Genomic DNA, 56408 nt, shown 5'->3' on the forward strand with positions numbered 1-56408 from the left:
ATCTCCCTGTGGTTTTTTACTTTTATGTTTAAGAAGGGACGTATTTCAATGGCTTTAAGACAGAATAATATTTACTTGCTTTATTTTTATATATTTTTTGCGCAGTTATTTTTTGACCGGGCGTTGTGGGTCATCTATCTGGGCGACAAGGGGCTTACCTTCGGCGAAATCGGCATTTTGGAAGCTTTTCTTCACTTGGCGATCGTGCTTTTCGAGGTGCCGACCGGCATGGTGGCAGATTTGTATGGAAGAAAGGTCAGCCTGGTGATCGGAAATGTCTTCAGTCTCCTTTATGGGTTGTTTATGCTGATCAGCGGCACATTCTCCATGTTTACTTTGGCATTTTTATCGATGGGGCTCCTGGTCACCTTCCATTCGGGAGCCGAGCAGGCATTTGCTTATGACACGTTGAAGAATCAAAATCGTGAGAAAGATTATACGAGGGTCATCGGCAGCATGACGGCCCTCAGTTTGTTGTCGTTGAGCCTTGCCAAATTTCTTGGCGGCTTCATGGCCGATATCAGCTGGGAATGGGTATATGGTTCAACGATTATCACCCATGTCCTTGCGATCATTCCGCTCCTATTCATGAAGGAACCGGACCGGGAAAAGCCCGAAGAGGTAACGGGGCGCTGGTATCACCAATGGGTTCACCAATTCAAGCTGGGGATTGATGTCTGGAGGCGGAATTCGGTCATTCACCAGCCTGTCGTCCTGTTTATTTTAGCGAGTGCGGTCATGGTGATCATTGTGTTCTACGGGCAGGAATACTTCATTCAGCTGGGATACTCTCCTGTGGTGGTCGGAGCGGTATTTACAATCGAGGGGCTCCTGGGAGTGGCAATGGCGAAGATTGCATACAGGGTGGAAAGACGATTCAAGTTTTTCAATATCTTATACTATGGATTGGGCATGTTTCTTCTATTCTTTGTCCTTTTCATCTTTGCCAGTGACTGGGCGATTCTGTTATCGTTTCTTTTCCTGGCACAGCTGCTGAGCCTGTTTGAACCGATCTTCAGCTCGTTTGTTCAGCAATTTTTAAAAAGCACTATCAGGTCCACTTTCCTTTCGCTTATCGGGTTGTTGGAAAGCTTCGTCATCATGATCAGCTTTCCGTTATTCGGATTTGCGATAGAGCGGATCGGTTTCACCAAGGGCTTTACGGGCCTGTTGATTATTTTCTTTATTCTCGCTGCGGGGTATCTGGTGAGTCAGAGGGTGAAGCTGCACCGGAAATCATAAATGCACAAAAAAGCTGAAGTTCCCATAGGAGCTTCAGCTTTTTTGTTACTCAAGCCAGCCTGATCCGGGCGGAAATCCGATATAACTGGATGCCTCGGCCCCGATCATGGTCTTGCCTTCGTATTCATAGCGGTTAAGGTTCTTGGCGATGACGATCTCTTCGCCTCGTTCACCGTATATTTCTTTCAGTTCATCAGTTTGTATCTCCGGCCTGAATTCAACTGACAGGTTGTAAATCTGTTCCACATCCCGCTCTACCGGCAGGACGATATTTTTGGAATTGGCTTCAACGGTCCCTTCATAAACCGGGGTCTCGACAGGCTGGACACTCTCGTCAGCGATCCCTCTTAAGGATGCGTCCTTTGGATACTCCCGTAATATGATGTTCAAAATCGTTCCCTTCGGCAATGCCGTTTCCAGCTTCAGGGTGATTTGCTTCTCTTTATATACAACATCCCCATTCAGAAACACACTTACCGGTTCTTTTTTAATCTTGTCATTCGGAGTGCTGGTCTGCCCATCAGCCTGAGCCATTGGCCGCGGGGAAGATACCCCGTTTAAATCCATCTCTATACGGCATCCACTTAAAAGCAGCAAAAGAACCATCATCAGACCTGCTTTTTTCACCATGAATCGAAACCCCCTTTATGTATGATTGTGGTGAAAAAAAGTCCATGAATTTCTTGTTACTATATCTTTTCTACTATATACAGGTATATTCCTGCATCGTTTATACAATGTAAAAAATCATACCGGATTACTATTTTCCTTGAGTCCTGCAGCGGGTTTCGGAATAATGAGAATATAAGTTAGGGGTTAAGCAATTGATTTTACCGCGATTGTTCCCACAAAAAAACACAGGGGGGATCTTATTGATACGTCTGGCAAATGAAACCGACGCAGAAGCGATCCTGGAGATTAAAAAAGGAATCATTCTATCAGAAGAAACAACAAAATTCTTTATCTCTTCTCCAGACGAACTGGAGGACGACAGTGAAAATGAAAGGGAAAAGATACGGACGAGCCGCGAAAAGGGGAACCTTTATGCGGTTTATGAAGCGGACGGTGAGGTTGTCGGGTTTATGGTCTTTTTCCGCTATGATATGAGCCGCTTACATCATGCGGGGGCAATGGGCATGGGAATCAAGGAAGGGTACACCAATCAAGGGGCCGGCACCCGGCTTATTGAATATCTGCTGGACTGGGCTGAACAGCAGGATGGCCTTGAGAAGATCTGCCTGGGCGTCGTGTCTGGCAACCAGAGAGCCCTTAACCTGTACACTCGCATGGGTTTTGTGGAAGAAGGCAGGCAGAAGAACCAGGTTAAATATGAAGACGGTACATATGCGGATGACGTATTGATGGCTTATTACATATAAAAAGGAGATGAGAGCATGTTTGGTAAAAATGAAGATAAAAAGGAAAAGAGATTTGAAGAGATTCATGTCGAGGGTACGGTGTCAGGAAATAAAATCATTGTAGACACCGAGACGGGGGTCCATTATCTGTACAGCTGGAGTGGGTACTCCGGAGGGCTCACCCCGTTATTGGATAAGGATGGCAAGCCGGTGGTTAAATAAAGTAAAGGAAAACTCGCCTGTGGCAGGTTTTTTTGATGTGAAAAAATCTGGGAAATAGCATGTTATAATGGGTGGAAATAAGGAGAAAATGGTTTCAAAAGGAGAAAAGTCTACATAAACTATCAATTTTATTGGAGGAAGACAGTCTGGAATTACTGGACATGTCTCTCCGTAACTTTATAGATTGTGAGGGGGATTTAGATGAATGCGCCTGGCCAGAACAAGAATAAGACCGGCAAGCCGACGGTTGAAAGTGTTTTAAGCACACTTTCAAAAGAACAGTTGATTCAAATAATCTCAGATATAGCTGATAAAGATGAGAGGGTGGAGAACAAGCTGCTGCGGACCTATGGAGCAGCAGACAGCGGAGAGGCACTGAAATTATGCAGACAAGAGATGCGGTCCATCGTAAGAAGATACAAAGGAAGAGAAAGATTTATCCATGCCAGGGAGGCTGGGGGCTTCGCGATGGAAATGGGGGACATTTTACAAACAGCAAGAAGTACAAAGGATCCAGTGACAGGAGTCGATATTGCCCTCATGATAATGGATGAAGCCATCAACGCATTTCAATATGCTGATGATTCGAATGGAGACCTGGGCTCTCTCATTTCGCAATCACAGTTTATGCTCGAAGAAATCTGTTCCAATCTTGATAAGGCCTCGGACCATAGGAGAAAAATTTCTGCAAAGCTTCTCAAGCATACGGATAAAAAGATTTTTGAAGACTGGGAAGATTTCAGGATTGACCTGCTGAATAGTTGTTTTCTGTTTGCGGATGATGAGGATTATAGAGGTCAGTTAAGGGATAAAATTGAAACTTTCTTAAGTGAGAAGCCGAATGGTTTTTCTTCAGAATACAATAATGAAAGGCTGCTTCAATTGTTATACAGACTGCTGGATGAGTACGGGACCGCTGATGAAGGCTTGCAGTTCATCCTGAAGCACATGCACCTTCCCTCTTTTAAAGAGCAATTGCTGGAGATATATTTTCAGGAAGGAAGTTACCAGAAGGCGATTGACCTGTGCCTTGAGGGTGAAAAGAAGGATCAGCAATACCCCGGGCTGGTGTCACGATGGAAGAAGTACCGTTATCAAGCCTATAAGTCACTCTCTATGAAAGAAGAACAGAAACGACTGGGAAGAGAACTTCTGTTTAACGGAGAATTCAGCTGCTACTATGACTTGAAAGAACTGGCTGCCAAAAATTATGAGCAATTCTACTCAGAACTGAAACAAGAATTGCAGGAAGCCAGAGGAGCATACGCTGAACAGGTCTTTCTTAAACTGGTAGAAGAAGAGAATGATATGGAGGCTTTGCTGGAATTCGTCAGGAATAAACCAAGATATTATATTGAACAATATGCCGGGAAGCTGGAAAAAGAGTATAAAGAAGATGTCCTGCAGATCTATAAGCAGTATTTATTTGACCAAGCAAATGAGGCATCAAACCGCCGGGTGTATAAGGAAGTATGCCGCAAAATAAATCGCTACAAAAAGATTGCCGGCAAAGAAAAACAGATGGAGGTCATTGACGCGTTGGAGGAGTTAAATAAGAATAAGCCTGCGTTTTTGGATGAGTTGAAGAAGATTAAGTGAGTACGCGTGAAGGATCGGTGGTGATGGCCCCAGGGACAGGCAGTGATGCTGTCCCCCTGGATTCATCATTAGTTCATACAACGGATGATTGACCATGACTTCCTCAATATCGAGTATTTTGGAAAGCTGCCGATGATTGTCTATACAGAGAGGGGCTGGCTGATAGAATCCGACCAATATGCCAACGAATTGATCAATGAATGGAGGGACTGGTTATCAGAGGGAAAAGAAACTCCTGAGATGGCCTATTTAAAGGACCGAAACCGGCAGATGATTCTCTTGATGCTGGAAAAGATCAAGGAATCTGGTAACCAAGCGTTTATTCCCTATCTAAAACTATGGGAAGAGATCGAATATCAAAAAGTCAGGACCGAAATCCGGGAAACCATTGGTATACTTGAACTTCAGAATCCGGTTGACAACCAGGCAGCCCTGCAAAGACAGGATAAGATAAAAGAAGCATTAAAGGGTTCACCGGCAAGTGATTATTTAGTAAAATGCTTTGAATGCGGGAAGCGGTTCACGTTTACTGTGGAAGAACAGAAGTTTTTTAAACAAGAGGGTTTAAGCTGCCGAAAAGATGCAAGAAATGCTGGAATAAGGGTCGTTTTTGGTAAGCCCAAAAGGCAATTGAAGAGCCAATAACCTAAGAGTTTAGCAAAGGGGAAAAAGCATTTATTGATTTTTGATCATTCGTTTAAACTCTTTCAATTCGCTTTCGTGTTTGATTGAACGGGCTGACAGTGTATCGATTACGTTTTGCTGTCCCTTGATTGTTTCTCTGATTCCATCCGTCTTTTCATCGATGTGTTTCTCTATCTGCTCAAAGTAGGGTCCGAGTCCATGGATAAGGTTATCCTTCAACTGGTTTTGTCCGATTTTTAATTCTTTCACGTCTTTTTCTAATCCTTCCATTCGCTGGTCCATTCGGTCAAACCGCTGATCCATTTTTTCGAATCGCTGGTCCATTCGGTCAAGCCGCTGATCCATTTTTTCGAATCGCTGGTCCATTCGGTCAAACCGCTGATCCATTTTTTCGAATCGCTGGTCCATTCGGTCAAACCGCTGATCTATTTTTTCGAATCGCTGGTCAACTTGGTCAAAACGGTTATTCATCTGCTCCATGAATTTTTTTAATAGTTCTTCCATTATCATCATACCTCCTTTCTTTTTTAAAATTATATCATGATTGGCAGTCGTTTTGTTAGAGTAACTGACTTCCGGGATATGGAAAAATAGATGGAGGGTTTCAAGGACATCAACAAGGAAACTGGGGCCAGAAAGTGTCTTGAAAGAGGGTTTCAAGGACATGAACAGGAGAAAATGCAGGGGAAAATGTCTTGAAAGAGGATTTCAAGTACATCAACAAGAGAAACTGGGGCCGAAAGTGTCTTGAAAAAGGGTTTCAAGGACATGAACAGGAGAAAATGCAGCAGAAAGTGTCTTGAAAGAGGGTTTCAAGGACATGAACAGGAGAAAATGCAGGGGAAAATGTCTTGAAAAAGGGTTTCAAGGACATGAACAGGAGAAAATGCAGGGGAAAATGTCTTGAAAGAGGATTTCAAGTACATCAACAAGAGAAACTGGGGCCGAAAGTGTCTTGAAAAAGGGTTTCAAGGACATGAACAAGAGAAACTGAAGCAGAAAGTGTCTTGAAAAAGGATTTCAAGGACATCAACACAAGAAACTGAAGCAGAAAGTGTCTTGAAGCAGCGTTTCAAATACATCAACCTGAAAAAACAACCCCCGAAATGCCTTGAACCCCCCATCTCAACAATCACCTAAGTCCCTGGTCCACACCGCCGGGGCTTTTTCTTGTATCGAAGGCACAAATAAGGGAAATCTACCAAAAATGGGACATGGAACCTGTCCCCTCGTCCCCGTCCTTGAATTGAAGGCCAGAATGCGGGGATTCTAAGAAAAAATGGGACACGGAACCTGTCCCTCCGTCCCGCCTCCGTCCCGGCCGGGGTTTTCCTCTCTCCAAATAGTGGTAAAGGGAAGTGGATTCTGTTTCGAATGAAGGAGGAAGAAGAATGTCAGAACATAGGCAGATGCCGGAAGAGAAAGGGATTATTGAAAATGTCCGCCTTCTTAAGGAAGGGTATTTATACATCATGAACCGGAGCGAGAAGTACGATTCGCCGATATTTGAAACGAGCCTTTTGGGTGAGGATGCCATCTGTTTGACCGGGAAGGAAGCGGCTGAACTTTTTTATGATAATGACCGGTTCAAACGGGAAAATGCAGCGCCTAAGCTTGCTCAGAAAACCCTGTTCGGAGTGGGCGGTGTCCAGGGGCTTGACGGCGGGGAGCACCGGAACCGGAAAGCGATGTTCATGTCGATGATGTCGGACGAGGCACTGGGTGAAATTCAGGAAATCTTTGCCCGGAAATGGGATGAATATAGCAAACGGTGGGAGCTGGAGGATGAGATCATCTTCTATGATGAAGTGAAGAAGATGCTTGCGGAAACGGCCTTCGAATGGACGGGGGTGCCGCTGGAGAAAGACCATTTGGATGAGTGGACGGATGAGCTTAGCGATATGTTTGAGGGTGCGGCGAGTTTCAGCCTGAAGCATTGGCAATCAAGAAGGTCGAGGTCCAAAGCGGAAGAGCGGCTGGTGGATTTGGTGGAAAGGGTGCGGAACAAAGATGTTCAACTTGATGAACAGCGGGCGCTTTACCAATTTTCGTTTCACAAGGATACAGAAGGGAAGCTTCTTGAGCCCCGCATCGTTGCAGTGGAACTTCTGAATCTGCTGCGTCCGATCACAGCGATTTCCGTCTATGCGGATTTCACCGCCCTTGCCGTCCATGATTATCCGGAGGAAGCGGAAAAAGTGAGGAATGGCGGAAAGGACGAACAGCAGCGCTTCATTCAGGAAGTGCGCCGCTACTATCCGTTTTTCCCATTCACGGCAGCCCGTGTTAAACAGGATTTCGAGTGGAAAGGGTACCTGTTTAAAGAAGACACCCTGACACTTCTGGACCTGTACGGCACCAACCATCATCCGGAGCTGTGGACGCAGCCGGATACCTTTAATCCTGACCGGTTCGAATCATGGTCCGGCAGCCCGTTTGATTTTATCCCTCAAGGCGGGGGAGAGTACGATATCGGACACCGTTGTGCGGGAGAATGGATAACCCTCGATCTTCTCGGGGTGACCGTCGATTATTTGGTGAATCAATTGACCTACACGGTTCCTGAACAGGACTTGAGCTTCAGCATGAACGATATTCCCAGCCTTCCGGAGAGTAAGATGAAAATCCGTGATATAAAAAGAAAATAACCAGAAGGGGACCGCCGGAAAAGATTGGCGGTTTTTTTATGGAATCAGTGGAGAAAGGGGCCTGTCCTTCCGCCATTTCCATGTTAAAATAGGAACCTGGGATGAGGGATGTAAATGAATCAAGACAAATATAAGGTAATCACCTATACTCCGGATTATGCGGATGAGACCGTCAGAATGTGGAGGGAAAGCAAGGAAAGAGCGCTTGGCCGGAAAGAGCTGCACAGCTTTGAAAGCCATGTCTACTTTCTGAATCATATCCTGCCGGAAACACATGAGGTCGAGCTGGTCCTGGCAGGTGGAAAAGTGGCCGGGATGATGGCATTCAATGAGTCGGAAATCAGCCAGCTTTATATTCACGTGGATTATCAGGGTGCCGGGATAGGCGGCCTGCTGCTTCAAAGAGCAAAGGAAAGATCCAGCGGGAGCCTGACACTTTACACGTTTGAGATTAATGAAAACGCACAGCGGTTTTATGAAAAATTTGGATTTAAGGTGATCGGACGCGGAAATGACAATGAAGAAAACCTGCCGGACATCTTATATGAGTGGACTTCAGAAGGGTGAAATCCCGATGTGATTTTTTAAATTACATAATTTCTTAAAGGTCCGTATTTTACTGAGCTGAAAACCAGGCAGGCTGTCCAGGGCTTGCTTTTATCTGGTGAAACTTTGGGTATATGAATGGTAGAATCGGATGAATTAGAAGATATTAATAAGAATACTAAAAAGTTTTAACATAGAAAGAAGGATATTTCATGAATGCTCCAGAGAATTTGATCATCACAACGTTAAAGGGAAAAGATGTCCTTGCCAATCCTTTCTTGAATAAAGGGACGGCTTTTACAAAAGAGGAAAGGGAAGATCTTGGGCTCGACGGACTGCTGCCGCCGCAGGTCCTCACGCTTGATGAACAGGCCAAGAGGGTCTATGAGCAGTATTCGATGAGGACGACGGACCTGTTTAAAAATGGAGTGCTTTATGATTTATACAACCGGAATGTGGTTCTTTTCTACAAACTCCTGAAAGAACACTTGGCGGAAATGCTGCCGATCATCTATACACCAACGGTAGGTGAAGCGATCCAATCGTATTCACACAGCTACCGCCGACCTGGTGGTTTGTATCTTTCCATCGATGACCCGGAAGGCATTGAAAAGGCATTTCGTAATCTTGGCCACTCCAAAAATGATATCGATTTAATTGTCGTGACGGACTCCGAAAGCATCCTCGGGATTGGTGACCAGGGTGTTGGCGGAATCAATATCGCCATCGGGAAGCTTGCGGTTTATACGGCAGCAGCCGGAATTGATCCAAGCCGTGTCCTGCCGGTTGTCCTTGATACGGGGACGAACAATCAGGAGCTGGTCGCGGATCCGATCTATATCGGAAACAAGTTCGCCCGTGTCCGCGGGGACCGGTATGATGATTTCATTGATTTGTTCATTGAAACGGCGAGACGATTTTACCCTGAAGTCCTTCTTCACTGGGAGGATCTTGGCAATGTGAACGCAAGGATGATCATGGAGAAGTACGGTGACAAGATCCTTACGTTCAATGATGATATCCAGGGTACAGGTGCGGTCACCCTTGCTGCGGTCATGTCTGCGTTGAAGGTGACGGGCGAAACCATGAAGGACCAGCGCATAGTGGTCTTCGGGCCGGGAGCTGCCGGAATCGGAAATGCCGATCAGATTGCCGACGCGATGGTGCTTGAAGGAATGACAAGGGAAGAAGCGAACGACCGCTTTTGGGCGATCGACTACCGCGGCCTCCTGACAGATGAAGCGGAGGATGTACTGAAATTCCAGAAGCCGTATGTCAGGGCATCAGATGAAGTCCAAGACTGGGACCGTGATGAAGATGGAATCATCTCCTTGATGGAAGTCATCAAAAAAGTGAAGCCGACCATCCTCATCGGTACATCGGGACAGGCAGGAGCGTTCACGGAGGAAATCGTAAAAGAAATGGCGAAACACGTTGAGCGCCCGATCATCATGCCGATGTCCAATCCGACGGCCCTTGCCGAAGCAGTGCCGGCAAACCTGATCAACTGGACGGACGGAAAGGCATTGATCGCGACGGGAAGCCCGTTTGCAGACATTGAATACAATGGGATTTCCTATGAAATCGGCCAGTCCAATAATGCCTTCGTATTCCCAGGACTCGGCCTTGGAGCGATCGTTTCCAAAGCGGAAGTCATCTCAAAAGGCATGTTCGCGGCAGCAGCCAATGCGGTCGCTGACATGTGCGACAGCACGACACCGGGAGCATCCCTGCTGCCATCCATTGAAAAACTGCATCCGGTTTCCATCACGGTAGCTGTTGCAGTCGCAAAGGCGGCCATCGAAGAAGGTGTCGCCAGAGCGGACATCACCAACGTCGAAAAAGCCGTAGTCGATGCTGTTTGGCAGCCTGAGTACAAAACCATCAAGAACATCGGAAACTGGGCAAGCTTTCAGCAGGATTGATGGGTTTGGGGGGATTTGCGGACATGATCAAGCAGAATTCCGTTCGAAAGTGTCTTGAGAGCGGGTTTCAAGGTCATGTTCGAGCGGAATCCCGTCCAAAAGTGTCTTGAGAGCGGTTTTCAAGGACATGATCGAGCGGAATCCCGTCCGAAAGTGTCTTGAGAGCGAGTTTCAAGGACATGATCGAGCGGAATTTCGTCTAAAAGTGTCTTGAGAGCGGGCTTCAAGGACATGTTCGAGCAGAATTCCGTCTGAAAGTGTCTTGAGAGCGAGTTTCAAGGACATGATCGAGCGGAATTTCGTCTAAAAGTGTCTTGGGAGCGGGTTTCAAGGACATGTTCGAGCAGAATCCCGTTCGAAAGTGTCTTGAGAGCGGGTTTTCAAGGACATGATTGAGCAGAATTCCGTCTGAAAGTGTCTTGAGAGCGGGTTTCAAGGACATGATCGAGCAGAATTCCGTCTAAAAGTGTCTTGGGAGTGGGTTTCAAGGACATGATCGATCGGAATTCCGTCCAAAAGTGTCTTGAGAGCGGGTTTCAAGGACATGTCCGAGCGGAATTCCGCCCGAAAGTGTCTTGGGAGCGGTTTTCAAGGACATGATCGAGCGGAATTCCCTCCAAAAGTGTCTTGAGAGCGGTTTTCAAGGACATGATTGAGCAGAATCTGGTCCAAAAGTGTCTTGGGAGCAGGTTTCAAGGACATGATCGAGCAGAATTCCGTCCGAAAGTGTCTTGAGAGTGGATTTCAAGGACATGTTGGAGCAGAATTCCGTCTAAAAGTGTCTTGAGGGGTGTTTTCAGAGACCTTATCTAGAGTAACCGCACCCTAAAATGCCTGCAAGCTATGTTTCAAGGGAATGAATCAAAAGAAACAAACCAAAACAGGCCTGAGTAAGCTCCAACTCCTCTTTATTAAACGAAACCTAAACCAAAGTCCCTGGCTGCATGACTGCCAGGGACTTTTTTATAAAGCTGGCCGCATCTATCGCATATTCGACAGTCCTTTATTAATAAAATTATTAAGGATTTCCGCCATTTCCTTGGGGGTCTTGTTCTGGCCGTTTTCGAGCCAGTTCTTTGTCACATAGATGCTGCCGCTGACGATGAAGAGGTTGATGTATTCATAGGTTTCCTCGTCCATTTTCATATCGGTGATCCAGTCTTTGAAGATATACTGGCGGGTGATCATCATGCCCTTTTTTTGAAAGTGGATATCGGTATTTTCGCTCAGGAGGGTCTCGCAGACTTCACTGTTTTCGGCAATGAACTCAAAGAATTTTTCCGTCATCTGAAGGGAACCGTCTTCTTTGGCCATGTTGTACTGAGTGAGCGTTCCGACAAGGTCCTCGATGAATTCTTCTTCTATTGAATTGAGCAGCTCGTATTGATTCGCAAAATGAGCATAGTAGGTGGAGCGGTTGATGTCCGCTTTTTCACAGATTTCCTTGATGGTGATGCTGGAAATGGATTTTTCCTGCAGAAGTTCCATCAAGCTCTTCTTTAAAACCATCCTCGTGTATTGCTTTCTTCGATCCATTTTTGAACTCATATTTCATGATCCTTTCTTTCACAATCTATTCACAAAGTTAACCAACATATTTTTTAAAAATGTTGTGTAATGTACATAATATACGCAACTGTTTGTTGAATATCCAACACGGTGTTTAATATAATGATATAGTGTAAATCGGAAAGTGACAAGAGAGGATGAAAAATCATTAATATAGCATCGCGGATCATCAAACATAAAAAAGCTGTTCTGATTGCCTTCGTCCTTATTACGGTGCTCTCGACAGCTGCGCAGTTCTTTGTACAGGTCAATTACAACATGGTTGATTACTTACCGGAAGATGCCCAGTCGACACAGGCGATGGACATCATGGAAGAGGAGTTCACCGGTGATGTGCCGGATACCCGGGTCATGGTCACCGATGTCACCATACAGGAAGCCCTCGATTATAAAAAACAATTAGAAGACATTGACGGGGTTTCAAGTGTGATGTGGCTTGACGATATGGTCGATTTGAAGAAGCCGCTCGAAATTGCGGATGAAGAGACGGTGGAAAATTATTATAAAGAAGGCAATGCTCTTTTCTCAATCAGTGTCCGGAGCGGCGAGGAAGTAAAAGCCACCGATGCGGTTTATGAACTGATCGGAGAGGAAGGGGCAATTGCAGGAGAAGCGATCAACACAGCCAGCTCTCAGAAGATGGCTGGCTCGGAATCCATGTTCGCTGCCATGTTATTGGTGCCGATCATCATCCTGATCCTGGTTGTTTCCACGACATCATGGGTGGAGCCGCTGTTTTTCCTGACAGCGATCGGGGTGTCGGTCCTGATCAACTTGGGAACGAACATTTTTATCGGGGAAGTTTCGTTCGTCACCCAGTCTGTCGCGCCTATTTTACAGCTGGCGGTTTCGCTGGATTATGCAGTGTTCCTGCTTCATAGTTTCTCAGATTACAGGAAAACCACGAGCAGTCCGGAAGAAGCGATGGAACTGGCGATGAAGAAGTCCTTCCCGGCGATTATGGCAAGTGCCGCGACGACATTCTTCGGATTCATGGCGCTGACATTCATGAAGTTTGAAATCGGGTCGGATCTTGGCTTGAACCTTGTAAAAGGGATCATTCTGAGCTTCATCAGTGTCATGGTATTCCTGCCCGCGTTGACGCTTGTTCTTTATAAATGGATGGATAAAACCAAGCATAAGAACTTTGTGCCGAGCTTCAAGGGTATCGGAAATAAAGTGATGAAGCTGAAGTTTCCGAGCTTGATCCTTGTCATTGCGATCATTGTCCCTGCATTCCTGGCACAGACCAATACGTCGTTCATCTATGGAACAGGCACGCAGCCTGAAGATACACGTGTGGGAAGTGACGCGAAGCTCGTCAATGAAGCGTTTGGCGAAACGACTTCGATTGTGCTGCTGGTCCCTAAAGGGGATGCGGCGAAAGAGTCGGAGCTCGTCGAGGAAATCGAAGGAATGGATTATGTCACAGGCGTCATGGCTTACGCAAATCAGGTCGGTGCTGAAATCCCGCCTGAATACCTGGATGAATCGGTGACAGAGCAGTTTTACTCTGAAAACTATAGCCGGATCATCATCAATACAAACCAGGGAACTGAAGGGGATATTCCTTTCAGCATTGTTGAAAATGTAGAAGGTGCCGCACAGGATTATTATGGAGATGAGGCGCTCGCATTGGGTGAAAGTGTGACCCTCTATGATATTAAAAATACAGTCAATAAAGATAATGTTGTCGTAAATGTGTTGACGGTCGTGACGATCGCGCTTGTCCTGCTGTTCAGCTTCAAGTCGATTTCGATCCCGGTCGTGCTGCTGGTCACAATCCAGACAGCGGTCTGGATCAACTTATCGATCCCGTACTTTACGGACACATCATTAGTGTTTGTCGGATACTTGATCGTCAGCACGGTGCAGCTGGCGGCGACGGTGGATTACGCGATTCTTTTCACTGAGGAATACAATCATAACCGGAAAGAGATGCCGGCTCGGGAAGCGATTGTGAAGACCCTGGATGAAAAGACGTTCTCGATTTCGATTTCGGCCGCGATTCTATCCAGTGTCGGCTTCATCCTATGGATCACTTCCTCCAACCCGATTGTCGGATCGATCGGCCTGTTGATGGGAAGGGGCGCGCTGCTTGCCTTCATCATGGTGCTGTTCGCGCTGCCGGCCATGCTGGTCGTATTCGATAAATTGATAAAAAAGACAACCTACAAATCAAATTTTTATGAGGAGAAATGATGATGAGAAAAAAACAATTATGTTACTCTGCTCTCGCTGCGATGGTCTTCTTGCCCTCATTTCTTAGCCAGCCTGCGCATGCGGCGACGGAAGGCAATGTCGCTTCAAAAGATGAAGTGATCTATGCCACGTTGAACGCCAGCGGGAATCTGGATAATATCTATGTCGTGAATACACTTGAGGTCGACAAGGCCGGGGAAATCCTGGATTACGGAAAATACAGCAGCGTCAAGAATCTCACTGATTTAGCGGAAATCGATCAGGAGGGGCAGAAGATTGAAGTCCAAGCCCCGGAAGGAAAATTTTATTATCAGGGAAACATGGATGAAAAAACGGAACTGCCCTGGAATGTGAACGTTACGTATCTGCTTGATGGTAAAAAAGTGAAGCCGGAGGAACTGGCAGGAAAGACCGGCCACCTTGAAATCTCGGTTGAAATAGCGGAGAACGAAGAGGGAGATGGAGTCTTCTATGAAAACTATCTTCTTCAGGTGTCCCTGGCAATGCCAAACACCTACCAGGGCATTGAAGCACCTGGCGGAATGGTGGCCAATGCCGGGAAGAACAAGCAAATCACGTTTACCGTGATGCCTGGGGAAGAGAAAACACTCAAGGCAGAGGCAAATGTCAGAGACTTCGAATTCAACGGAGTCGAAATTGCCGCGGTCCCATCGACGCTCCCGATCGATCCAACTGGAACCGGAAGCATGGCAGGAGACATGTCGGAGCTGTCCAATGCCATCAAGGAATTGAATGATGGTGTAGGCGAACTGGAAACCGGCGTGTCGGAATTGAATGACGGTACAGCCGGCCTGCAGGAGGGTTCGGCACAATATAAAAATGGGATGAATGAGTTGAGCGGATCTTCCGCAGGGCTTGTGAATGGTTCGGCTTCAATCCGCGACGCGCTTGCGCAGATCAACCAATCTCTTTCAGGGAAGTCAGCGCAGGTGGACCTTTCAAGCCTGAATGAACTGCCTGCCGGGCTGAAGCAGTTAGCTGGCGGCTTGAACGAGGTTGCAAACGGGCTAACGGCTTTGCAGGAAAACTATTCGCAAGCCTATGGAGCGCTGGATGGAGCGATCAATGAAATTCCAGCGGGGCAGGTTTCTGAGGAAGAGTTTGCAAGTTTGGCTGAGAGCGGAGCGGATCCGGCAGTCGTCGATAAACTGAAAGCCTCTTATTCAGCTTCTCAAAAGGTGAAAGCGACATATGCGCAGGTACGGGAAGCTTTTGCAGCGGTTGAACCGACACTGACTGAGCTCAGCAGCTCGGTAAATACGATGAGCGGCCAGCTGACAACCACGGCTGACAGTCTATCTGCTTCTCTCGACAAAACAGATATGAGCGGCTTGGTAGAGTTGCAAAAAGGCATCGCCTCGCTGTCCGCCAAGTACGGCGAGTTCCATTCCGGCCTGGTCAGCTATACAGATGGAGTCGGAAAATTGGCGTCATCCTACAGCGAACTGCATTCTGGAATTGTGGAGCTGAATGGCGGCACGAGTGAATTAGAGAACGGGGTCGGCGAACTCCACGACGGCACCGCCCAATTATATAAAGAAACGAGCGACCTGCCGGGGCAGATGCAGGAAGAGATCGATAAGATGATTTCCGAATACGACAAATCGGACTTCGAACCGGTATCCTTTGTCTCTTCTGAAAATGAAAATGTTTCTTCTGTCCAGTTTGTCATCAAGACGGAAAGCATTGAAGTCGAAGAGCAGGTAACCAAGAAAGCCGAGCCTGAGAAAGAGAAAGGGTTCTGGGAGCTGTTCATGGATTTGTTTAAATAAGAAGATAGAAGCAGGACGAGGCGGAAGACGCCTCGTCCTGTTTTTGTTTGGTTTGGTTTGTTGGATGGTGGTTCGGTTGGGGGATGTGGCTGGATTAGGGCATCATTTGGGGGAGTGGGTGGAAATGATGCCGGAAAAGTGGTGGGATTAGGACATCATTTTGGGGAGGGGGTTCCGATGATGCCGGAAAAGCGGCTGGATAAGGGCATCATTTGGTTGAGGGAGTTCCGATGATGCCGGAAAAGTGGTGGGATTAGGGCATCATTTTGGGGAGGGAGTTCCGATGATGCCGGAAAAGTGGTGGGATTAGGGCATCATTTTGGGGAGGGAGTTCCGATGATGCCGGAAAAGTGGTGGGATTAGGACATCATTTGGCTGAGGGAGTTAAGATGATGCCGGAAAAGTGGTGGGATTAGGGCATCATTGGGTGAGGGGGTGGAGATGATGCCGGAAAAGCGGCTGGATAAGGGCATCATTTGGTGAGGGGAGTTCCGATGATGCCGGAAAGCGAACCATTAATAGAAGTTTCACGAAGGGGACTGTCCCCGGATACGTTAAAGCGTTAATGCGTCAGCGTAACAGGGGACTGTCCCCATATGTATTAACGCGTTAATACAGTAACGTGCTCATAATTGCATACATGGTTCTGTTTTCTCCTGTATAGTGAGAGTAGGACAATTAGACAAACAAGGACAAGAGCAGCAATCGTCGCTCAGTGAAATCTTGAAGGAGGAAGGGATATGAGAAGGATTATTTTATCGACCGAAAGCGGAGCGGATTTACCAGTTGATTTAGCCGAGAAGTACAACATTCAAGTGGTACCGATGCACATTATTATGGAAGGAAAAGATTATTTAGACGGTTCTTTGCCTGTCCAGGAGATCTATGACTATTACGGGCGCACGAAAAAAATACCCTCTACAACCTCGACAAACGCCCACGAATATCAAGAATTATTTTCAAACATCAAGAAAGAAAATCCGGATAGCACCATTGTTCATATTGGATATACCTCAAAAGCGTCCTCTTCTTTTCAAAACGCAGTCATTGCAGCAGAAGAATTTGAAGACATCCATCTCATCGACGCCCTCAATGTTACAGGCGGTTTAGCTGCAGTTGTTATTTATGCCGCCGAACTTCTGGAAGAAGAGCCGGATATAGAGCCGGTCCGTTTAGTGGAAAAAATCGAAGCCATCGTACCGAAATCAAGACTGGCCTTCATCCCTGGCAGCTTGGAGTTTCTAAGAGCGGGAGGCCGTGTAAGCAATATGGCGTCACTTATAGGAACATTGATGAAGATAAAACCATGCATAGAGTTAAAGGACGGAAAGCTTGTTTCGACAAAGAAATATCGGGGAAAAATGAGCGGAGCAGCTGAAAAACTCTTCAGGGATTATCTCAATGAATTCAACATTGATAGAAAGCAGTTATATTTTATCTATTCAATCGGGCTTGATGAAGGGGTCAAGCAGAAGATGGACGAGCTTGCTAAGAAGGATGGATTCAAGAATGTCCGCTGGATCCAAGCAGGCGGCATGATATCGACTCATTCCGGTGCCGGGGGCTTCGGAGTGGCTGGATTGGAAAAATAGTTTGCAAAGATTGGAGTTATATATATGAAGGATCCCATTATCATAATCGGAGCCGGCGTGAGCGGCCTTCATACGGCATCCCTTCTGATTTCAAAGGGAATCGAATGCAGGGTTCTCGAGGCGCGGGACCGTACCGGGGGAAGAGTCCTCAGCACGGAGGTCAAGGACAGGCCGGAAATTGGCCGCTTCGACTTGGGGCCGACCTGGTTTTGGCCTGAACACGAACCAGTCATCTCCACTATTGTCAGGGAGTTAGGGTTGGAAACAATCGAACAGCATACACAGGGAGCGGTTCTTCTTGAGCAGTCCAAGCAGGGGCCAGCTCAGAGGCACTTGCTGCCCGAAGGAGCTATTGTGAGATCTGTTCGACTGGCCGGTGGTATTCAGTCTCTTACTGAAGCAATATTGGCGACTCTTCCCGAGGACTTAATTCAATTGGACACGCGGGTAAAAGCCGTTTCGATGGATGATGATGGTGTGCTCACGGTCAAAGCTGAACACTCGAATGGTGAGAAGGAAATAATACGTGCGGGAGCTATCATCTTTGCGCTGCCTCCACGGATTGCTGCGGAGCAAATTGACTTCGCACCTGTACTTCCAGAGGAGCTATTGGCAAGTTTGAAAAACAAGCCGACATGGATGGCCGGTCAAGCCAAGGTTCTGGCAGTTTATGAGCGTCCTTTTTGGCGCGAAGAAGGGCTTTCCGGCCAGGTGATGAGCTGGACAGGGCCTCTGCAGGAAATTCATGATGCTTCCCCTGAAAATGGATATGGGGCGCTCTTTGGTTTCTTTGGAATGCCTGCTAAAGAACGCCAAGCCCTCGGGGAGGATAAGGTTCGCGCGTTGGCAGTTAGTCAGTTAGAGCGCCTTTTTGGTCCTTCTGCAGCAGAACCGATCTCCCTGCTATACAAGGATTGGTCAATCGATGCAGAAACAGCGGTTGAAAGTGATCTTCAGCCGCTGACCAGCTTTCCAGCCTATGACGAGCCTGTAAATACAGGTATCTGGGGCAAGAAAATCATCTTTGCAGGGACCGAAACCTCGCCTGAATTTGGCGGCCATCTGGAAGGTGCGCTTCGATCGGCGGAGCGTGCTGTAGATGAAATTTTAAGATGAAATAACGCGCTGGGGGACAGTCCCCCAGCGCGTTAATGCGTTAGCACGTTAATAGAAGTGGGGACAGTCCCCAGGTGCAATAAAGCGTTACCACGTCAGCGTAACAGGGGACAGTCCCCACATGCGTTAAAGCGTTAATGTGACGCAGAATCCTTTTTACGATATCTTTTCTCCCCTAGCAAATTCGAACAGGTTCTCATCAGAGGTAACCCCTATTTCCTTCTCCTTGACAGGCTGTTGAGGTGCATGGTTTTTTTCAAGTTCCTTCGTTAAACCCACTAACATGGACTTTCCTGCCAAAATAGTCAGTGTAAAGAAAACGACGGGAATGAAGGCGATCCAAGGATAAGTCGTCCACAGGAATTCCCACCACGAACCAAGTGAACCTGACCATTCGTGGGATAACGAAACAAAATTTGGGTTGTTGAATACATCCTGCGCTAACTTGTTGCCGCCGATGAAGATTCCGAGCACCCCCAAATGAGAGATCAGCAGCATGGAGGCGATGAACTCCCTGATTAAGACAAGGTAAATCTGCGGAACGATAAACGGGCGGATATGATTCCTGATGAAGTGAAACTTCTGGGCACCCAGCACTCTCGAACTTTGAATGAACTCTTTTTTCATGACGGTCTCTATTTCATTGGCAAACAATAGCGAAACGGATGGAATCGAGATGGCCACCAGAATCACTATGTAAATGACGACTTTGTCCTGAAAGGAATACGGAAAATTATCCGGGTTCATAAGCGGGCCATCAAACATCACCCAGTTCATCAGCAGAAACGCCAAAAGGGTCGTCGGAAAATAGTTGGAAGCATCCACGATTGAAGCCAGCACCCGCTTGATTTTATTCAAATAAAAATGGATCCCCAGGCCGATCAGCACAGATGGAATGACCCTCATGAAGGCAATGATCATGGCGGCACCGATTGTGTATTTGGCCCCAGCCAGCATCAAATAGAAGACGTTGTGCCCGAAGTTATCAGTCCCCAGCGGAGGGAATTCAATCGGCGAATAGGGAGGGCTCATATACTCCCCGCTTTCGTCTTTCAGCAGTCCGACTTCCGGTATCTGATCGCCCGTGATCCAATAATAAACAAGACTTCCGCCGAACATGCCGAACAAGAAGAGAAACCCGATCATAAAATATGGATTTTTAATTAGCCTGAAAAACAGCATCAGATCACCATCCTTTGACCGGTGGTCAGGTGGATGATGATATTACTGATCATCAGCAGGATGAAAATCGGAAGGTAAAACAGGATCAAGCTGAAGCATATGACATCGACCTGCGGAAAGGCAAAAATGAAGTGTGTGATTCCGTAAATGTTAAACAGCCGCTCAAAGACAATCAGATTGGATAGCAAGATAAGGATGAACGCTTTCATATGGTTCATCAGGCTCGGCATGATGTTCCGGATAATATGAGTTCGGAAAATATACATTTTTTTGAACCCTTTGCTGACCGCAAGATCCACATAAGGCTTCGTCAGTTCATCTTCAACCAGCAGCAGGCACATCCTGAAGATGAAAATGGACGGCAGGATGCTGAGAGCGAAAATCGGCAGGAAGTACACAGGGTCATTGCCTCCAGCCACAGGCGCCAGAAGGATGCCCGTCCTTTTGAAAAAGACAATCACGGAAAATTGAATGATGATGATGATCAATAAATCCGGCAGGGACTCCAGGAAATTGAGGATCTTAAGCATGATGCGGGAGGCTTTTTGCGGCAGCCGGATGGTAATAAAGGTTAAAACGAAAGCAATAAGGGTAGCAAGCAGGATGGAAGAGATAAAGATAATGATGGAATAAAAATAATAACTCCAGAATGTCGGAAACATAGGGTATGTATTGTTGCTTTCGTTGGTGATGGTAATGTCACCCGGTGATCCCAATGACTGGATGATCAGCCAGATATTCTGTACATATTCTGTAACACTAAGCCGGATGCCCCCGGTGAACAACCCGATAAGACTGCTGATCATCATGATTCCCGCAGAAACCAGGAGAAACTTCGCAGCCATACCGGCCAAGCTTCTATACAACAAGGCAATCACTCCTTTGCAAACTATTAAATTTTGACAATTCTAATATTTACCATAAGTATACCAGAGAAGCAGGAAGCTGCGGGGGAAAAGTCCTATTTTTTTGGAACCGGTGCTTTAGCACACTAACGCAACCGGGGACAGTCCCCCGCCGCTTTAACGCGTCAGCGTAACAGGGGACTGTCCCTCATTGCGTTAATGCGTTAATAGACTGGGGGACTGTCCCCGAATTTTGCGTAATAGGGACATATGTCCTTTCTTTTCTTTGGTGAAACATTTTTAATGAGTGAAGGAGAATATTTCAAAGGGGTGTGAAGCTTTGGAGAGAATATATGATCATCAGCGGATTCGCGAGTATCTTGAACGGCATGGCTTATCAGCTTTATTTGATGCAGAACATGTGCCTCATTTTAAATTGTATCGGATGGAAAAAGGGGAAGTCCTCTGTTCAGAAGGAGAACGGCTGGAGGAACTGAAGATTTTAGTCAAAGGCCGTGTGAAGGTCACCAAGACATTGCCAAATGGAAGTTCGCTTCTGCTCAGGTTCAATGATGCATTGTCCATAATGGGCGAGGTGGAGCTGGTCACCAAAAAGCCTGCTGCCAATACGGTTACGGCGGCAGTGGAATGTTATGTAATCGGGATCAGCTTCAGCCTGCTTTATGAGAATTACTATGATAATCCCAGGTTTCTGCAGTACATCAATCAGTACCTTGGGCATCGCTTGTACACCTCTTCAAATGCTGCCATCCTGAATGCTCTGACCAGAGTGGAGAACCGGTTTGCGAGTTATCTGCTTGCGACACATCCTGATCAAGAGGGGACCAATTCAGAGGAGTTTCGAACGGAAAACCTGGTGGAAACAGCTGCGTTATTGGGGACAAGCTACCGCCACCTCAACAGGATCATCAATGAATTCGTGAGCAAGCAGCTTGTGGAGAAAAAGAATGGCCGGATCGTCATCACGGATTTAGAAAAACTTGAAGAGCTGGCAGACGGCATCAAGTACGAATAAGAGGGGGAGCACACATGATTCAAGGCATCATCTTTTCACTGCTTGCAGGGATCTTCATCACACTGCAGGGGATTTTTAACACTAACGTAAGTTCAAAAGTCGGCCTCTGGTATACGACGGCCATTGTCCACGGCATCGGTCTCATCGGTTCAATGCTGGTCCTCCTTTTCCTCAAGGACGGGAGCCTAAAGCAGATCACCGAGGTCAATAAACTGTATTTGATCGGCGGTTTATTCGGGGTGCTCATCGTGTACAGCACCATGAAGGGGATATCCACGGTCGGTCCAGCCGTTTCCATCTCGATCGTCTTGATCTCCCAGCTGGCCATCGCTTTGGTCATAAATACATTTGGGCTGCTGGGAGTAGAGGCGGTACCTCTGAGCTTCAGTAAAATAGCGGGACTGCTCTTGATGGTCGCAGGTGTAGTGATTTTTCAAATGAAGTAATGGGTTATAGAGGACCGAGTGTTGTCGGAAAATGTCGTTTGGTCGATAAGGTGGTGATTTCCGCCGAAAGAGGTCTTGGAAAGGCCGAAAATGGTGTTGTTATCGCCGAAAGAGATCGCAAAATCGCCGATAATGCTGCCATTTTCGCCGAAAGAGAGTTGTTTATATAAACGTCGGAAATCTCGCTTGACTACTAGGAAGATAGTTATCGGCCGATCAAGAATAATAGAAAAATAATTTTTGAAAATGAAGGATTTCCTCCCTCATTGGAGAATTTCTTAAGAAATCAAATGAAGGAGTGAAGCGATGATTGTTAAACCAAGAGAGAAGCCGCTGCATTTATTGAAACTGGAAGCTCTGGACGGCCGCCTTGCAGGAGACCACCCTATGAAGGAACTGGTAAATCAGCACCTGTCCAACAGAATGGCTGGATACAAAGGGGAGCAGAGCATTGATTATTTTCTCAGTTTTCTCGGGGAGAAAGAGTATCATATTTTCCACTCACTCAGGCTCTATGACGGAACTAACTTCTTTCAAATCGATACGCTGCTGGCTTCCTACAGGCACATTTTGATTCTGGAAGTCAAGCGGATTGCTGGCATATTGCAATTCGAACCGGAATTTAACCAGTTTATAAGAATCACTGAAGACAATAAGATGGAACCTTATGCAGATCCAATTGTACAGGCAGAAAGGCAGAAATTTCAGCTGATCAAATGGCTGAGAAAAAACAATACATTCGATATTCCAGTAGAAACACTTGTCGTCAGCACCTCCCCAAAAGCCGTTTTACAATCATTGTCTCATGATAAAACGGTCCAGGAAAAAGTCATTCACAAAGAAACCCTTCCTTTCAAAATAGCAGAGCTGGGAGCCCGGCACTCTGTCAATTTACTCAACGAACCCCAACTGCTGAAACTCTCCAGAAGCCTTCTACATTCACATACTCCCTTGAACACCGATATACTCAACCTCTATAAAATTTTAAAAAATGAAATACGCACTGGCGTCAGATGCCCGGACTGCAGCCATCTCCCAATGGTCAGAGAGAGGGGGAAGTGGAGGTGCAGTGCTTGTAAAAGGACAAACAAAACAGCTCACCTACAGGCATTAAAAGATTATTCACTTCTAATCGGTCCTCAAATCACAAACAAAGAGGCACGTGAATTTCTGCATATCCCTTCCCAGCCAGCCGCCAAAAGAATATTAAAAGAAGCTTGTGCCGATTGCAAAGGAGAAAAAAGAAGGAGAGTGTATCTAATATGAAAGTATTTTTCTCGGTCCTGAATTTGGTTTGTCCATTTTTGTAGTAGTTGTAGTAGTGTTGGAAAATGGCACTTGGTCGAAAGGTATGTGCTTTTCGCCGAAAGCGGTGCAGTTTTCGCCGAAAAGCACGCTTGAATCACCGAAAATGCACCAATTTCCGCCGAAATACACCCGGAAATCGCCGAAACAGTTGCATCCGGCCGGTCCGAAACCTCCAGCCAACCGATATCCCACCTTACCAAACTAAGAAAATACGCTTATAATGGGAATATCTTCTAACGTTTTGGGGTGAAGGCATGAAGCTGACATTATTGAGCAATCTGCGGCTGGTCATGTTTCTGTTGGTCAGTTATATCTATTATTCTTCTACAGACGTACATACGGCGAACCAGTTGATCTTCGTAATAGTGGCAGCGATCGGGTTCTGCCTTAATCATTTGCTGCTGGCCACGCACAAGGGGAATCAGCACTATCCGATCCCGCTCGCACTGGATTCGCTTTTGATACTTGGGTTCGTTTATTTTTATCCGGCTTCGGCCCTTTATTTGATTCTGTTCGGCGTGAATGCGGTGACCCTCTTTTTGATTGCCGAAGACAAGCGGGTCCTCAGGGCTTTTTCGATTTCCTTTTTCGTCATGTGGGGCGGCTGCATTTATTATATTTATCATACAACCGGCATGATCAGCAGCATGGAAAACGCAGTGAATTTCACCTTCATCATGTTTGCTGCGATTGTCGGCAGGCTGATTCATAAACTGTCCAATGCCCAGTCGAAAATTGAGTCGCAATACGGTGAACTGAACGAAACGCACACCGCTTTAAAAGATGCCCATCAGCAGCTGCACCACTACGCGAAGCAGGTGGAGGAATTGACTCTCGTCCGGGAACGGAACCGCATATCAGGCGAGATCCATGACACCGTCGGCCACAAGATGACCGCGCTGCTCGTCCAGCTTCAGGTGGCCAAGGAACTGCTGGAAACCCAGCCGGACAAAAGCAGGCAGACGATGCAGCTGTGTGAAGACCTGGCGAGGAATACCCTGCAGGAAATCCGCCTGTCGGTCAGGACATTGAAGGATCAAGATGAACCGCAATCCTTCGTTCCGACTGTGAGGAAGCTGCTGGAAGACTATCAGGTCATGACAGGGCTATCCTCGAGTTTTACCGTAAAGGGAGATACCACACGGATTTCGATTTCCATTCAATTGGACATGACCCGCATCATACAGGAAGCGGTCACCAATGCGGTCCGCCATGGGCAGGCGAAGGAATGCAGCGTGAACATCGAAGTATCAGATACGCTGGCCCAGCTGATCATCCAGGACGACGGGGCCGGATCGGCGAAAGTGAGCCCCGGTTTCGGGATGAAGAATATGAGGGACAGGGTTCATGAACATGGCGGGACCATTGTGTTCGAGAGTACATCTTCAGAAGGATTCCGGGTAAAGGCGGGCTTTCCGCTGAAAGAGATGAAATGGCAATTGGGGGGAGCATAGGTGGTAAAAATTTTAATCGTTGATGATCAGGAATTGATGAGGGACGGACTTGCGACCATTTTGAATCTGCGTCCGGAAATCGAAGTGGCCGGTGTAGCGTCGAATGGGCAGGACGCCTTTGAAAAAGCAGGGCAATTGCAGCCGGATATCGTTCTGATGGATATCCGCATGCCCGTTGCCAATGGAGTCGAAGGGACCAGGCGGATCACCTCAGCCTACCCGAATATCAAGGTGCTGATGCTGACAACCTTCAATGACAGTGAATTGATTTTTGAAGCGCTTGAAGAAGGGGCGAGCGGCTACCTGCTGAAGGATATGCCGACGGATGCAATCGTGCAGGCGATCATGACCGTGCAATCCGGCGGAATGGTGCTTCCAAAAGAATTGACGGCAGATATTGTCAGGGAGATGAGACGGAACCAGCCCGCAGAAGCAATCAACGAAGTCCCGGACAGCGTACAGGAGCTGACGGAAAGGGAAAGAGAAGTCCTTGCCAAACTCGGCCTGGGACTGAACAACAAAGAAATCGCGAAGGAATTGTTCATATCCGAAGGCACGGTGAAGAACCACGTGTCCAATCTTATCAGCAAACTCGAGCTGAGGGACAGGACCCAGGCCGCCATCTTTGCGGTCCGCTATAACATCACCACATTCTAATACATGACTTTCGGCATATGCCCGCTATGTAATACAGCTAACGCAGCTGTATTTTTTTTATGGAAAGTTCTATCGCTGGAGGGATTTGGAAAATCAAAACCCCCGCTATACTGAAACTAACGAATCCATAAAGGAAGTGGAAAAATGTTAGAGGTCAAAGAGCTGAAGAAAAGCTACGGTCAAAAAGAAGTCGTAAAAAATGTTTCGTTTTCGATAAAAAAAGGTGAGTCATTCGGACTGCTCGGTCCAAACGGTGCTGGTAAATCCACGACGATTTCCATGATCTGCGGACTTGTCCCATATGACCACGGGGAAGTGCTGGTGGCAGACCACTCGGTAAAACAAACACCGCGCATCATCAAGCAGAAGATCGGGGTGGTCCCGCAGGAAATTGCTCTCTATCCAACCATGTCAGCACAGGATAACCTGTTGTTCTGGGGAAAAATGTACGGACTTTCAGGTGTGCAGGCAAAAAAACGGGCTGAAGAAGTACTCAGCATCGTTGGCTTGAAAGACAGAGGAAAAGACCGCATCGAAACCTTTTCCGGAGGGATGAAGAGGCGAATCAATATCGGGGCCGCACTCATGCACGAGCCTGAGCTGCTGATCATGGATGAACCGACCGTCGGAATTGACCCGCAGTCGAGAAACCACATCCTTGAAACTGTCAAAGCCCTGAATGAAAAAGGCATGACCATCATCTACACGAGCCATTACATGGAGGAAGTGGAGTTCCTTTGCAGCCGGGTCGGTATCATCGATCACGGCGAGGTGATTGCCATCGGAACCAAATCCGAACTATGCAGCAGGCTGGCGGGAAGCAGTTTTATCGAGATGAAAGTGGGTTCCATTTCCGAAGAGGCATTGGAAAAATTAAAGCTGGCAGTCACGGATACAAAAATCACCTATCAAGAAGAATCAGGGCTCATCGAAATCTTCGCGCAAAATCCCCAGGAAGCTTTAAGCTCGGTAATCACCGCAGCCGTTAATGCCGGAGTCAAAATCGAATCAGTTCAGTTGAAAGAATCCAATTTGGAGACGCTCTTCCTGCAATTGACAGGGCGAACGTTACGGGACTAGGAGGAAACCCAAATGAAGATGTTCACCATCGCATGGAAGGATCTGAAAATCAGGCTCAAGGACCGGAAGTCGTTCATCACCCTGCTATTCATGCCGATCATCTTGACGGCGATCCTCGGTTCGGCGTTGAGCAGCGCATTCAGTGAAAGTGGCAGCCTTCCTTCGCTGGCAGCCGGCATCGTCGTTCATTCTTCGGATGATTTGACGGATCAATTCATAGAGGAAGTGTTAAAGGGTGAAGAATTAAAGAAAAGCATCACATTGGAAAAATTCAAGTCAGAAGAGGATTTGAGAAAAGCGATAGAAAAAGAGGAGGCGGATGCCGGACTGGTCTTCCCGGCGGGCTGGGGAGACTCCCTGACAAAAGGAGAAAGCAAGCAGGTGGTGCTGATGAAAGACCCGGCCAAGGAGCTTCAGGCTTCAATCCTATCCTCCATCACCGATTCGTTCACTAGCAGGGTCACAACCGTCTCGGCGGCTTCAAGGACAGTAGCGGAGGAATTAACGGCAGCGGTTCCGGTTTCCAATCCCGTCGGCAACCCAGCTGAAATGATGGCGGACCTGACAGGGGACCTTTCGGAAATCGCCGGCTCGCAGGAGAATCACGTGGTGTCTGAACAGGATGGGAAGGAACCCATTTCAGGGATGCAATACTATGCCGCTGCGATGGGAGTGATGTTCATCCTTTTTAACATGACCATCGGGGCCAAATCGATCATCCAGGAACGGAATACCGAAACATTGGCAAGGCTGATGAGCGGTCCGGCCAGCCATTTCAGCATCATGGCTGGAAAGTTCCTGGGCACGCTTTCGTTCACCTTTTTACAATTCTTCGTATTCGTCATGGCCACGCACTATCTTTTTGGCGCGGACTGGGGCAGCAACGGAGGGCAGCTGATCGTGCTCGTCATGGCCTATTCTGTAGCAGTATCGGGATTGGCAATGGTTATCGCCGGTTTCATCACAGAAGAAAAATCAGCCGACTCGATTGGGGGCATCGGCGTACAGATTCTTGCGCTTCTCGGAGGCTCGATGATTCCGCTCGCTTCCTTCCCGGATTTTTTACAGAAAACAGCCAGCATCGCACCGAATAAATGGGCGCTCACCAGCCTGCTCGACATCATGAACGGCACTTCCTGGGATACGCTTATCCTGCCGGTTGCAGTGCTTATGCTCACCGGGATCACCGCCCTCGGAATCGGTTCGATGAAATTAAAGCATAGATAAGGAGAGAGAAAGATGAGAAGAATCGCCGCCATTGCCGCCTTTGAAATCAAGAGGGTCTTTCAAAAACGCCAGTCATTCGTGCTTCTGTTCGGAATGCCTTTACTATTCACCTTCATCTTCGGAGGGTTATTCACCGCGGACGAAGAAACCAAACCGCAAATCTCTGTGGTCGACCAGGATCGTACCAACAGTTCCGGGGCATTGTTCCAGGAGCTGAAAGCGTCCGATGCCATTGCTTTTAAAATAGAAACCGCGGAGACGGCCCTTGAAAAACTCGCAAACCAGGAAACAGCGGGCTATATCCGTCTGGAAAAAGGGTTCGAAAAAGGGATGCTGGACGAGGAAATACCGGAAGCAGTGTTCGTTTCCCCGCCTTCTTTTGAAGGAGCAGCCCTGGTCCGGCAAATCATCAATGACAGCCTGATCAACGTTCGAATTACTTCTGCTGCATCCTCCTTTTATCAGGAAGCAGCAGGGGAAGAATCGGATGCCATTCGAGAAAGTATAGTCAGTGAACTGGCATCTGTTCCTGCTGCAGTGGAAACCGTCACGGTCACAAAGGGTGCCGAGGTGCAAGGCATGAATAATATGACAGCCCGCTCGGCCGGCTTCATCATCATGTTCGTGATGATTGCGATGCTGTCATGCACAGGTATGCTCCTCGAAGCAAGGCAGACGGGTGTCTGGTACAGAATGATGGCAGTCCCGGCATCGAAGGCAGAGCTGTTGAGCGGGTACGTGCTTGCCTTCTTCCTGATAGGCTGGATCCAGTTCGGCATATTGATGACGGTCTCGGAATGGGTGTTTCATATTCAATGGGGAAACACATTCGCCAATATCATCCTGGTATCCTGCCTGCTGCTGTGTACAATCGGGCTCGGCCTATTTATCGCCGGCTTCGTCAAAACATCCGAACAGCAATCCGTTTTCGGCAACCTCATCATCATCGCATCCTGCATGCTGGCCGGCGTCTACTGGCCGATTGAAATCATGCCGGATGTCATGCAGAAGGCGGCCAGGTTTGTCCCGCAGTACTGGGGGCTCCAAGGCTTTACCGAATTGACGGCAAGGGGCGGGAGCATTGGGGATATTCTCGTGCCGGTCGGCATCCTGCTGGCATTTACCGCTGTGTTTTTGACAGTCGGGATGAAACGGGTGAGGTTCGAATAGGGTGCCAGGAACCTGGAAGGGATCTGGAAATTTCAAATAAGAAAAAAGGCCTGATGATGTATCAGCCCCGTTTCTCCCATGTTAAGCTAAATGTATAACACGTACAGGAAGTGAGAAGGGGCCATATATTTATGAAACATTTTTTTCTTTTACTTTTGGCAGCAGCCTGTTTAGCGGCTTGTTCTCCGGCAGCGGAGGAAAGGCAGGAGCCTCAGCAGAAGGAAAACAACAAGAAAGAACAGCCGCAAGATTATACGTTTGATCAATTCATGGAAGATCGATCTTTAGAGACAGACGGGGAGGATATTCCTTATAACGTGGAAGAGTTCGTCGGAGGACGGTTCGCATTGAGGGGTAAAGCTAAGCTCAGCCGGTATTATAACTATGGCTACAAAGATTTAGAGGCATCACACTTTGTCATGAAGGTGACCAACAAGGATGCCCTGCATTGGTACGTATATGTTCCCAGACAGGAGTTTCCGGAACTCTTTGAAGAATTAAAGAATGGTCCTGTCGACATTTATGCAGATGCTTCCATTCCAGAGGAATATTATGAGCTTCAGCAAGGGCATCTGGCAATGGCAGAAGAGATTGTCTTTAAAGAAAGTGAAGCCAAAGAAGTGCCGCTGGACGAAGAGATGGCAAGCTATATGAAAGATCATTCAGTTGAACTGACAGCAGAAGATGTGGTATTTGACAAGAAGGGGATGTCTGACCAGATGTTTGCCTTAAGCGGAAATGCTCAGCTGGTGACATATAGTTATATGAATCTCGCATATCGAGATTTGGAACCGACTCACTTTGTCCTGGAGATAAGAGATACAAGATTGAAAGAGGAACAGCTGTGGAGTGTCGCTTTGGACAGGGAGAAATATCATGATCTCTATGAACAAGCTTTGAAGGGAATGGTTCATGTGACCCTCACGGCAAGTATGCCCGCGGACCGTTTTGAAACATGGACAGATCTGGCGGCCATTGGCCAGGATCCCGAATTTGAAAAGGTCCCTGAAAAGTATGATCTGCCATCAGACAGGGCTCAGTCATATATGAAGCAGCGCGGGGTAACGTTAACGGGCATGGAAGTGCTCTATAATATGTCATCTCATGCCGGAGAAGCATTTCTAGTAGAAGGATCAGCCGAATTACGTGAGTCCCTTCCTATAGGATACGAGGATTTGGAGGGGCACTACTTCTGCATTCAGATCGTAGAAGATCCTTACGGGGACCAGCCTGTACTCTACCCAAGGGTTCTTGAAGGCTGGACACTTATCCTTCACCGGCAGAAGTATCCTGAACTTTATGAACAGTTAACGAACGAAGAATTCGTTGATGTCATGGGCCTTGCACGTGTGGCTGCCGACCGGTATGCGCCGGGGCAGGGCGGAAAAGCGTTTGTTGAGGATATTGTTGTAACGGAGCAGTGATCGTTAAAGTTTGTGTTTGCGGGTTAAGCTATTCTTAAGAAGGGTTTCTGGTTTCTTCAATCATACTTTCCGGATCGGTTTGTTAACGGATACAGTAACATTTATAGTGAATGTAAAGAAATCAATCCTTTAAAAATCCACTGAGAAGGGGAGGCAGCAAAAATGTCTTCGTATGTATTCATGGCTCTGTACCGGCCAAAAGAGGGGAAAGCAGAAGAGCTGAAAAGGGTCCTCGAAGATCATGTTCCGAGATTGCGTGAAGAAGGGCTGATCACTTCAAGGGATACTTTGAAACTTCAAGCGGCTGATGGGACACTCATTGAAATTGCGGAATGGAAATCCAAAGAAGCGATGGAGAAGGCGCACGTCACGCCAAGCATACAAGAGATTTGGGATAGAATCAGCGAACTTGCGGAGTTGACCAACCTTTCTTCCCTGGAAGAAGCGGATGCGATGTTCCCGAATTTCAAGCCATTCTAGTTGCCACTGAAAAAGAACAGGTGCCTTGTCCCGCTTTTACCGGCGGGGCGGCATCTGTTCTTTTTCATTCTTCCGGGGCCGCCCTGCTTTTTTCCTCCTGAATAATATCCGATATCCGGTCAGTTCCATGTGCACCAAAATGAAACAGCTTGAATTTCTCCCAGTACACCAGCCGGATGGAAGCGGCATTATCAAGCTCCATTTCAATAAAAACCCTGTCACCTTACCACCCGTTTCGAAGGGAGGAAGGATCAACGACTTCCAGCTTTAAAAGCTCATTGAGGAATGCCTTCTTGTTTTCTTTTGTAAAAGTACTGATCCAGGAATCGTTTTCTGTGCTGAGAAGATGAAGGTCCTTGACTTTACCTTTTATAGGGTAAAGGTCGGCAACCGTTTCAGCAGCTTCATTCCGCTCGGCGATATAGAGACTGCCGCCGGCTTCTACCATTAGCTCGACAGGATAGCCCTTGACTTCATAAATCGGTGTTCCTGCTTCAAGGTAAGCAGCATCACCATTCTGGGATATGTAGTCTGGAGAAGCGCAATCATCCAATTTGAAGGAAGTCACACCAATTTCTTTCCCTTTTTCATATTCGGGCTCCTCTCCGTTTCTGTGAAACCCTTCATACGTGATATCGTTAATTATTAAAAAATCCACCCAGTCGACGATCACTCCCGTGGTGTCGCATTCAGGTAGGGAAGTGCGGTTGGATTGTGCAGGTGAAGCGCCTGTTTTATGTGTGGTTTCACAGGCAGTTGATACAGACACAAAGATAATCAGGAGACATGTCAGCAAAACTCTTTTCATTTTGCACCTTCTTTTAGCAATTGGTCAGAATCACAAGCAGAGGAGTAAGGCGTAATTTTTAGTGGGATTTATCGGAGGTATGAGATTGAGGTAGATGACATGTCAATCCAGGGTGCGACCTTTCAAATATAAGTGGTTAAATTCACCGAAAGATTTATTATCCAAGATCGGATTGAAGTATGCCAAGGTTTGGCCGTTATAATTAAAATTTCTGCATATCCAATTGAAGTCTTTGTCATTATTACTAACTAACACAGCGCCATGCACCAAGGCAGAAGCAGCTACAATCGCATCAGGTGCTTTTAAACTTTTTCGCCGGGTATCATCTGCTCGTGCTTTTCTCCTTATTTTGGCTGCCAACAGCATTTCTTTCCGAGTGATATCAAAAATATGATCGGCTAATGCCAGATAGTTTTTTCGATTGCTCTTAATTCTTATTTCAATTAGAGTTGTTATTATTATAACGGCTTCATCATCAATCAATTGTCCAATGATATCCACAGCATCAGGATAGTTCATTTCGTGAGCTGCATAAATATTTGTATCAATTAATACCTTTTTCAAACGCTATTCCTCCCAGTCTTCCCGATTAGCGATACTGAGAGTTTGTTTTATTCCTTCATTACTGAAGAGTCTCGCACTGCCTGATAACTGTTTATGAAGTGAACTCTTCTCTTCTTTAGTAAGGAAATATTTCTTGGTGGCTATTATATCCTGTGAACGAGATTGTTCTGTATGCTGCTTGTAATGCATGGTATATCCCTCCATTCTTATATTATTAGACCTATTATAGCATTAAGAAGGAATGGAATGTAATAAAATCCCATATGGGTTCACCTCACAAAATGGGACACCAACCCGTCCCAACCCTACCCATTCCTTCTCTTCGTATACCGGTTCGCATAGCTCGATGCCACGAACGCATCTGGCTTGATTTTCGGCTCTACGCCCATTGCTTCCATGCGGGAGACCATCTCGGTGACAAATTTACTCGTTTTGCTCCTCTTTCCTGCTCCGATATCGATATGCCCTTCCATAGTAAAGGAAGCGCCTTTATAAATGTAAGGGAGCACAATATCGATCAACTGGTCTTTTCGTTCCTCCGTAAATAGGGAAACAATCTCCTCGGATAAAGACAATTCATAGGAAATCCGCTCATGCAGCTGCAGCATTTTCCGCGGGACAATCACTTTTCTGATGCAGGCCCAGGCCCCTTTTCCTTCATTTAAAATCACAATGCCCGTGATAAAGGTAGTGTGCTTTGCGTGGACCTGGGAATCCGTTCCGACCATGAGCCGGTAGTTCCCATTGGGCCGCAGATTCATGAACTTTATGATATGGTCAAACACCTGTTCAAACGACATGTTGCTTTTCTTCAGGTTCCGGAATGAGTAGTGATCAGCACCATCGCTTTTCATCTTTCATATCACAGCCTTTTTGCCAATTTGTGAATAAGCCTCTTATTGATATCTTATGATGAAAAATCCGATTGATGTGGGCAAATGAAGGAGGGGAATCGGTTGTGAACAAGCTGTTGCTTTTTCGAAAAAGGAGAGCTTTATTTGCAATCCCGGGCAGAGCTGCTCTTCCTATTCACAGATTGAACCGCTAGTGGAATTGCAGCAACCTTCCCGGAAACAGCTTTCGACAAATACCGGGGAGTGCCTGGCACCTTATTTTGTCTTTACAACGTAACAGTGTTATGTTACATTACTATCAAGGAGTGAAAAAAATGGATAAAGACTTGATTTCGAAGAAGGATTTGCTGGAGCAGACGGATATTACGTACGGCCAGCTTTACCGCTGGAAGAGGAAGAAGCTGATTCCGGAGGATTGGTTCATCAGAAAGTCAACGTTTACCGGGCAGGAGACGTTCTTTCCAAAAGAACAGATCCTTGAGCGGATCGGCAGGATCAAGGAGTTAAAGGACCATCATTCATTGGATGAATTGGCTGGTGCTTTGTCGCCGAAGACGAAGGATATCAAAATCACGAAGGAAGATTTTATCAAAGGTAACATTGTTTCACGAAATACGATCTCTATTTTTGAAGAGCAATTCGGCACCCTGGAGACCATCACCTTTCAAACCGCACTTTATCTGTACCTTTTAGAAAGGTCGCTTGAATCCGGTGAAGTCGGCTGGGAAGAAGGAAAGCAGCTGCTTCAGGCACTGGAGGCCCATTTTTCCAAGTTGGAGGATAAGCAGGCTTCGTTGGTGGTCTTAAGGAAGATGGGGGTTGCAACAGTGCTGCTCGTTACGAACGTCAAAGACTTTTATGTGGATGAAAAAACCAGGATTGCGGTCTCATTGAATATTGATTCCGAAGTGGATCATCTGATGAACAAGCTAATGACAGGAGGTTTTTAAATGAGCGTGGAAAGAACGAAGCGGCTGAAGGTTGTTGGAGAAGGCAGTTATCCGGGCGGAGATTATGAGAAAGTGAAAATTACCGGGCAAGGGACTGTGTCAGGAGACGTTCGTGCTTTGGAAGCAAAGGTGACAGGGGAAGGCCGTGTCAGGGGAAAAGCAAAGATGAACCAGTTGAAGGTGATCGGAAAACTGACAATCGATGAAGACCTGAGCAGCAATGAGATGAATATCATCGGGGAATTGAACGTCGGAGGTCCGGTTAAAGCGAATACTGTGAAAACGAGAGGATTCCTCAACAGCTCAGGAAACGTCGAATTGGAAAAGCTGAACGTCAAAGGCGGTTTCTCTATCAAGGGTCTGCTAAATGTCGGGATCCTTGAAGTCAACTTGCAGAATGCCCCAAGCAGGGCGGATGAAATCGGCGGCGGGACGATCAAAGTGAAGAGCAGGAGCTTTTTTACTAAATCGTATACCTTGGAAGCAGACGTCATTGAAGGAGACAACGTCCATCTTGAACACACAACAGCCAGAGTGGTCAGAGGAAATAACGTTGAAGTCGGACCGGGCTGCCAGATTGAGAAAGTGGAGTATCGATCGACTTTTACCAATAAGGGCAATAACATTTCTGATGTGAAAAAAATATAAAGAGGGGGAGTCAAGATGAATCAGGAAGCAAAAGGAGATTTGATCCTTTCCGGGAGCGGGGAGTCAGGAGGCGGCTCGTTTACGAAGGTCGTCATCAACGGAAGTGGAAAGATTACCGGTGATGTGAATTGTGAACACCTGGAATGCAACGGGTCAGCCAAAATTTATGGAAATATCACCTCTGAGACTACACTCATACAGGGAAGTACGGACATACAGGGCAACCTGACATCAGAGGATATCAAGGTCCATGGAGATTCCGATGTGAACGGAACGATCGTCTTCAGGGAGATGGAAATCAAAGGGCATACCGGCGTGAATCAATCATTGAAGGGAGATACCCTCCACCTTGAAGGTATGATGAAAGTCAAAGGCGATGTCGAAGTGGAAACGGCTGACCTTAATGGTGCCTTCACGATAGGCGGCCTGCTGAACGGCGACCGTATTGATATCGAGCTTCATGGAAAATCAAAGGTGAAAGAAATTGGCGGTGAGACCATCTCGGTAAAAAGATCCGGGCGATCCCTTCTGAACCTGGATAAAATCATCAAGACCTGGAGCAAGGAACTGCATGCAGATTTAATTGAAGGAGACCAGATCAATCTTCAGTATACAAAGGCCAAAGTGGTCCGCGGGAATAACATCGAAATCGGACCGGGTTGTGAAATTGAATTGATTGAGTATGGAAATGACCTTCAGGTTTCTGACAAGGCGAAGGTGAAGAAGACAGAGAAGTGGGAATAACAGTTTGGATAGAAGATGCGCAGCTTGAATTGGGGCTGCGTTTTTTTATGTGAGATAGCCTTAGTTCTGGAACAATATAGTCAGTACGGAATTAGTGATAAGAATGTGGGATATCAATAGCAGAATAAGTTTGAGGATTAACTTTATAAATTGTTACTGATTTTTCAGAAGACGTTTAAAGTCTTTTATTTCACTTTCATGCTTTATAGAACGTGCTGCCAAAGTATCGATGACAAGATGTTGGCCTTCCAGGGTATCCTTAAGGTTATCAGTCTTTTGATCAATATGTTTCTCAACGCGTTCAAAGTAAGGACCAAGACCATTGATAAGATTGCTTTTTATCGTCGACACGTCGTCCTTTAGTTCTTTCTGTCCCTCTTTAAGATCTCTCAATTCTTCAAGAATTAACTTTAGTGTTTCTTCCATAGGTTTATCACCTCTTTCCTTTTGATTTATTATAACATTGGGATCAGTTACTGTTCTACCATGCTGTCCCTTAACAGGATGGTTATTCTATTGTACTATAGGTGTATGGGATATATTGGATGACGCAGGGCTCGGTTATAATTATTTGGGAAGGGATGGAGAGGCATGAAGAATATGAAAAAGTATCTGCTCTGCACTGCTTTGATTACCATTGTTTTGTTTTTCGGAGGATTTTATTTCTTTGCTGACAATATAAACAGTCCGGTAAACAAAGAAACTTTTATTCCGTTTGAAAATGTGTATATGTATCAGCTACTTGAAAATGGTGATGCTGCAATCAATATCATCCATATTTTCATGTATTCATTAGTATTGGCCATTCCGGTTTTTATCCTGTTTAAACTGCTGGGGAATCTATTGAAAAGATCAAAAGTGTAAACTTTAAAATCACAGCTAAATGGAGTTGTGATTTTTTTATTGCACCTCCTTACTCTCCGGTGCTTTTTGGTGCCTGTCCCCCGCTGCACTAAAGCATTAACGCAGTGGGGGACAGTCCCTCACCACACTAAAGCATTAACGCGATGGGGGACAGGCACCAAAGTAGACCCCCGACACCCGAGTGTTCCTTTCAAACGTTTTGACATTTTAATGACAATGTTTCAAAATGGAAGAGATAAGAGGTGACACGATGAATGAGGTAACGAGTGTAAAGTGGTTTGGGATGGCGATTCAGGCGCTGGTCGTGTTGGCCGGTAATGAGGGACTCTGTCCCAGCGGCGAGCTGGCAGAGAAGCTTAATTCCAAGTCAGTGTTTTTAAGGAAAATTCTAAGGCACCTGGTGAAAGAAGAACTGATTCAGGCAAAAGAAGGCCGGGACGGCGGCTATTTTCTTGTAAAGAAACCTGAAGACATCAAGCTGTCTGAAGTATATGAAGCCATGAGGTCGGAAACCTTTCCTAAGGGGTTCTTCGATGTGGAAACCAAGGAATGCTTTGCTCCCTGTACACGCGAATCCATGAGTGAACTGCGCGATGAGATGGAAAGCTGGGTAGTCAGCGGCTTGGAACAGAAGACGATCAGGGATTTGATGAAGCATAAAGAGCTTCCTGATAAATAATAGATTGACTAAATTGAGCGGCGCTATTCAGTGCTGCTTTTTTTATTCGGCACTTTTCGTAAACTTTGTTAAATTCACTATCAATTCCAAATAAAGTCATGATAAATCACCGTCAAAACCCCGGTGAGCAGGGAAGAACAGTGCTGCTCGTTCTTTTTCGAGAGTAAAACCCAGACAATGGCTGCTGCAATAAACCACCTTGATAATGGCGTATCCATAGCTTACCGGATACGCCATTATCAGTTAATACCAAGTGAAAAAATCATAACAAGCCTGAAACTATAAGAGGCATCATACGTCACATATAGTAAGGGGGGATATCATGCGTATGCGGATAGTGTATTTACTTATGTTTATGTTTCTAATCTTTGCCGGCTGCAGTAACCAAAATGGTCATGAGAAGAGTGTGGAACCACAACCGGATCCAGAACCAGGCATTACCGGCTATGTGATGGATAAGGAAGGACAAAGGATTTTGGTTGTCAGTACAGAAGCGAAAGATTTTAGCGGGAACGGCGGAATGGAAGAATTTTATGATGCTGTATGGGCGAGTAATCCCCAAAAGGAAGTAGAGCTAGGAGAGCAGGTGAAAATCTGGTTTGAGGGAGGAGTGGAAACATCTTATCCAGGTCAGGCGGCTGTTGGGAAAATAGAAATTATGCCAAGCACAACTCCTGAAGGTGCGGTGCTTTCCGACACCGAAGCCTTGAATAGAGCCCTGTCGAAGAATACGTTTGAAAATGAAATTGTGACGGCCCAATCCATTCAGTATGACGCCGATAAAGATGAATGGACAATTCTATTGAAAAACACGGACTCGTATGAAGAATATCCGATTAAGGTACAAGATAAATGACACTCCCTGTTTAATGTAACAGTAACAGAAGATGATACACCGATTTTCAGGGTGTTTACCCTGATCAGAAACTATTAAAATTATCACCCGCTCGTCATTTTAGGAAGGCAGAGATCCAGTTCCTGATTCCTGATTAAAGCCAATCCCCAGCTGCACCAACCGGGGATTGTTCTTCTTTTAGAGAGTGTAACAGTGTTCTATATTATGATGGAAATGATTGAATATCGCTCCTCTCTCCTGGCTACGCTTACGAAGTTAGCTGTCGGGTTCGGAAGGCAGGAATCTCCCGGCCGGAAGGCTTCACCCCATGATTATCAGTAATAATCTTCTGGTTCCTCCGTTCCTTGCGGATTAAGCGGATTAGGTCAGAATGTGAATTTACCATAGCTTGATTAAAAGGTTAGGATGAACTTTCAGCCGTTAGTTTTCCAGGCATTTCTCCAGGTTTTTATCCAGGACGAATACTTCCATGCGTTCACCTGTTTTCGTGCTGATGTCGCTGTGGCTTGACAGGACCTTGCATTCTGTATGCTTTTCGACTGTTTCCTCGATATTTTCACTATACATTTCCCGGAGGACCTGGCGCATTTGCTTAACAAGCTTCCTGCCGGTGTCGTGTTCAACCAGATGCTTTTCCTCAACCGTCAGCACTCCTTTGAACCGGGCGATCACCATGTCCTCTACAATGTACGTCCTGGTTTCCTGGGGGCCGCGGCCGATCAGTTCCCTTTGTAACTTGATGAATGCTTCACTCAATTCTGCCTCTAATCGTTTTTTAGAAGATTTCAATTCAACTTTCCTCCCTAAGCTTTGCAAAAGTGAAAAAACCAATTTCATGCAATATGTTAATAAGGGCAGGGCGGGATGTCAATCAATAATATGTTTCTTTGAAATGATAAGAAAAACATAAAAATAATTAGAAATTCATAGAAAAGGATTGGTATTGTTCATCAAATGAGATTAAATGATCAAAAATGATCATTTTAGAGGATTTACAAGATTTAAAAGCAGGAGTAATATGATTTCCGTAAACAGCAGCTCAAACAACTCAATATTCGGCCTAGTCTCGGAAACGAGAACGGAGGACCCAATCAACAGGGGTTAATTCTACATTTGTAGAAGGGATGAGAGTCAAACTCTTTCGCCATCCTACCCGTCAGCTAACTTCGTCGGCTAAAGCGGAGGAGGTCATAAAGACCGCCTTTTCAGGGGGCTTTTTTTGTTGTCATCAAAACAACGATCAAGGCAGCTTGAATGATAAGTAGGTCTTTTTATTGTGCCTATTTTGAAAAAGTAAACATGGAAGACAGAATGCAAAGAAGGCTTTGATAAGCCGGCTGGGCGTTAGGTAGACCAATGGGTGCTTTTTCTCCAGATGAACAAGAGTTTTATAGATTTTTCGCATCTTCAGAAGATGCTGATCATCTATGCTCTTGAAATTCATGTTGGGGAAGAAGCAAACATTGGTCTATTTTTGTTTTCATCGACTGGGATTTTTTTCTTAGGAAATTTCTTTGGATGAAAGCTGACGGATCCATTCTTTTTCAGGCACGGTCCTAAAAAGATCTCTGAGTCCAGGGGAATTGAGTGTGACAAAAGTGAAGGGAGGTCTAGATGTTGATGGTGACTCAATCAAACGATGCCGTACTTGTTTGCATCCCCAATGAGGGCATATTCCAGCTCATACAGAATGGTCTGAAGGATTATAGAGCCTGCTGCTTTGCATCAGCGGACTCCCGGGTGATAGAAGCTCTGCAAAACAGCGGTGTCCAGCGTGTTGTGGCAATCACCCCTGGAGAACAGTACCTGCGTCTCAACGATCAGTTCAGCAAGGTGATTGTTTTTGAAAGCCATATTGCAGATACATGCGATTTGATGACAATCATAGGAAACAGTACTTGTGCACCTGTCGTTGTGGTTGCGACTGGGTATGGTTATCCGATGCGCCTTTACTATTCACTCGGCGCCAAGTATGCCGTGTATTCCAAGAGGAGCAAGATTTCATGTTTTCTAAGTTGAAAAATCAGGAGGTTATTACAATGCTGGATATTATGATGATCGGCCTTTTCGTTATCCTGCCGGCCGCGATGTATGGATTCACAAATTGGTCAGCCCATGCGGTTGAGCAAGGAAGTGATAACAAGTGATGGCTTTGTTACTGGGAATTACCGCAGTTACGGTGTTGTACTTATTCTATGTATTACTCAATCCGGAGAAATTCTGACTAGTTGGAGGTAAATCAGGTGATTACTACTATTCTATCTATCATCATTACAATGGCAGCCGTGGTTTTGATTGCTAAGCCTGCCGGAATCTATTTGGCCAAAGCGTTTGATTATAACCAAACCGGGCTTGACAGGGTGTTTGGACCTTTAGAGAATGTCCTTTTTAAACTCAGCGGGATAAAAAAAATAAACCAAACCTGGAAGCAGTACGCCATAGCTCTTGTCCTTGCTAATGGATTCATGATTTTCCTGGTATATCTTGTGTTCAGGTTTCAAGGCCTACTGCCCCTGAACCCCAGTGGAAATCCAGGGATGGATCCCACGCTGGCATTCAACACCGCGATCAGTTTCATGACCAATACAAATCTCCAGCATTACAGCGGGGAGTCGGGGCTTTCCTACCTTGGTCAGATGATCGGTATCTTGTTCATGATGTTTGCCGCACCGGGCACAGCTTTAGCGGTGGCAATCGCGTTTGTAAGGGGGCTCTCCGGAGCGGAGATCGGAAATTTCTTTGTTGATTTATTCAGGGCCGTAATACGCGTCCTGATGCCGATTGCCCTTGTTGCTGGCTTGATCTTTGTGGCGCTGGGGGTTCCGCAGACACTGGAACCATCCGTTACCGCCAACACGATTGAAGGGGCGTCGCAGGAAATTGCACGCGGACCGGTTGGGACATTCTTGTCCATTAAGGAACTGGGAAATAACGGGGGAGGATTTTTCGGCGTCAATTCGGCTCATCCCTTTGAAAATCCGAATGCCGTAAGCAACTTCATGCAGATTCTGCTTATGTTCCTGCTGCCGACTGCATTGCCGTTTACGTATGGAAAAATGGTTGGGAATGCGAAGCAGGGACGGGTATTGTTTGTCTCCATGCTGATGGTCTTTACGGTATTCCTATCCACAGCACTGTTCTATGAGTATCAAGGAAACCCTGCATTGAATGCCCTGGGAATCGATACAGACCAAGGCAGCATGGAAGGGAAGGAAGTCCGGTTCGGAACCGGCCAATCCATTTTCTATGCATTGGTGACCACAGCTTCTGAAACGGGTGCCGTCAATACCATGCATGATACTTTGACACCAATCGGAGGGATGCTCGCTCTTTCCAACATGCTGTTAAATACGGTATTCGGCGGAGTCGGGGCAGGGTTCATCAACGTGATCATGTACGCAATGATCGCAGTATTTCTCTCAGGATTGATGGTCGGGCGTACACCTGAATTCTTAGGGAAGAAAATTGAAGGGCGGGAAATGAAACTCATTGCCCTGACCATGCTTATGCATCCCTTGTTAATTCTAGGAGCCTCTGCTATTGCGCTATATACACCTGCCGGGGCAGACGCCATTTCCAACAGCGGGTTCCACGGCATTTCCCAGGTCGTGTATGAGTATACTTCTTCCGCAGCCAATAATGGCTCAGGCTTTGAAGGACTTGGTGACGTGACACCATTCTGGAACATTTCCACTGGGATCGTCATGTATCTGGGAAGATTCTTTGGTCTGGTGGCAATGCTCGCAGTTGCCGGTTCGCTTGCATCCAAGAAGCTTGTCCCGGAAACAGCCGGAACATTCCGGACCGATACCCCTTTGTTCGGTGTGATTCTGGTTGGTACCTTCTTCATTGTGGGTGCATTGACTTTCTTCCCGACACTGGTGCTGGGACCTGTAGCGGAATATCTGACATTGTAGATAGGAGTGGAACTGATGGCAAATCAATTAATGAAAGAACCGAATCTCGCTGCTGGCTATTCAGGGAATGACCGGAAACGTCCTTCTCATAAGAACCTTCCTCAGCAGCCCGATCATAATGACAATAAGGATGGAAGAAAAATGGTGGACAAATCAATGGTGCTGCAGGCGCTTAAGGAGTCTTTTATAAAGCTTGATGCAAGAAAAATGGTGAAGAATCCCATTATGTTCGTGGTTGAAATAGGCTTCATCATCACGCTAATTTTGTCAGTTGCGCCAAATGCATTCGGCAGCAGCAGCGTTGAACCCTGGTTCAATATCACAGTGAGCTTCATATTATTGTTCACTGTCCTATTTGCGAATTTTGCAGAAGCGCTGGCTGAAGGACGGGGGAAAGCGCAGGCGGATTCGTTGAAACAGTCGAAACAGGAAATAACGGCAAATCTTTTAAAAGCTAATGGAAAAATCGAAAAGACAGCTTCAACATTCCTTAAGAAAGGTGACGTAGTCGTTGTATCACAGGGAGAAATGATTCCGGGGGATGGTGAAGTCATTGAGGGCCTTGCATCTGTGGATGAATCGGCGATTACAGGTGAATCCGCACCTGTCATCAAAGAGGCAGGCGGCGACTTTAACTCCGTGACAGGCGGGACGAGAGTGGTCAGTGACCAGATTAAAGTGAGGATCACCAGCAACCCGGGTGAGTCATTCCTCGACCGGATGATTTCCTTGGTAGAAGGAGCGGAACGGCAAAAAACACCCAATGAAATTGCGCTGAATACGGTGTTGACCAGCTTGACCCTGATTTTCATGATTGTGGTTGTAACGCTGCCGTTCTTTACGAATTATATCGGCTTTTCACTGGAAATTCCCGTATTGATATCCCTGCTTGTCTGTCTGATCCCGACCACAATTGGAGGTCTGCTGTCGGCAATCGGGATTGCCGGGATGGATCGTGTGACACAGTTCAATGTCCTCGCAATGTCAGGAAAGGCAGTTGAAGCAGCCGGGGACATCAACACAATCATCTTGGATAAAACAGGAACGATCACATTCGGTAACCGGATGGCGAGCGATTTCATCCCGGCAGGCAATGCTTCTTTAGAGGAACTTCATTATTGGACTGGACTCAGTTCATTGAATGATGAAACACCTGAAGGGCGTTCCACTATTGAATTATTGAAAGAAAGAGGCAGCAAGCTGGATCTATCCGCCGCAGCAGACGGCCAGGTCATCGAATTCAAGGCAGAGACCAGGATGAGCGGAATCGATTTGTCAGATGGCCGCCAGGTGAGGAAGGGAGCAGTGGATGCGGTCAAGAAGTGGGTTGCGGCTCAGGGAGGAACCATCCCTGACGATCTTGATGAAGAAGCTGAAGAAATCGCGCGTGAAGGTGGAACCCCTTTGGCAGTTGCTGTGGAAGGGACTATGTTGGGTCTTATCTATCTCAAAGATACAGTGAAGCCTGGAATGAAAGAACGCTTTGATCAACTGCGGCAAATGGGGATCAAGACCATCATGGCAACAGGCGATAATCCCCTGACTGCGGCGACGATAGCAAGGGAAGCGGGTGTGGATGAATTCATTGCAGAATGTAAACCGGAAGACAAGATAGAAGTGATCAAATATGAGCAGTCCCAAGGAAAGCTTGTCGCCATGACGGGGGACGGCACAAATGATGCGCCTGCACTTGCACAGGCAGATGTTGGCCTTGCTATGAACAGCGGGACAACGGCTGCCAAGGAAGCGGCCAACATGGTCGATTTGGATTCCAACCCTACCAAAATTATTGAAGTGGTATCAATCGGAAAACAACTGCTGATGACCCGCGGGGCGCTGACGACGTTCAGTATTGCCAATGATATCGCAAAGTACTTCGCAATCATACCAGCTATGTTCATGCTGGCGATACCGGAAATGTCCGCCTTGAACATCATGGGGCTTGCAACTCCATTAACGGCGATTCTCTCAGCCTTGATCTTCAATGCGGTCATCATTCCATTATTGATCCCGCTGGCCATGAAAGGGGTCGCCTACAAACCAATGAGTTCCAACTCATTATTAAAACGGAATCTGGCCATTTATGGATTTGGCGGTGTCCTTGTACCGTTCGCAGGAATCAAACTGATTGATATGGCAGTATCGATATTCATCTAAACTAATCAAGAAAGAAGGAGTTTATTCATGGAAACCAATCAGAAACTTGCTGGGCCGATCATCAGGTCCAGCTTCACACTAATGGTCCTGGCCGGCCTGATCTATCCGCTTGCAACCACCGGGATTGCTCAGGCGGTCATGCCGGATAAGGCGGATGGAAGCTTACTTTATAATGAGGAGAATGAGGTAGTGGGATCGGAATTAATAGGGCAAAACTTTACAGATCCAAAGTATTTCCACGGGCGGGTGTCAGCTATCAAATATGATGCTGCCGGTTCGGGATCGAATAACTATGCTCCTTCCAATGAAGACATGCTTGCCAGAACCGGGGAAACGCTGGAGGGATGGAAAACAGCCAACCCGGATACACCGGTCAGCGAGGTTCCGGTCGATCTTGTAACAGATTCAGCTTCGGGGCTGGACCCGCATATCTCCATCGAGGGTGCGCTTGCCCAAGTCAATAGGATTTCAGATCTGACAGGGGCGCCGAAAGAGCAATTGAAGGAGCTTATTAAGGAAAACACACAAGGAAAGGAATTTGGCCTGTTTGGAGAGGAACGCGTAAATGTCCTGACGCTCAATCTGGATCTGCAAGAGATTTTACAATAAGTATGAAGCCCCTGGTCTTTTGGGCCAGGGTGCCTTCTGTGTATATAAGGAGGAATAGTAATGTTACCCATGATTAATTGGAAGCCCATGAAGGTGCAGGTCGCGCTCGAAGAAAACAAGTCAGGCTTGGCCGAAGCGGTATCAGGGATTATCTCCATAAATGGCGGCAATAAGGGGGAAAAGGTCAAAAGCTATGAAATAGAATTGATTGGAACGGATAAAAGTAAAGTCCATGTCATCAGCAGCAGGGTCATACTTTGTTCAAGAAAATGTGCACGAAAAGAAAAGACGGAAATCCCGTTCTCCCTTAACTGTCCTGAAGGTTTGCCGGTTCACTTGTCATACACTGTCAGGGTAATAATCACCATGGAGAATGAACAACCTATCACAAGGGAAGTACCATTCAATCCAGGCTTGAGTCCGAGGTGAGAGGATGGAACATACTCATCCTTACTTCAGAAGAAGGACTCCTGAAGAGATTCTGAACGAAATCACGGAATCGACCCGAGGCAAATTGAAATTATATGTCGGGGCAGCCCCTGGCGTGGGGAAAACGTATAAAATGCTGCAGGATGCCATCGATCTAAAGAAAGAAGGAAAAGACGTCGCCATCGGGTTGATCGAGACCCATGGCCGAATAGAGACTGAAGCTCAAATAAGGGATTTGGAACAGATTCCACTACTGCCGATTTCTTATAAAGGAAAGACGTTCTATGAATTGAATGTAGAGGGAATCATAGAGAGGAATCCGGATGTCGTCATCATAGATGAGCTCGCTCACACTAATATCCCCGGCTCAAACAACACCAAAAGGTACTTGGATGTTTCTCTCATCCTTGAAGCGGGGATTGATGTCCTCTCTGCTGTGAATATCCAGCACCTTGAAAGTGTCAATGATATCGTACAGCAAATTACAGGAGTGAAAGTAAGAGAGCGTATCCCCGATACTTTCGTCCAAAAAGCTCACGAGGTTCAATTGATAGACGTACCGCCGGAAACGCTGCGGAAGAGGCTTTCAGAAGGCAAGATTTATTCTGCTGAAAAGATCGAGCAGAGCTTATCGCATTTTTTTACGATCAATAACTTATCCGCACTCCGTGAACTTGCGCTGAGAGAAGTGGCAAATGATGTGGACGAAAGAATCGAGCAAATAAGCGGCAGCCTGCAAAACGGACCGATAGGGGTGAATGAGAAAATCCTTGTCTGCGTCCATTACGGCCCCACCGCAGAAAAGCTGATCAGAAGAGGCTGGCGCATGGCGAATAGGATGAAAGCTGAACTGTATATCCTGAACGTTACTTCTGAAAAACTTTCAGATGCAGGCCAGCTCAAAGAAAAAAAGGTAAATGATTGGAGACTGCTGGCCGAGCAGTTTAATGCAAAGCTGATATTCGAGGAGAGAGGCAAAAGAAAGCCGGCAGCCGTAATCATTGAAGCGGCTAAAAAGTGTGGTGTGACGCAAATCCTATTGGGACAATCGGCCAGAACAAGATGGGAAGAGATTAGGAAAGGTTCGATCGTCAACATGATCATGAGAGAAACATCCAACATAGACATCCATATCGTAGCGGATGGAAGATAAGCAGGAGGATTGAAGTGAACATAGCATTTTTCTTGATTCCCAAAACCGAAGTGGCCTTTATCAAATATGAGTCGACCATGAGACAGGCTCTTGAAAAGATGGAGTACCATAGATACACCTCTGTCCCGTTGATTGATCAAGATGGTAAGTATGCAGGGACGCTGACGGAAGGAGACTTACTATGGAAAATGAAGAACACCCCGGGAATGACAATAGAAAGCACCAGCAAAGTGATGGTTGCTGAAATACCATTGCACCATCAAAATGCCCCCATCCATATAGATGCAGAGATGGAAGACATCATTGCCAAGTCCATTGAACAAAACTTCATCCCGGTTGTAGATGATCAGGAAATCTTTATAGGCATCATTAGACGTAGGGAAATCCTTGAGTACTGTTCAGAGCATATAATCAAAACACCTCATGATTAAAAGGTTAGGATAGTGGTGATTCTTACGATTTTTAAAACGGATAGGTCCAACACTACATCACAGTTCAATGCCCATTATCCTCCTGATTAACTGTAGTTGACAAAAGAACAGTTTAAGATTTATACTGTTCCTGTGAAAGATACAGTTTAAAGGAGGATATTTTTTATGTCTGATAAAACAATGAGCAAAGAAGAATATTTAAATAAAGCAAAAGAACTTGATACGAGAACAGAAGCTCCCAAGCAACTGGAGGATACGGACTTTTTGACAGTGGCGAGGGAACGCCGTTCAGTCCGCCAATATGATCCTGAGTTTAAAATAGAAGAAAGTGAAATCAGAGAGCTGCTGGAAACAGCCACACAGGCGCCATCATCCAGCAACCTGCAATCATGGAGATTCTTAGTGATTGAAGACCAGAAGGAAAAAGAACGCTTGCTGCCGATCGCCAACAACCAGCAGCAAATCGTGGATGCTTCCGTGGTCATCGCAGTGCTTGGCGATCGTGAAGCATACAAAAATGCAGACCGCATCTACAGCCAGATTGCTGAAAGAGGCAACATGCCGCAGGAAGTAAAAGAAATGTACGTAAACAGCATCATGGAAAACTACGGAAACTTCCCGAAAGAGCGCCAAACGAAGATCGCCCACATTGACGGCGGAATCGTTGCCAATCAACTAATGCTCGCAGCCAAAGCAAAAGGCTACGATACTGTGCCAATGGGCGGTTACGACGAAGCTAAATTCATGGAAGCCTTCAATGTTCCGGAAACTTACGAACCAATCATGCTGATCTCACTAGGAAAAGGAACCAAAGCCGGTTTCGAGAAAACACGTCTTCCTCTTGATGATGTGCTGAAATGGAATAAATTTTAATAGAGACATAAGGGCCTGACCTCCACGTTTTGGAGGCAGGCTTTTTTCGTTTAATTCAATTTCACCAGGGTAAAATCAACTAATTTAAGAAAAAGGAGGGGTACATTGATACTAAGAGCAACATTATTGGCGCTCGTGCTTTTCGGATTCTTCACCGGTTTCCTGAATGCCGGCTCTACAACAGAGAGCGTTATTTGGCTGATACTTGGAATTGCCGGACTCCTGGGTGTGCTGACGTGGGGAAGAAGCAGTAAGGATTTGAGCACAATGATAAGAGATACCTTTTCGTAGGCAGTCCGGACACTGAGGGGAAAAATTTCAGCTTAAAACCAGCCAAGCAGAAGTAAACTGCTTGGCTGGTTTTTATTTAAATGCCTCACTACGAAGTAGGGAAAACTTTTTAGCATATTGGCTCTTGCAGAGTGAAAGTGAGTCAAACTCAAAAAGGTTAAATTGAGCCAAGATCAAAAAAACAACCTCATACAAAAAAACTTCAACAAACAGCTCATTAGACATGAAGCCCCCGTACACTATACGATAATCCTATAAAAGAAATAAGAAAGGGTGGATATAATGAAAACATTAGTTGTTGGAGCAAACGGACAAATCGGAAAGCAGTTAGTCGGACTGATTCAGGACAGCGGCAGCCATACGGCGAGAGCGATGATACGCAAGCAGGAGCAGGCTTCTCACTTCGAATCACTTGGTGCAGAAACGGCCATTGTCGATCTCGAAGGAGAAATTGAAGATATCGCAAAAGCGGCAGAAGGAGTCGACGCCATCGTCTTTACAGCCGGATCCGGCCCGAACACTGGAGCTGACAAAACCCTCATGATTGATTTGGACGGTGCGGTAAAAACAATTAAGGCAGCTGAAAAAGCTGGTGTGAAGCGGTTTGTCATGGTCAGCTCATACGATACAACCCGCCAAGCGATACAGGAAGCACCAGAATCCTTCGCCCCTTATGTTGTGGCCAAGCACTATGCTGATGTCTGGCTGCGGGGAACCGACCTGGATTACACAATCGTCCATCCGGGCAGGCTGACCAATGAGGACGGAACAGGCAAAGTGCAAATCGCCGAGGAAGTGGAACGAGGAGACGTACCGCGTGAAGATGTGGCGCAGGTTCTTTTTGGAGTCCTGGATGATGATTCGACGATTGGGAAAGAGTTTCAGGTCGTGAGCGGATCGACTGGTGTGAAAGAGGCACTGAGTCATTTATAATATACAAAATAGTGAACTCTAACCTGGCAAAGCATTTCATGCCAGGTTTTTCTTGTTGCCTCTTGTCGGTAGTGTGTCGAAATATGTCGTTTGGTCGATAACCCAGTGAAAAGCGCCGAAAGAGAGTGCGTTACCGCCGAAAAGTGGATAGAAAGCGCCGAAAGAGTGTACGTTTCCGCCGAAAAAGGAGCCAAAAGCGCCATTGTCACATCCCTTCGGTACATTCACCTTGTATCCAAAATACCGCCAACCTATAATAGTACTAATAGAACCTTTCAGAACGTTTTGAAAATAAGTCCTTAAGAGGTGAGTACAATGGCGAAGATTCCAATAAAGCCAATCATAAAATTAGCTAAAACCCACGGCCCCAGAGCTGCCAAGTTTGTGAAGGAGCACGGACCCAAGATAGCTAAGGGAGTCACTGCTGCGGGGAGTGCCGGCAAAATGGCAAATGACTTCCTGAAAAATCGAAAAGAGGCAAAGCTCGATCCGGCAAAAGTCCATTTTCGCAAAACTCGCTTTCACCAGTACAAGACAGTCATTCTGCCTGATCTTCCTAAACTGAATCGGCATGAACTCTTTGAGGCGAAGGTAGAAGTTGAGCAATTTATCGGGCAGATCAAAGAGGAAGAACAGAAGGAGGCTGGTGTGAAGAAGCCTCTCCATTCAAAACGCCTGAACAATTGGAAAGAGGTAATAGTCCAAATCGAGGCAAGGCTGGCAGCAAAAGATTATCAAGAATATTTGAGAATCTATAATAATCAGTCCTATCAGAGTGAGTACTTTAAAGGGTATGAAGGGCACCTGGAAAAATTCAGGGACATATTGAAAAATCAAGACAATGAAGAACTCTATGAGTTTCTTGTTACACAAACAAAGAGAAGCAAAGAGGATATTAAGGTTGATTTTTCTCTGTGAATTAAGGAACAGGGAATTCTTGTATAGTTAGAAGGGTCATCACTGTTTAGGGGAGCAAGTACTTCTATGGAAGTAACACTTTGAGTTGAATGAGTTTTTTGGGAACATTGGTCTGCAGCCCGTGTTCCGTTTAAGACTGGGACAGTGGATCTTTACGAATTATCTGTCCCAATGGCCCATGGTTTCTCCACTGATGTTAACATGTGCATAGTGTGGTAAGCATCGCTACCAAATACCGATTGTTTAGGACGGTTAAAAGCTTATTCAAGTAATCCTTGGTCTTTTATCCCCATTGGCTCCTTTGGAGAATAAAGACGGATTTGCACTGCATTAATGGCAATCACCTGATATTTAGTTAGAAACATGATCTCATCCACTATCTATTCACTAATCCCTTAAATGCTTTATCATGTTCTGTAATAACTTCATTCAAAATGTTCATGAACTCAGCATCCACCCCTTCTGGAAGTGTTGCCTGTTCCTTTTTTCTCAAAACAATCTTTCCATCCTTCACCTCACCTTGAACATTATCCCCTTGTGCTAAGCCGACTTGTTTAAGCAACTTAGCAGGAAGAGTTATTCCATAACTATTTCCGATCTTAGTGACTTTTCTTTCGAATTGTTCCAAAAGATCCCCTCCTCATTATAATTGTTATAACAACTATAATATAAATTGCTGAGCATTTAGAATGTGTACAAAAATACTGTGCCGCTGGATTAGATACAAAAGTTTTTGCTTGATAAAATGACACACAGTTTTTTCAATTGAAAACTTTCCTTCGGATAGTAGGTAAGGTGCAAAGGCTTAACATACCGATTACAAGGATAAACTTCTAAAATGCATATGCCGTTATTTTATAAGTCTCCGGGGTAAAGCTTTTATTCAACAAACGGGCCATTTAACGGAACAACGATACTGCCGTAGTAAACGCTCTTTAAAGTGAATTTACCTCAGTAACTTATACTTTTATTGAATCCTCATTAATAGTAATCACTTTTTTCCTTTCAAGTAGTAATCTCAAAGTAAAAAAGCCAATTGCACCAATCGACGAGAAAATAAGCCAGGGGATAAAAGAGTTTGGAAACCTTTGCAGCAAAAGGACTCCTGAATAATTCCCTATTGTGGCTCCTATTGCAAATGATAAATCAAAAAACCCGTAGAAAGTTCCATGGTATCTTTTCTCAATAAAATCCCCGACAGCTATATCTGAAGAGGGCAAGACGAAAGTTTCCCCAATGGTAAAAATGATGACGCAGAAGAAAACCCAGTAGGAATTTGAGTATATGCCCATTAAGAACAATGAAGTTATCATGGTGATCTTGCCAGTAATCAACAAAGTATAATGCGAAGTTCGGATAAAATGATTTTTAAGAAAGTACATTAAAATTAATCCAGTTAATGCATTGATTGTTATGACTAGAGAAACAAAGCCCTCGTTATTTGTTAGGTTATAAATATGGAGTGGAATTCCCACGGTTAACTGAGCAAACATAAACCAAAAGAAGGTCATTGATAAACAGAATAAGAGGAAACTTTTGTTTCGAGCAACTTGCCTAAATCCTTTAATGAATGAGACGTTGTCTTGTCGCTCCTCCTTATTGGCGTTGCTAAGTGTTATGAATTGAACAATATATAACATGAAGAAAATGAATGCACTGATCAGAAACGGTACTCTCGGATCTATTAACAAAAGAACCCCGCCCAATAACGGACCAATTATTGCGCCTCCATTAAGAGCTAAGTTTAAATAAATAAAATGCTTTTTACGCAAATCTAAATTTTTTTCATTTGAGAAGTATGCTAAAGCAGAGGGTTCATAAAATGCAGCGCCAATTCCAATAAAAAAAGCGGATAAAGATACACTGAGAAAATTGGAGGAAAAAGCAAGTGCGGTAAAACCAAGTCCCCTTAATATGAGCCCTATTCCCATTGCTCTTTTGAAACCATATTTATCACCAATACTACCGGTGATAAAAGGCAACAATCGTGATGATAATGTCAATATTGATAGAACTGTACCAGACTCTACAGCGGACAAATGTAAAGTATTGGACAGGTAAACAGCAAGGAATGAAAAAACTGCAAATCCGGCAAAGTTTAATAAAAATGCAGAAGATAGTGTAACTTTAATATCCTTGGTCATTATTTTCCCTCCTTCATTTTGTAACCTTCTATTTGTTTTGATGGTTACGTTTATTATATGGTATAATTTTACTGATGGCAACTTAAGTTAAGGGGTAATTCCATGAATAAAAATATTGAAACAGTTCTCTCCTTTTTAAACACATGGGAGATTTCAAATAGGGATAGAGTCCCGTTTGAGAATTTATCTACTCCCCAAGCACTTCAACAGTTTATACAAACTCATCTAGAGTTAACCAATAGCATTGATTCTTTAGACGAGGTCCGAAAGTTTAGAAGTGATTTAAGAAGTAGTTTACAAACAGATTTGCAAGAGATGATAAATGAATGGTTGATAGTCAGAAAAATAGTACCAAGAGTCTCACACGCTATGGGAAAGTTCAAGTTGGGTTTTTCTGCTCCATCCAAAGAAAGTGTAATAGATCAGATATTAATCTCAACATTAGAAACAATCGAGGATGGGGATATCAACAGAATTAAAAGCTGTCCTGATTGCAAATATTTCTTCTTTGATAAATCAAAGAGCAATACTAAAAAATGGTGTAGCATGAATAAAAACAGTCCGACGGGTAGAGCTTGTGGGACAATCGCAAAAGTAAGAAGGCATAGAGAAAAAAACAAAAAGTAGATGTTTGAAAAGCAAAGCAGCAGTAACAAATTATGTTTTATTCAATCATCAAGGAAAAAATGAAGATCACTTAAACGGTCTTGAGATTTTTCTTTATTCCGTTATAGGGCAGAATAGTTGAAGATGGACTACAAAAAAGGAGGAAAAAATGAATTATGAAGAGTTATTGAAAATATATGGTTGTTATATCTCTTTCGAAAGTATTCAGGAACCGAGAACCAATGAAGTGAAATTGAGAATAATCGTAAATAAAAGTAATAACCCAACGGATTTACTCATTTTTCCTCACCCTGATAGCAAAGTGGAGGCTTTGCAAATTGACTTTGAAAATTATGTTACCTACTCCGTTATTTACGATGACTTTACCAACTGGAATGCTAATGAAGTATTTCGAGGTGAGATATTTCGGATTTATGATAAGTCTGATTTTTTGAATTCTATACAAAGAGAATTAGGGTCTTCTCTTTTAAGTGAGAAAACTCATTACTCATTAGCTTGTATTGAACATAGAGTAGATATAATTTCAAAACACCAACCTAAAATTACACAAATTGAGCTAGATTCTTGACCATGCTATATTAAGCTAACGGGGCGTAATCAATAACAAAAATATATAAAAGACCCTCTACATATTTTTATTCAATAAACTGTATATTTGGTCCCTTTTCAGTTTAAACGAGACTTTGTTTGAGGGTCATTCCCAGTAGTGTGTGTCATTTAAATAAGCATGAATTGTTTCATTTTAATTGGCGCTCACAAATACGTCGACAAATGGATAGTATACGGTTCGTATTATTGTTTTCCAAATGGTACAGGGGACCATCGTCTCGCTGTCATAATTCAAAAGAATGAATTGAAGGAATGATTATGGTTCCGCTCTGTCTCTTTATAAAGTAGAAAGGCAGACAGACCTTTTGAAGGTCCATCTGCCTTTATCAACATTTACTGTCCCACCAACGGATACGTCCTGATTTCCTGTGCCGTATCGTTCACTAAACGAATCTCCCATGCATTAAAGTCAAGTGCGGCAAGCTGCATGGCGTTTTCAAACACAGTCCTGTCCGCTTCTGTGATACTCTCCTCATCCATCGTATATTGAACAGTCGCATTGCCGTTTTCAAGTGAAGCGCTCACGACTTCCAATCCTTCTACAATGGCAGAAGAGTAAAACGCATCTTCACGATCCACTGCGCCCATCGCTTCTACCGTCTCCGGGAAGGATAGGGGCTCTCCGTTTTCATTCTCAACCTGCTCATCTAAGTCCCCGCCAGGCAGGAACAGAGTCTGCTCTGTGTCTTTGTCGTAAATCGTATAGTACCCGCGCGTTAGTCCTCTTTCGTCTTTGACGATGATAGGCTTATCAATCGGACTTTGCGCTACAATGATGTCTTCCTCGCCATCGGGATTGGTAAAAGTAATTTCTTCAATCCCATACAAAGCGGTGATTCCGACCAAGGAGTCATAGAATAGAGTCGTCTGTGCAGAAGTTGTGGATAACTGATTTCCTTCTTCAGTAAAATGGACCTGAAGCTTTGCCCCATCTACGGATATTTCAGTAAAGGAGCCAAGGATCTCTTGTTCAGAAGGATCGTTTTCGATAAGAGACGTCTTTAGCCTTTCTTCAGGTGAAATGTATTCCTCTTCTTTACGTTCAATAGTGTACGCTGTCAGAAACTCGGTTCCTGTATCATATGAGTGTGAGCCGATGAAGTAATTAGGGGTGATTTGTGCTCCTCCATAGGTGTCAGAGTTATCATCACCGTCTTCATTAGTGGAGCCCTCTTCCATGTCCTCTTTCTCAGTATTGTCTTCCTCACTGGTTCCCTCGGTTTCCATTTCGTCCGTATCCTCTGAAGTGCCTGCATCCTGAGAGCTTTCATCAACCGTTTCGGCATCTTGATCAGCTGCCCCATTCTCAGAGTTTTGGCAGCTTGCCAGCAGAAAAGCTATGGAAGCCAATCCGACTATCCTGGTTATTTTCTTCATTCGTCATTCCCCCTTTTGCCCTATGTACCCTATCGTGGGAAATTAAACAGATAATTACATATTTGAGAAGGAATAGGGCGGGGAATTCTTCAGGATCAGGCTGCTGGCCACACCGTAGGTAAATAGTAAAATCACCCTGTATGTATTAATGGGAGAAAGCCTTTTGAAATCCCAAAAGAATGGCAGAACTAATCCGGTCAATGAAGAAGGAGTTATAGTACAACAGTTGAATTAGAAAAAGAGACACAACTTGAGGAGGAATGATGCATGACATCAATGACAGCACTTGACACGCCGACATTGCTGCTGGATTATCAGAAGCTGTTGAAAAATATAAACGAGATTGCCAGTTTTGCGAAGGAGCACAATCTTTCGTACCGTCCTCATATCAAAACACATAAATCCGTCGATATTGCCAAACTGCAGCTGCAAGCGGGGGCTGTCGGGATCACCACCGCGACCATCCCGGAAGCAGAAGCGATGGCAGCCGGCGGGATCAAGGACATCCTGATCGCTTATCCAATTTCAAGTCCTCAGAAGATCAAGAGACTGATAAAACTTTTACAGCAAGGCATAAAACTGAAAGTAATGGCAGACAGCGCAGAACAGCTGAGCTATCTGCAGCAAGAACTTGAGCACACTCCTTTTACGCTGGAAGTATGGATCAAAGTCAATTCAGGGTTGAACAGGTGCGGAGTGGAACCGGGCAGGGATGCCTTGCTATTGGCGGAAAAAATCATGTCACATTCCAAGTTGAAGCTGGGCGGTATTCTAACCCACGCCGGACATTCCTATGCTGCCTCAAGCTGCGCGGAGATTGAGCGGATCGGTCTCCGGGAAGGGAAGGCCGTCGTCGAAAGTGCAGAAGAATGCGAGAAAGCGGGGATTCCGATTCCTGTAAGAAGCGTCGGGTCCACACCGACTTACAAAATTTCTGGAAAGGTACCGGGAATCACAGAAATCAGGCCGGGAAACGCAGTGTTCTTTGATGCCATCCAAGCGGGTTTGGGTGTGACAACCCTGGAAAACTGTGCGCTGACCGTATTGGCCTCCGTCAGTGGCGTCTATCCAGATCGAATTGTCTTTGACACAGGGAGCAAAACACTTTGCCTCGACAAAGGCGCCCATGGAAACGAGACCGTTAAAGGCTTCGGGCATGTTGTCGGCCATCCGGAAGTAACGATTGAACGGTTGTCAGAAGAGCATGGAGTTGGAGTGGTCTCAGGAGATACTTCCTTAAAATTGAATGATAAGGTAGAGATTATTCCGAATCATGCTTGTACGGTTGCCAATATGTTTGAGGAGTATGTTGTGCATAAAGGTGGGAACGTGATTGGCGGCTGGAAAGTAGAGTAGCGGAGTGATGTTCATGAAAAGTCCAGAGTACGGGGATGTTCCATCTGGTGAAAGGATCAGCTTTCAACATTTACAGTTTTATTTGGAACAGGGAAGAGAGATAGAATTTGTTTATAAGAATAGAGAATATTTTATTTCAAATACCAAAGAAGGCCGGGCTTTATGGATGGGTGACGATAGGATAAGTGAGTATTTCAGCAATAACAGCCTGGCGTTTGCAGAGTCCGTCACAATACAAGGGACTGCCATAGTGGATATCTTTAAGCAGGGGCGAGCTGCTGTTTCTACTGTTTTTTAGAAGGTACCGTACGAAGAATGAAAAAGAGGTAAAAGAATTGAATCGCCTAATATAAAAAAAGAACCATGGAAATCAATCCCCATGGTTCCTTCCCGTTCCTCACTTTAATCTGATCTGGACGGGCTTGCTGTCCCGTGTTTCGATCGTTTGCGGTTTCCTCTTATCGATTGTCTTTCTTTTCACCGAGCTTGTTACACTGTGGAGCATTTCACCTACGTCTTGCGCCGACTCGATCAGTGGATCAACGGCTTTCATTTTTCCTTTGACATCGGCTGATATCTGGTTGGCTGAATGAATCAATTCTTCTGCTTCATCTGTGATGCCGTTCACCGCTGAGCGGGCGTCATGTAATGTCTCTTTCGTTTCATCAAGTGCAGACATTAATTTCCGTAGTGTCAGGATCAAATAAACAACGAGGATGGAAAACGCGACAGCCGCAATAACAGCACTCCACGCAAGCATTGAGACCAGCTCCCTTCTTTTACTATATGTCTATGAGAAGGGCAGCTAAGAAATTCCTTCTCCTAAAACTTCCAATGGGGAAGGGGGATTT

The 56408-nt window shown here is 45.6% G+C and carries 61 protein-coding genes and 2 riboswitches; of the genes, 45 read left to right on the top strand and 16 right to left on the bottom strand.

Annotation, left to right across the window (positions count from 1 at the left end):
• Positions 1–1242 (top strand): MFS transporter (locus D3H55_RS15175; protein WP_338067950.1); only part of this gene is annotated, 1242 nt, incomplete at its 5' end.
• A 45-nt stretch (positions 1243–1287) separates the two neighbouring features.
• Here the strand turns inward: D3H55_RS15175 and D3H55_RS15180 are convergent.
• On the bottom strand, positions 1288–1872 hold the full coding sequence (locus tag D3H55_RS15180; RefSeq protein WP_119548159.1) for a hypothetical protein: 585 nt from the start codon (positions 1870–1872) through the stop codon (positions 1288–1290).
• Between the two features lie 242 nt (positions 1873–2114).
• On the opposite strand from D3H55_RS15180, the gene D3H55_RS15185 reads away from it, so the two are divergent.
• The 4 genes from D3H55_RS15185 (at position 2115) to D3H55_RS25000 (ending at position 5066) form a co-directional block, all read left to right on the top strand.
• On the top strand, positions 2115–2621 hold the full coding sequence (locus D3H55_RS15185; RefSeq protein WP_119548161.1) for a GNAT family N-acetyltransferase: 507 nt from the start codon (positions 2115–2117) through the stop codon (positions 2619–2621).
• Positions 2622–2636: 15 nt separating this feature from the next.
• Entirely contained in the window at positions 2637–2822 is a 186-nt protein-coding gene (locus D3H55_RS15190) for a DUF6440 family protein (protein WP_119548163.1), read from the top strand.
• A gap of 201 nt (positions 2823–3023) precedes the next feature.
• Complete coding sequence (locus D3H55_RS15195) at positions 3024–4421, top strand: hypothetical protein (protein ID WP_119548164.1); 1398 nt, start codon at positions 3024–3026, stop codon at positions 4419–4421.
• Between the two features lie 84 nt (positions 4422–4505).
• The gene (locus D3H55_RS25000; protein WP_240628598.1) at positions 4506–5066 is read left to right on the top strand and encodes a zinc-ribbon domain-containing protein; all 561 of its coding nucleotides are present in this window, start codon (positions 4506–4508) and stop codon (positions 5064–5066) included.
• A gap of 30 nt (positions 5067–5096) precedes the next feature.
• Here the strand turns inward: D3H55_RS25000 and D3H55_RS15205 are convergent, their stop codons facing one another.
• Positions 5097–5570, bottom strand: coding sequence for a hypothetical protein (locus tag D3H55_RS15205; RefSeq protein ID WP_119548166.1), 474 nt, complete (start codon positions 5568–5570; stop codon positions 5097–5099).
• A gap of 887 nt (positions 5571–6457) precedes the next feature.
• On the opposite strand from D3H55_RS15205, the gene cypC reads away from it, so the two are divergent.
• The 3 genes from cypC to D3H55_RS15220 all read left to right on the top strand — a co-directional run bounded on the left by cypC (position 6458) and on the right by D3H55_RS15220 (position 10185).
• Positions 6458–7714 carry a CYP152 family fatty-acid peroxygenase CypC gene (cypC, locus tag D3H55_RS15210; RefSeq protein ID WP_119548168.1) on the top strand — a complete coding sequence of 419 codons (1257 nt, stop codon included), beginning with the start codon at positions 6458–6460 and terminating at the stop codon, positions 7712–7714.
• Between the two features lie 114 nt (positions 7715–7828).
• Complete coding sequence (locus D3H55_RS15215; RefSeq protein WP_119548170.1) at positions 7829–8281, top strand: GNAT family N-acetyltransferase; 453 nt, start codon at positions 7829–7831, stop codon at positions 8279–8281.
• A gap of 191 nt (positions 8282–8472) precedes the next feature.
• The gene (locus tag D3H55_RS15220; protein WP_119548172.1) at positions 8473–10185 is read left to right on the top strand and encodes an NAD-dependent malic enzyme; all 1713 of its coding nucleotides are present in this window, start codon (positions 8473–8475) and stop codon (positions 10183–10185) included.
• Positions 10186–11166: 981 nt separating this feature from the next.
• Here the strand turns inward: D3H55_RS15220 and D3H55_RS15225 are convergent.
• Positions 11167–11721 (bottom strand): TetR/AcrR family transcriptional regulator, encoded by a 555-nt coding sequence (locus tag D3H55_RS15225; RefSeq protein ID WP_338067951.1) that lies wholly within the window; start codon positions 11719–11721, stop codon positions 11167–11169.
• Between the two features lie 177 nt (positions 11722–11898).
• Between D3H55_RS15225 and D3H55_RS15230 the strand changes: the two genes are divergently transcribed.
• The 4 genes from D3H55_RS15230 (at position 11899) to D3H55_RS15245 (ending at position 18457) form a co-directional block, all read left to right on the top strand.
• Complete coding sequence (locus D3H55_RS15230; RefSeq protein WP_205685495.1) at positions 11899–13956, top strand: efflux RND transporter permease subunit; 2058 nt, start codon at positions 11899–11901, stop codon at positions 13954–13956.
• A gap of 2 nt (positions 13957–13958) precedes the next feature.
• On the top strand, positions 13959–15749 hold the full coding sequence (locus D3H55_RS15235) for a YhgE/Pip domain-containing protein (RefSeq protein WP_338067952.1): 1791 nt from the start codon (positions 13959–13961) through the stop codon (positions 15747–15749).
• Positions 15750–16489: 740 nt separating this feature from the next.
• Complete coding sequence (locus tag D3H55_RS15240; protein ID WP_119548180.1) at positions 16490–17341, top strand: DegV family protein; 852 nt, start codon at positions 16490–16492, stop codon at positions 17339–17341.
• Positions 17342–17365: 24 nt separating this feature from the next.
• Positions 17366–18457 (top strand): flavin monoamine oxidase family protein, encoded by a 1092-nt coding sequence (locus D3H55_RS15245; protein WP_119548182.1) that lies wholly within the window; start codon positions 17366–17368, stop codon positions 18455–18457.
• Positions 18458–18613: 156 nt separating this feature from the next.
• Here D3H55_RS15245 and D3H55_RS15250 read toward each other — a convergent pair whose 3' ends face one another.
• Both D3H55_RS15250 and D3H55_RS15255 read right to left on the bottom strand, forming a co-directional pair.
• Complete coding sequence (locus D3H55_RS15250; RefSeq protein ID WP_240628599.1) at positions 18614–19603, bottom strand: ABC transporter permease subunit; 990 nt, start codon at positions 19601–19603, stop codon at positions 18614–18616.
• 35 nt (positions 19604–19638) lie between these two features.
• On the bottom strand, positions 19639–20508 hold the full coding sequence (locus D3H55_RS15255) for an ABC transporter permease subunit (RefSeq protein ID WP_240628600.1): 870 nt from the start codon (positions 20506–20508) through the stop codon (positions 19639–19641).
• A gap of 316 nt (positions 20509–20824) precedes the next feature.
• Here D3H55_RS15255 and D3H55_RS15260 point away from each other — a divergent pair, with 316 nt between their 5' ends.
• The 11 genes from D3H55_RS15260 (at position 20825) to D3H55_RS15310 (ending at position 30766) form a co-directional block, all read left to right on the top strand.
• Entirely contained in the window at positions 20825–21520 is a 696-nt protein-coding gene (locus D3H55_RS15260) for a Crp/Fnr family transcriptional regulator (RefSeq protein WP_119548184.1), read from the top strand.
• A gap of 14 nt (positions 21521–21534) precedes the next feature.
• Positions 21535–21966 carry a DMT family transporter gene (locus tag D3H55_RS15265; RefSeq protein ID WP_240628601.1) on the top strand — a complete coding sequence of 144 codons (432 nt, stop codon included), beginning with the start codon at positions 21535–21537 and terminating at the stop codon, positions 21964–21966.
• Positions 21966–22136, top strand: a complete 171-nt coding sequence (locus D3H55_RS24390; RefSeq protein WP_168413120.1) for a hypothetical protein — start codon at positions 21966–21968, stop codon at positions 22134–22136. Before D3H55_RS15265 ends, D3H55_RS24390 begins: the two co-directional genes overlap by 1 nt.
• 136 nt (positions 22137–22272) lie before the next feature.
• Entirely contained in the window at positions 22273–23232 is a 960-nt protein-coding gene (locus D3H55_RS15270; protein WP_119548185.1) for a nuclease-related domain-containing protein, read from the top strand.
• Between the two features lie 296 nt (positions 23233–23528).
• On the top strand, positions 23529–24728 hold the full coding sequence (locus D3H55_RS15280) for a sensor histidine kinase (protein ID WP_119548187.1): 1200 nt from the start codon (positions 23529–23531) through the stop codon (positions 24726–24728).
• On the top strand, positions 24729–25385 hold the full coding sequence (locus D3H55_RS15285; protein WP_119548188.1) for a response regulator: 657 nt from the start codon (positions 24729–24731) through the stop codon (positions 25383–25385).
• Between the two features lie 144 nt (positions 25386–25529).
• On the top strand, positions 25530–26465 hold the full coding sequence (locus tag D3H55_RS15290; RefSeq protein ID WP_119548189.1) for an ABC transporter ATP-binding protein: 936 nt from the start codon (positions 25530–25532) through the stop codon (positions 26463–26465).
• Between the two features lie 12 nt (positions 26466–26477).
• A complete protein-coding gene (locus D3H55_RS15295) occupies positions 26478–27692 on the top strand; it encodes an ABC transporter permease (RefSeq protein WP_119548190.1) in 1215 nt (404 codons plus the stop codon).
• A gap of 12 nt (positions 27693–27704) precedes the next feature.
• Positions 27705–28862: an ABC transporter permease gene (locus tag D3H55_RS15300; protein WP_119548191.1), complete on the top strand. Its 1158-nt coding sequence runs from the start codon at positions 27705–27707 to the stop codon at positions 28860–28862.
• 131 nt (positions 28863–28993) lie between these two features.
• On the top strand, positions 28994–30286 hold the full coding sequence (locus D3H55_RS15305; protein WP_119548192.1) for a hypothetical protein: 1293 nt from the start codon (positions 28994–28996) through the stop codon (positions 30284–30286).
• A 162-nt stretch (positions 30287–30448) separates the two neighbouring features.
• On the top strand, positions 30449–30766 hold the full coding sequence (locus tag D3H55_RS15310; RefSeq protein WP_119548193.1) for a putative quinol monooxygenase: 318 nt from the start codon (positions 30449–30451) through the stop codon (positions 30764–30766).
• Between the two features lie 64 nt (positions 30767–30830).
• On the opposite strand, the gene D3H55_RS24395 is transcribed toward D3H55_RS15310, so the two are convergent.
• From D3H55_RS24395 to D3H55_RS15330, 5 genes are all read right to left on the bottom strand, one after another.
• Entirely contained in the window at positions 30831–30968 is a 138-nt protein-coding gene (locus D3H55_RS24395; RefSeq protein WP_168413121.1) for a hypothetical protein, read from the bottom strand.
• Positions 30969–30989: 21 nt separating this feature from the next.
• A complete protein-coding gene (locus D3H55_RS15315; RefSeq protein ID WP_119548194.1) occupies positions 30990–31574 on the bottom strand; it encodes a hypothetical protein in 585 nt (194 codons plus the stop codon).
• Between the two features lie 102 nt (positions 31575–31676).
• Entirely contained in the window at positions 31677–32138 is a 462-nt protein-coding gene (locus D3H55_RS15320) for a PIN domain-containing protein (protein WP_240628602.1), read from the bottom strand.
• A 3-nt stretch (positions 32139–32141) separates the two neighbouring features.
• Entirely contained in the window at positions 32142–32327 is a 186-nt protein-coding gene (locus tag D3H55_RS15325) for a hypothetical protein (RefSeq protein WP_119548195.1), read from the bottom strand.
• A 116-nt stretch (positions 32328–32443) separates the two neighbouring features.
• The gene (locus tag D3H55_RS15330) at positions 32444–32992 is read right to left on the bottom strand and encodes a ribonuclease H-like YkuK family protein (protein ID WP_119548196.1); all 549 of its coding nucleotides are present in this window, start codon (positions 32990–32992) and stop codon (positions 32444–32446) included.
• 314 nt (positions 32993–33306) lie between these two features.
• Here D3H55_RS15330 and D3H55_RS15335 point away from each other — a divergent pair, with 314 nt between their 5' ends.
• Genes D3H55_RS15335 through D3H55_RS15345 form a run of 3 tightly spaced genes read left to right on the top strand, consistent with a single transcriptional unit; the run spans position 33307 to position 35334 of the window.
• Positions 33307–33942 (top strand): YhbD family protein, encoded by a 636-nt coding sequence (locus tag D3H55_RS15335; RefSeq protein WP_119548197.1) that lies wholly within the window; start codon positions 33307–33309, stop codon positions 33940–33942.
• Entirely contained in the window at positions 33943–34590 is a 648-nt protein-coding gene (locus tag D3H55_RS15340) for a bactofilin (protein WP_119548198.1), read from the top strand. It begins immediately after the preceding gene.
• Between the two features lie 15 nt (positions 34591–34605).
• Complete coding sequence (locus D3H55_RS15345) at positions 34606–35334, top strand: polymer-forming cytoskeletal protein (protein WP_119548199.1); 729 nt, start codon at positions 34606–34608, stop codon at positions 35332–35334.
• Between the two features lie 153 nt (positions 35335–35487).
• Here D3H55_RS15345 and D3H55_RS15350 read toward each other — a convergent pair whose 3' ends face one another.
• The gene (locus D3H55_RS15350; protein ID WP_119548200.1) at positions 35488–35760 is read right to left on the bottom strand and encodes a hypothetical protein; all 273 of its coding nucleotides are present in this window, start codon (positions 35758–35760) and stop codon (positions 35488–35490) included.
• A gap of 165 nt (positions 35761–35925) precedes the next feature.
• On the opposite strand from D3H55_RS15350, the gene D3H55_RS15355 reads away from it, so the two are divergent.
• From D3H55_RS15355 to D3H55_RS15365, 3 genes are all read left to right on the top strand, one after another.
• Positions 35926–36198 carry a hypothetical protein gene (locus D3H55_RS15355; RefSeq protein ID WP_119548201.1) on the top strand — a complete coding sequence of 91 codons (273 nt, stop codon included), beginning with the start codon at positions 35926–35928 and terminating at the stop codon, positions 36196–36198.
• A gap of 250 nt (positions 36199–36448) precedes the next feature.
• Positions 36449–36877 (top strand): RrF2 family transcriptional regulator, encoded by a 429-nt coding sequence (locus D3H55_RS15360; RefSeq protein ID WP_119548202.1) that lies wholly within the window; start codon positions 36449–36451, stop codon positions 36875–36877.
• A gap of 322 nt (positions 36878–37199) precedes the next feature.
• A complete protein-coding gene (locus D3H55_RS15365; protein ID WP_119548203.1) occupies positions 37200–37733 on the top strand; it encodes a YobA family protein in 534 nt (177 codons plus the stop codon).
• 229 nt (positions 37734–37962) lie between these two features.
• A riboswitch (cyclic di-AMP (ydaO/yuaA leader) is annotated at positions 37963–38101 on the bottom strand.
• 52 nt (positions 38102–38153) lie between these two features.
• Here the strand turns inward: D3H55_RS15365 and D3H55_RS15370 are convergent.
• Positions 38154–38522 carry a Na-translocating system protein MpsC family protein gene (locus D3H55_RS15370; protein WP_420808759.1) on the bottom strand — a complete coding sequence of 123 codons (369 nt, stop codon included), beginning with the start codon at positions 38520–38522 and terminating at the stop codon, positions 38154–38156.
• 258 nt (positions 38523–38780) lie between these two features.
• Positions 38781–38922, top strand: a riboswitch (cyclic di-AMP (ydaO/yuaA leader).
• A 425-nt stretch (positions 38923–39347) separates the two neighbouring features.
• Here D3H55_RS15370 and D3H55_RS15375 point away from each other — a divergent pair.
• From D3H55_RS15375 to D3H55_RS15430, 12 genes are all read left to right on the top strand, one after another.
• Positions 39348–39752, top strand: a complete 405-nt coding sequence (locus D3H55_RS15375; protein WP_119548205.1) for a hypothetical protein — start codon at positions 39348–39350, stop codon at positions 39750–39752.
• Between the two features lie 127 nt (positions 39753–39879).
• Positions 39880–39957, top strand: a complete 78-nt coding sequence (locus tag D3H55_RS25490) for a potassium-transporting ATPase subunit F (RefSeq protein WP_136035718.1) — start codon at positions 39880–39882, stop codon at positions 39955–39957.
• Between the two features lie 22 nt (positions 39958–39979).
• Positions 39980–41650: a potassium-transporting ATPase subunit KdpA gene (kdpA, locus tag D3H55_RS15385; RefSeq protein ID WP_420808760.1), complete on the top strand. Its 1671-nt coding sequence runs from the start codon at positions 39980–39982 to the stop codon at positions 41648–41650.
• Between the two features lie 141 nt (positions 41651–41791).
• Positions 41792–43807: a potassium-transporting ATPase subunit KdpB gene (gene kdpB / locus D3H55_RS15390; RefSeq protein ID WP_240628605.1), complete on the top strand. Its 2016-nt coding sequence runs from the start codon at positions 41792–41794 to the stop codon at positions 43805–43807.
• A gap of 27 nt (positions 43808–43834) precedes the next feature.
• Positions 43835–44416 carry a potassium-transporting ATPase subunit KdpC gene (gene kdpC, locus D3H55_RS15395; RefSeq protein ID WP_119548208.1) on the top strand — a complete coding sequence of 194 codons (582 nt, stop codon included), beginning with the start codon at positions 43835–43837 and terminating at the stop codon, positions 44414–44416.
• Between the two features lie 60 nt (positions 44417–44476).
• On the top strand, positions 44477–44845 hold the full coding sequence (locus tag D3H55_RS15400) for a sporulation protein (RefSeq protein ID WP_119548209.1): 369 nt from the start codon (positions 44477–44479) through the stop codon (positions 44843–44845).
• A 4-nt stretch (positions 44846–44849) separates the two neighbouring features.
• Complete coding sequence (kdpDN, locus tag D3H55_RS15405) at positions 44850–45998, top strand: KdpD-like non-kinase potassium sensor (RefSeq protein ID WP_119548210.1); 1149 nt, start codon at positions 44850–44852, stop codon at positions 45996–45998.
• Between the two features lie 14 nt (positions 45999–46012).
• Positions 46013–46429: a CBS domain-containing protein gene (locus tag D3H55_RS15410; protein ID WP_119548211.1), complete on the top strand. Its 417-nt coding sequence runs from the start codon at positions 46013–46015 to the stop codon at positions 46427–46429.
• Between the two features lie 165 nt (positions 46430–46594).
• Entirely contained in the window at positions 46595–47302 is a 708-nt protein-coding gene (locus tag D3H55_RS15415) for a nitroreductase family protein (RefSeq protein WP_119548212.1), read from the top strand.
• A gap of 105 nt (positions 47303–47407) precedes the next feature.
• Positions 47408–47593: a hypothetical protein gene (locus tag D3H55_RS15420; protein ID WP_119548213.1), complete on the top strand. Its 186-nt coding sequence runs from the start codon at positions 47408–47410 to the stop codon at positions 47591–47593.
• Positions 47594–47875: 282 nt separating this feature from the next.
• Positions 47876–48526 carry an SDR family oxidoreductase gene (locus D3H55_RS15425; RefSeq protein ID WP_119548214.1) on the top strand — a complete coding sequence of 217 codons (651 nt, stop codon included), beginning with the start codon at positions 47876–47878 and terminating at the stop codon, positions 48524–48526.
• Between the two features lie 315 nt (positions 48527–48841).
• The gene (locus tag D3H55_RS15430) at positions 48842–49444 is read left to right on the top strand and encodes a hypothetical protein (protein WP_119548215.1); all 603 of its coding nucleotides are present in this window, start codon (positions 48842–48844) and stop codon (positions 49442–49444) included.
• 376 nt (positions 49445–49820) lie between these two features.
• Here the strand turns inward: D3H55_RS15430 and D3H55_RS15435 are convergent, their stop codons facing one another.
• Both D3H55_RS15435 and D3H55_RS15440 read right to left on the bottom strand, forming a co-directional pair.
• Positions 49821–50072, bottom strand: a complete 252-nt coding sequence (locus D3H55_RS15435; protein WP_119548216.1) for an AbrB/MazE/SpoVT family DNA-binding domain-containing protein — start codon at positions 50070–50072, stop codon at positions 49821–49823.
• A gap of 331 nt (positions 50073–50403) precedes the next feature.
• The gene (locus tag D3H55_RS15440) at positions 50404–51588 is read right to left on the bottom strand and encodes an MFS transporter (protein WP_119548217.1); all 1185 of its coding nucleotides are present in this window, start codon (positions 51586–51588) and stop codon (positions 50404–50406) included.
• Positions 51589–51690: 102 nt separating this feature from the next.
• Between D3H55_RS15440 and D3H55_RS15445 the strand changes: the two genes are divergently transcribed.
• Positions 51691–52215 (top strand): CGNR zinc finger domain-containing protein, encoded by a 525-nt coding sequence (locus tag D3H55_RS15445; protein WP_119548218.1) that lies wholly within the window; start codon positions 51691–51693, stop codon positions 52213–52215.
• A 148-nt stretch (positions 52216–52363) separates the two neighbouring features.
• Positions 52364–52783: a hypothetical protein gene (locus tag D3H55_RS15450; protein ID WP_119548219.1), complete on the top strand. Its 420-nt coding sequence runs from the start codon at positions 52364–52366 to the stop codon at positions 52781–52783.
• 374 nt (positions 52784–53157) lie between these two features.
• Here D3H55_RS15450 and D3H55_RS15455 read toward each other — a convergent pair whose 3' ends face one another.
• Positions 53158–54201, bottom strand: coding sequence for a hypothetical protein (locus D3H55_RS15455; RefSeq protein ID WP_119548220.1), 1044 nt, complete (start codon positions 54199–54201; stop codon positions 53158–53160).
• Positions 54202–54468: 267 nt separating this feature from the next.
• Between D3H55_RS15455 and D3H55_RS15460 the strand changes: the two genes are divergently transcribed.
• Positions 54469–55557 carry a D-TA family PLP-dependent enzyme gene (locus tag D3H55_RS15460; RefSeq protein ID WP_119548221.1) on the top strand — a complete coding sequence of 363 codons (1089 nt, stop codon included), beginning with the start codon at positions 54469–54471 and terminating at the stop codon, positions 55555–55557.
• A gap of 13 nt (positions 55558–55570) precedes the next feature.
• On the top strand, positions 55571–55855 hold the full coding sequence (locus tag D3H55_RS15465; RefSeq protein ID WP_119548222.1) for a hypothetical protein: 285 nt from the start codon (positions 55571–55573) through the stop codon (positions 55853–55855).
• A gap of 99 nt (positions 55856–55954) precedes the next feature.
• On the opposite strand, the gene D3H55_RS15470 is transcribed toward D3H55_RS15465, so the two are convergent.
• Entirely contained in the window at positions 55955–56317 is a 363-nt protein-coding gene (locus D3H55_RS15470; protein WP_119548223.1) for a DUF948 domain-containing protein, read from the bottom strand.
• Positions 56318–56408: the final 91 nt, after the last annotated feature.

Origin of the sequence: Bacillus salacetis (assembly GCF_003581585.1) — a bacterium.
Classification (GTDB): domain Bacteria; phylum Bacillota; class Bacilli; order Bacillales; family Bacillaceae_B; genus Rossellomorea; species Rossellomorea salacetis.

What these genes read in the sequence shown, in the direction of transcription:
- D3H55_RS24395 (WP_168413121.1), bottom strand. Translation starts at nt 30,968, where the DNA reads ATGGAGCTTGATAATGCCGCTTCCATCCGGCTGGTGTACTGGGAGAAA.
- D3H55_RS15215 (WP_119548170.1), top strand. Translation starts at nt 7,829, where the DNA reads ATGAATCAAGACAAATATAAGGTAATCACCTATACTCCGGATTATGCG.
- D3H55_RS15430 (WP_119548215.1), top strand. Translation starts at nt 48,842, where the DNA reads ATGGCGAAGATTCCAATAAAGCCAATCATAAAATTAGCTAAAACCCAC.
- D3H55_RS15350 (WP_119548200.1), bottom strand. Translation starts at nt 35,760, where the DNA reads ATGGAAGAAACACTAAAGTTAATTCTTGAAGAATTGAGAGATCTTAAA.
- D3H55_RS15305 (WP_119548192.1), top strand. Translation starts at nt 28,994, where the DNA reads ATGAAACATTTTTTTCTTTTACTTTTGGCAGCAGCCTGTTTAGCGGCT.
- D3H55_RS15225 (WP_338067951.1), bottom strand. Translation starts at nt 11,721, where the DNA reads ATGGATCGAAGAAAGCAATACACGAGGATGGTTTTAAAGAAGAGCTTG.
- D3H55_RS15330 (WP_119548196.1), bottom strand. Translation starts at nt 32,992, where the DNA reads ATGAAAAGCGATGGTGCTGATCACTACTCATTCCGGAACCTGAAGAAA.
- D3H55_RS24390 (WP_168413120.1), top strand. Translation starts at nt 21,966, where the DNA reads ATGGGTTATAGAGGACCGAGTGTTGTCGGAAAATGTCGTTTGGTCGAT.
- D3H55_RS15415 (WP_119548212.1), top strand. Translation starts at nt 46,595, where the DNA reads ATGTCTGATAAAACAATGAGCAAAGAAGAATATTTAAATAAAGCAAAA.
- D3H55_RS15465 (WP_119548222.1), top strand. Translation starts at nt 55,571, where the DNA reads ATGAAAAGTCCAGAGTACGGGGATGTTCCATCTGGTGAAAGGATCAGC.
- D3H55_RS15240 (WP_119548180.1), top strand. Translation starts at nt 16,490, where the DNA reads ATGAGAAGGATTATTTTATCGACCGAAAGCGGAGCGGATTTACCAGTT.
- kdpB (WP_240628605.1), top strand. Translation starts at nt 41,792, where the DNA reads ATGGTGGACAAATCAATGGTGCTGCAGGCGCTTAAGGAGTCTTTTATA.
- D3H55_RS15365 (WP_119548203.1), top strand. Translation starts at nt 37,200, where the DNA reads ATGCGTATGCGGATAGTGTATTTACTTATGTTTATGTTTCTAATCTTT.
- cypC (WP_119548168.1), top strand. Translation starts at nt 6,458, where the DNA reads ATGTCAGAACATAGGCAGATGCCGGAAGAGAAAGGGATTATTGAAAAT.
- D3H55_RS15245 (WP_119548182.1), top strand. Translation starts at nt 17,366, where the DNA reads ATGAAGGATCCCATTATCATAATCGGAGCCGGCGTGAGCGGCCTTCAT.
- D3H55_RS15375 (WP_119548205.1), top strand. Translation starts at nt 39,348, where the DNA reads ATGTTGATGGTGACTCAATCAAACGATGCCGTACTTGTTTGCATCCCC.
- D3H55_RS15315 (WP_119548194.1), bottom strand. Translation starts at nt 31,574, where the DNA reads ATGAAAAGAGTTTTGCTGACATGTCTCCTGATTATCTTTGTGTCTGTA.
- D3H55_RS15400 (WP_119548209.1), top strand. Translation starts at nt 44,477, where the DNA reads ATGTTACCCATGATTAATTGGAAGCCCATGAAGGTGCAGGTCGCGCTC.
- D3H55_RS15345 (WP_119548199.1), top strand. Translation starts at nt 34,606, where the DNA reads ATGAATCAGGAAGCAAAAGGAGATTTGATCCTTTCCGGGAGCGGGGAG.
- D3H55_RS15440 (WP_119548217.1), bottom strand. Translation starts at nt 51,588, where the DNA reads ATGACCAAGGATATTAAAGTTACACTATCTTCTGCATTTTTATTAAAC.
- kdpC (WP_119548208.1), top strand. Translation starts at nt 43,835, where the DNA reads ATGGAAACCAATCAGAAACTTGCTGGGCCGATCATCAGGTCCAGCTTC.
- D3H55_RS15250 (WP_240628599.1), bottom strand. Translation starts at nt 19,603, where the DNA reads ATGATCGGGTTTCTCTTCTTGTTCGGCATGTTCGGCGGAAGTCTTGTT.
- D3H55_RS15455 (WP_119548220.1), bottom strand. Translation starts at nt 54,201, where the DNA reads ATGAAGAAAATAACCAGGATAGTCGGATTGGCTTCCATAGCTTTTCTG.
- D3H55_RS15425 (WP_119548214.1), top strand. Translation starts at nt 47,876, where the DNA reads ATGAAAACATTAGTTGTTGGAGCAAACGGACAAATCGGAAAGCAGTTA.
- D3H55_RS15180 (WP_119548159.1), bottom strand. Translation starts at nt 1,872, where the DNA reads ATGGTGAAAAAAGCAGGTCTGATGATGGTTCTTTTGCTGCTTTTAAGT.
- D3H55_RS15190 (WP_119548163.1), top strand. Translation starts at nt 2,637, where the DNA reads ATGTTTGGTAAAAATGAAGATAAAAAGGAAAAGAGATTTGAAGAGATT.
- D3H55_RS15220 (WP_119548172.1), top strand. Translation starts at nt 8,473, where the DNA reads ATGAATGCTCCAGAGAATTTGATCATCACAACGTTAAAGGGAAAAGAT.
- D3H55_RS25490 (WP_136035718.1), top strand. Translation starts at nt 39,880, where the DNA reads ATGGCTTTGTTACTGGGAATTACCGCAGTTACGGTGTTGTACTTATTC.
- D3H55_RS15205 (WP_119548166.1), bottom strand. Translation starts at nt 5,570, where the DNA reads ATGGAAGAACTATTAAAAAAATTCATGGAGCAGATGAATAACCGTTTT.
- D3H55_RS15235 (WP_338067952.1), top strand. Translation starts at nt 13,959, where the DNA reads ATGAGAAAAAAACAATTATGTTACTCTGCTCTCGCTGCGATGGTCTTC.
- D3H55_RS15355 (WP_119548201.1), top strand. Translation starts at nt 35,926, where the DNA reads ATGAAGAATATGAAAAAGTATCTGCTCTGCACTGCTTTGATTACCATT.
- D3H55_RS15470 (WP_119548223.1), bottom strand. Translation starts at nt 56,317, where the DNA reads ATGCTTGCGTGGAGTGCTGTTATTGCGGCTGTCGCGTTTTCCATCCTC.
- D3H55_RS15295 (WP_119548190.1), top strand. Translation starts at nt 26,478, where the DNA reads ATGAAGATGTTCACCATCGCATGGAAGGATCTGAAAATCAGGCTCAAG.
- D3H55_RS15445 (WP_119548218.1), top strand. Translation starts at nt 51,691, where the DNA reads ATGAATAAAAATATTGAAACAGTTCTCTCCTTTTTAAACACATGGGAG.
- D3H55_RS15335 (WP_119548197.1), top strand. Translation starts at nt 33,307, where the DNA reads ATGGATAAAGACTTGATTTCGAAGAAGGATTTGCTGGAGCAGACGGAT.
- kdpDN (WP_119548210.1), top strand. Translation starts at nt 44,850, where the DNA reads ATGGAACATACTCATCCTTACTTCAGAAGAAGGACTCCTGAAGAGATT.
- D3H55_RS15360 (WP_119548202.1), top strand. Translation starts at nt 36,449, where the DNA reads ATGAATGAGGTAACGAGTGTAAAGTGGTTTGGGATGGCGATTCAGGCG.
- D3H55_RS15280 (WP_119548187.1), top strand. Translation starts at nt 23,529, where the DNA reads ATGAAGCTGACATTATTGAGCAATCTGCGGCTGGTCATGTTTCTGTTG.
- D3H55_RS15300 (WP_119548191.1), top strand. Translation starts at nt 27,705, where the DNA reads ATGAGAAGAATCGCCGCCATTGCCGCCTTTGAAATCAAGAGGGTCTTT.
- D3H55_RS15270 (WP_119548185.1), top strand. Translation starts at nt 22,273, where the DNA reads ATGATTGTTAAACCAAGAGAGAAGCCGCTGCATTTATTGAAACTGGAA.
- D3H55_RS15450 (WP_119548219.1), top strand. Translation starts at nt 52,364, where the DNA reads ATGAATTATGAAGAGTTATTGAAAATATATGGTTGTTATATCTCTTTC.
- D3H55_RS25000 (WP_240628598.1), top strand. Translation starts at nt 4,506, where the DNA reads ATGATTGACCATGACTTCCTCAATATCGAGTATTTTGGAAAGCTGCCG.
- D3H55_RS15460 (WP_119548221.1), top strand. Translation starts at nt 54,469, where the DNA reads ATGACATCAATGACAGCACTTGACACGCCGACATTGCTGCTGGATTAT.
- D3H55_RS15265 (WP_240628601.1), top strand. Translation starts at nt 21,535, where the DNA reads ATGATTCAAGGCATCATCTTTTCACTGCTTGCAGGGATCTTCATCACA.
- D3H55_RS15290 (WP_119548189.1), top strand. Translation starts at nt 25,530, where the DNA reads ATGTTAGAGGTCAAAGAGCTGAAGAAAAGCTACGGTCAAAAAGAAGTC.
- D3H55_RS15340 (WP_119548198.1), top strand. Translation starts at nt 33,943, where the DNA reads ATGAGCGTGGAAAGAACGAAGCGGCTGAAGGTTGTTGGAGAAGGCAGT.
- D3H55_RS15195 (WP_119548164.1), top strand. Translation starts at nt 3,024, where the DNA reads ATGAATGCGCCTGGCCAGAACAAGAATAAGACCGGCAAGCCGACGGTT.
- D3H55_RS15325 (WP_119548195.1), bottom strand. Translation starts at nt 32,327, where the DNA reads ATGCATTACAAGCAGCATACAGAACAATCTCGTTCACAGGATATAATA.
- D3H55_RS15310 (WP_119548193.1), top strand. Translation starts at nt 30,449, where the DNA reads ATGTCTTCGTATGTATTCATGGCTCTGTACCGGCCAAAAGAGGGGAAA.